Raw genomic sequence first — 57,671 nt, 5'->3', positions numbered from 1 at the left:
CACAGAACTGGATCGGGAATGGGCGGTGCTTGAGGAGCGGTTGCTCAAGCAGAGGCTCCGATAAGCACCGGTGGATTGTTCATAAACGGCGTGAAGACTATGGTGGTTCGCTAACCGCAAAGGTTCAACGCCGATGAATTTGCAGGAAATGCCCTCACTGGCCCCGACGCAACTTGAATTGCCGTTACCCACCGGCACACCTGGTGACTCTTTCAAGGAGCCCGCCTCCGACGGCTTCATCCTTGGCGGTTTCACCTGGCGGCATACGAATCAAGACCCAACCCGTGCGGTGGTGATCATCAACGCGGCGACTTCAGTCCGCTGCCGACACTACTCGCGCTTCGCCGATTACCTGTTCGCCAACGGCTTCGACGTGATCACCTATGACTACCGCGGCATTGGCGAGTCGCGCCCGGCGTCGCTGAAAGGGCTTGATGCCTCTTGGTCCGACTGGGGCGCGCTGGATTTCGAGGCGATGCTGCAAAGGGCACAACGCGAGTTTGCAGGACAACCCATCAATGTCGTCGGCCACAGCTTCGGCGGTTGTGCGGCAGGGTTGGGCGCCTCGGGGCATGTGATCCGACGCCTGGTGACGGTGGGTGCGCAGTTCGCTTACTGGCGCGACTATGCCCCCGCCCATCGCTGGCGAATGTTTGGGAAGTGGCACGTGACGATGCCATTGATGACCCTGCTTTATGGCTATTTTCCCGGCAAACGCCTCGGCTGGCTCGAAGACACCCCGGCCGGTGTAGTCCGCGACTGGAGCATGCCCACCGCCCGATACGAGAAACGCCCCAGCGGTCGTGTCATCCACGCCAAAAACGGTCAGCTCCCCTTCGCCAATGTCACCGCCCAAACCCTGGCCATCAGCCTCAGCGACGATCCGTATGGCACCATTGCGGCCATCGAACGCCTGCTCAGCTACTTCACTGGCAGTACAAACACCCACCTGCGAATCACCCCTGAAGACATCGACGAAGAAGAAGTCGGACATTTCGCCTTTTTTCGTAGCGCATACCAAGCCACACTATGGCCCATTGCATTGTCCTGGCTGCGAACCGGCGAGCTGGCCCCCGATACACCCGGGCGGCGAGTGCCACGCAGTTGATGGATGCGCCCCCTCAACGAATTACGGAACGACGCCCATGGCCTCCGCCAACAAGCAGAACAAACGCGCCTCCCGCGCCAAAGCCAAGGCCAAGCAGAACCGCACCCAGCGGGCCGCTGCGCCGGTCGAGCTGGACCCGAACGACGATCGCATCGACTTCGAATCGGTAGACCTGACCGAACTGTTCAAGAAAATGATCGACGCCGAAAAAATCAGTCAGCGAGCGATGTGCGCAGCCTTCCTCGAAGACCCGCTGCTGGAACTGGTGTACGAGCAGGAAGGCGAAGAAGGCGCAATGGACTTCATCCTCGCGGCACTGATCGAATACCGCCAATGGTCCACCGAGACAGACGAAGCCGGCGCCCTGGCGTGGATCGAATCTGCGGCCTTCCAGGCTGACTACGTGGCGGCGTCCGACACCATCGCGGCCCAAACCCAACAGAAACCAGACTGAGTTCCCATGGCATCCCTGAACAAGCAACAGAAACGCGCCAAACGCGCCAAAATCAAAGCCAAGCAAATCAATATCCACGGCAGAAAACCCGCCGCGCTGGACGATGACCTGGGCGACATCGGTGAGCCGATCCCGGAATACACCTTGGCGATGTTCAGCAAAATGCGTGACGCCGAGGCTACCAGCCGCAACGACATGCTGCTGACCCTGCTGTCAGACCTCGCCGAAATCATCAGCGACCATCCAGAATTGCTGGACATGGAAAACGCCGACAACGAAGCCATGGCCGCCACACATTTGGCCGCCGACATGCTGATCGACTACCGCATGTGGGCTGATGGCATGGACCGCGACGCCGCCCAGGCCTGGCTGACCGACCCGCAATTCATCACCGACTTTGGCGATGCGCTGGACAGTTATCGCCAGTCGCTGGACCTGCCAGTGGAAAAGGCCGAGTAAGGCTACCCCAGAAATAAAAACGGCCGCTTGTCATCACTGACAGCGGCCGTTTTGCGTTACGCGGTACGAATCAGTTCAGCACCACCGCGCCCACTTTCTGCAGCTTGCGACGGCGAGCCACAAACAATCCGGCAGCCACTACCAACAAGCTCAACAGACCGGTCGCGAGGATCTCCACGCGATGGGCTTCCTGGAACAGCATGATGGTCAGAGCCGCGACAATGAATACGATCACCGCGTAGGTCAGGCCCGGGAACAGCCACATGCTGAAGGCGATTTTTTCACCGCGAGCCATACGCTGTTTGCGCATACGCAGTTGCGAAATCGCGATCACCAGGTACACCAGCAACGCGATGGCGCCCGAGCTGGCCAGCAGGAATTCGAATACAGCGGCCGGCGCCACGTAGTTAGCGAACACTGCAAGAAACGCAGCTGCAGTCGACAGCATCACGGCCCAATAAGGTGTGCCGCTGCTATTGGTGCGCTGGGAAACGGCCGGCGCATCGCCGCGTTTGCCCAACGAGAACATCATGCGCGAAGCAGTGTAGAGCGCCGAGTTGAGGCAGCTGGTTACCGCAACCAGAACCACGATATCGACGATCAGCTTGGCATTCGGGATACCCATGCGCTCCAGCACAGTCTGGTAGGAACCGACACTAGCCAGAATCGGGTCATTCCATGGCACCAAGGCCACAACGATGAAGATGGAGACGAGGTAGAACAAGCCAATCCGCCAGATCACCGAGTTGGTAGCCTTGGAAATCTGCTGGCCAGGGTTCTTCGATTCCGCGGCCGCGATGGTCACGATCTCAGTGCCCATGAAGGAAAACATAGTGGTCAGGATGGCACCCAGCACTGCGCCCATGCCGTTTGGCAGGAAGCCTTGAGTGTCAAACAAATGCGACACGCCGCTGACCTGGCTGGTCGGCAGGAAGCCGAAGATTGCCAGAATGCCAAGACCGATAAAGCCGATGATCGCAATGACTTTGACCAGGGCGAACCAGAACTCGAATTCTCCATAGTTCTTCACACTGAACAGGTTGGTCACGGTCAGCAGCAAGGTGATAACCAAGGTGAAGGCCCAGATCGCCACGTTCGGGAACCAGGCATGCAAAATGGTCGCGGCAGCATTAGCCTCCAGCGGGATGACTAAAACCCAGAACCACCAGTAGAGCCAGCCGATGGTGAAACCGGCCCAGTGACCGATCGCGCGATCGGCGTATGTCGAGAAGGAACCTGTGTCTGGCGATGCAACGGCCATCTCGCCAAGCATTCGCATGACCAGAACCACTAGGGCACCGGCGGCCGCGTAAGCCAACAGCACGGCCGGGCCAGCAGCGGCAATGGCGTGGCCGGAGCCGACGAACAGGCCGGCGCCGATAACCCCGGCGATCGACAGCATGGTCACATGACGCGGTTTTAGCCCCTGTTCAAGGCCATTGGAGGAGCTTTGGCTACTGCTCATTAAAACTACCTTTGCAAGTAAAACGATGACATCGGCCCGGTCTGAAATCCCTTCTCGTAAAAAGAATCCAACAGGGCGTTTCTTATTCTGCACGCAATAATTGCGCCAAAATGTTTCATACGCCCGTTACCCGGGGCCTGCACGCTGATCGAGCAGTTATCGCAAGTCATTGAGATTAATGGCATTTCGCCAGAGCGTTACTCTGCCACCCACTTCAGTAACGAATCTGCGCACCAAAAACACATCAAGAAATACAGGTACGCACAATAAAAGTGCAGTTCGGGTACGTTTGTCCGGTTGGCGCTTCCAACACCCCGCCAAAGCTGGCAACATCGCGCCTTTTTTTACGCGACAGCCACGTCCAAGCGTGTTCAAACGGCTGTTCGGTTGTTGATGGGGCGACAGTCTGCTGTGCCGATGCGACAACCTGCCACATGCCACCCGTTTACCGTCCGTAGCGCTGTTGGCTGCCATTCGAACGCTATGCTAGCTTGGCCGCCTCGCCAGGAAGGCCGCCAATAGCAGGAGCGCAAAACACTATGAGGAACGCACATGGCTGAGGCCACGCCCGCGCTTGAAATCCGCAACTTGCACAAACGCTACGGACAGCTTGAGGTGCTCAAAGGCATCTCGCTGACCGCCCGCGACGGCGATGTGATCTCGATCCTGGGTTCCTCCGGTTCCGGCAAGTCCACGTTCCTGCGTTGCATCAACCTGCTGGAAAACCCGCATCAGGGCCAGATCCTGGTGGCCGGCGAAGAACTCAAGCTCAAAGCCGCCAAGAACGGCGAACTGGTCGCTGCCGACGGCAAGCAGATCAATCGCCTGCGCAGCGAGATCGGTTTTGTATTTCAAAACTTTAATCTCTGGCCGCACATGAGCGTGCTCGACAACATCATCGAAGCCCCGCGCCGCGTACTCGGGCAGAGTAAGGCCGAAGCCATTGAAGTCGCCGAAGCCTTGCTGGCCAAGGTCGGCATCGCTGACAAGCGCCACGCCTACCCGGCGCAACTCTCCGGCGGTCAGCAGCAACGCGCGGCTATCGCCCGCACCCTGGCGATGCAGCCCAAGGTCATTCTGTTCGACGAACCCACCTCCGCCCTTGACCCGGAAATGGTCCAGGAAGTACTTAATGTCATCCGCGCATTGGCCGAAGAAGGCCGCACCATGCTGCTCGTGACCCATGAAATGGGCTTTGCCCGTCAGGTTTCCAGCGAAGTGGTGTTCCTCCACCAGGGCCTGGTAGAAGAACAAGGATCGCCGCAGCAGGTGTTTGAAAACCCGCTTTCGGCACGCTGCAAACAATTCATGTCCAGCAACCGCTAACGGAGCTACCCGCATGCAGAACTACAAAAAAATCTTCCTGGCCGCTGCTGTCACCCTGGCCTTCAGCGCCGGTGCCGCCGCCGAGACCTTGAAGATGGGCATCGAAGCGGCCTACCCGCCGTTCAACAACAAAGATGCCAGTGGCAATGTCGTCGGCTTCGACAGAGAAATCGGTGATGCCCTGTGCGCCAAGATGAAAGTCGAGTGCACCGTGGTCACGTCCGACTGGGACGGCATCATTCCGGCCCTGAACGCCAAGAAGTTCGACTTCCTGATCTCCTCGATGTCGATCACTGACGAGCGCAAGCAAGCAGTGGACTTCACCGCCCCGTACTACTCCAACAAGCTGCAGTTCATCGCACCGAAAAACGTCGATTTCAAAACCGACAAGGAGTCGTTGCAGGGCAAAGTGATCGGCGCCCAACGCGCAACCCTGGCCGGCACCTGGCTGGAAGACAACATGGAAGGCGTCGAAATCAAACTCTACGACACCCAGGAAAACGCCTACCTGGACCTGACTTCGGGTCGTCTGGACGGCATCCTGGCCGACAAGTACGTCAACTACGAATGGCTGAAAAGCGAGGCCGGCCGGGCTTACGAATTCAAGGGCGACCCGGTTGAAGAAAGCGACAAGATCGGTATCGCTGTGCGCAAGAACGACCCGATTCGCGAAAAGCTGGACAATGCGCTGAAAGAAATCGTCGCTGATGGCACCTACAAAAAGATCAACGACAAGTACTTCCCGTTCAGCATCTACTGATTCTGACCTGCCTGGCCGGCGCCGTTCTGTGACGGTGTCGGTCCTTCGCCTTGCCTGCCGCGATTTGAATAGAAATCCATGATTATCGACCTCTACGGATTCGGCCCGGCGCTTGCCGCTGGTGCGCTGATGACTGTGAAACTGGCACTCTCGGCCTTGTGCCTGGGGCTGGTGCTCGGTCTGCTTGGCGCCTTGGCCAAGACTTCCCCGTACAAGCCGCTGCAATGGCTTGGCGGCACTTATTCCACGCTGGTTCGCGGCATCCCGGAATTGCTCTGGGTGCTGTTGATCTACTTCGGCACAGTCAACCTGATGCGTGCCTTGGGCGAGTTCTTCGGCAACCCCGACCTCGAACTCAACGCCTTCGCTGCCGGTGTGATTGCGCTGGGGCTGTGCTTCGGCGCCTACGCCACGGAAGTGTTTCGCGGTGCGATTCTGGCAATCCCAAAGGGTCACCGTGAAGCCGGCGTGGCCCTGGGCCTGTCGAAATTTCGCATCTTTACCCGGCTGATCATGCCGCAGATGTGGCGCATCGCCCTTCCCGGCCTGGGCAACCTGTTCATGATCCTGATGAAAGACACTGCGCTGGTCTCCGTCATCGGCCTGGAAGAAATCATGCGTCACACACAAATCGGCGTGACCATATCCAAGCAACCGTTCACCTTCTATATGGTGGCCGCCTTCATGTATCTGGGTCTGACCATTCTGGCCATGACCGGCATGCACTTTATGGAACGACGTGCCGCTCGCGGCTTCGCGAGGAGCACCCAATGAACTGGGAAGTCATCATCAAGTGGCTGCCAAAACTGGCTCAGGGCGCGACGCTGACCCTGGAACTGGTGGCCATCGCCGTGATCGCCGGGTTGCTGCTGGCGATTCCGCTGGGCATCGCTCGCTCGTCACGACTCTGGTACGTGCGGGCATTCCCCTACGGCTACATCTTCTTTTTCCGCGGTACGCCGTTGCTGGTTCAGCTGTTCCTGGTCTATTACGGCCTGGCGCAGTTCGATGCGGTGCGTAACAGCTCGATGTGGCCGTACCTGCGCAGTCCGTTCTGGTGCGCCACGGCGACCATGACCCTGCACACCGCGGCCTACATCGCCGAGATCCTGCGCGGCGCGATCCAGGCCATTCCACCGGGCGAGATTGAAGCGGCGCGGGCGCTGGGCATGTCCCGGGCCAAAGCGCTGTTCTACATCATGCTGCCGCGTGCGGCGCGCATCGGCCTGCCGGCCTACAGCAACGAAGTGATCCTGATGCTCAAGGCCAGTGCCCTGGCCAGCACCGTGACCTTGCTGGAATTGACCGGCATGGCTCGCACCATCATCGCCCGCACCTACTTGCCGGTGGAGATCTTCTTCGCCGTGGGCATGTTCTATCTGCTGATGGCTTACGTGCTGGTTCGTGGCTTCAAGCTGCTGGAGCGCTGGCTGCGCGTCGATGCCTGCCAAGGGCGTTGATTCCTGCGTGCTGACGGGCGAGGCCCTGCTCGCCCGTTTCACCGCGCTGGATGCTTTTCTGATCGAGCATCAGGCGCTGTGGAAGCCTCGACCGTTTACCCATCTGCAACTGCCTTGGGAAGCGTCCTACCCGGAGTTGGCGTTTTGGCTACGCGGCCGGTCGCTGGAGGATGCGGAAAGCAGTCATAACCAACCTTGTTTGCTCGATGCGCCGGAGCCATTTGCTTCATTGGCGGCGATGTCTGCTGAACTGAGCACGGTGGGTGAATTACCAGCTCGTACACTTGAAGCGGCAGGTCATCGATTGAATGTGGATGTGCCGGGACGTAAGTGGCAGCAGATTGAAGCGTTCGCCGGTCGCCTGCAGTTCGCTCAAGCACCGACGCATTGGCTGGATTGGTGTTCGGGCAAGGGCCATTTGGGGCGACGCCTGTTGCAAACCGGGCAACAACTGACCTGCCTGGAGTTCGACCCGGCGCTGGTCGCCAGCGGCCAGGCGCTCAGCCAGCGTCATCAGTTGCATGCGTTGCACGTCGAGCAGGATGTGCTCGCGCCAGGCGCAGCCTCCTTATTGAACGCCGATCACACGCCCGTAGCGCTGCACGCCTGCGGTGATCTGCATGTGCGACTGATCCAGCTCGCCAGCGCCGCCGGTTGCAAACAACTGGCCATCGCACCGTGCTGCTACAACCGGATCAGTCTGGGCACCTATCAGCCGCTTTCCTGTGCGGCTGAGCGCTCCGACCTACGTCTCTCCCTTGATGATCTTGCGCTGCCGATGAGCGAAACCGTCACCGCCGGCGCTCGCGTCCGACGCCAGCGCGACACCTCCATGGCCCGGCGCCTGGCGTTCGACTTGCTGCAACGGCAACTGCGCGGCGTCGACGAATACCTGCCAACCCCCTCCCTGCCCAGCGCCTGGCTGGACAAGCCTTTCGCCGATTACTGCCGCGATCTGGCAGCACTCAAAAACTTATCCACAGTGGATGCCCCAGATTGGACTACACTCGAAACCGCCGGTTGGCAGCGATTGGCTGAAGTCCGCAATCTGGAGCTGCTGCGAGGCCTTTTCCGACGGCCGCTGGAGCTGTGGCTGGTACTTGATCGGGCACTTTTCCTTATTGAACAGGGTTACGCCGTTCGTCTCGGCACCTTCTGTAAAACTCCACTCACGCCGCGCAATTTCCTACTCCTTGCAGAACGTCCTTAAATAGCCACAGCCTGTGGATAACTCTGTTGATGGAATTATCGTGGATCCAATATCCAAGCTGTTTTACGCCTTAAACACTGCTGGTCATTTTTTGTTCACACAAATAAAAAACCCGCAAAACAGGCATTTGCGGACAAATGAGAACGAGTCTACAAAATCGTAATGAACAGGCAATCGCCCCTAGCCCATTGTGCATAAGCATTTCATCAAAACGACATAACCGCCGAATACCGGACATCCATAGCGGAAAATTGCACCTTGCAACGTCCCTTGCTATACACGCATACAAGGACGCCGACAGTGCGGACATGAACAAGAAAAATCTGACCGACAGGATGCGACCGTGACGTTCATTTCTTACGCCCAGAATTTCGAAGACATCCGCCTGTGGCGCGCCCTCAAATACGTCGAAAATGGCTTCTATATCGATATCGGGGCCAACCACCCCACCCAAGACTCCGTCACCAAGGCCTTCTATGACCGCGGCTGGACCGGCATCAACGTCGAACCCATGCCAAATTATTACGACGCCCTGTGCGAACAACGCCCCAACGACATCAACCTGCAATGCGTGGCCGGCGAAAGTGCCGACGACCTGACCTTCTACGGCATCGCCGGCACCGGCCTGTCGACCCTTGACCCGGCCCTGGCCCAGCAACACAAAGACGCCGGCATGGACGTGCGCAGCCAAACCGTCAAATCCCGCACCCTGGCCTCCATCTGCGAACAACACGCCGGGAACCGTCCGATTCACTTCCTGAAAATCGACGTCGAAGGCCACGAAGAAACCGTCCTGCGCGGCATGGACTTCACCCGATGGCGACCGTGGATCATCCTCATCGAAACCCCATGGGAACGCGACCAGACCTGGGAAACCCTCGTCACCGGCGCCGGCTACCAGTCCATCCTGTTCGACGGCATCAACACTTACTACCTCGCCGAAGAACACCTGGCCCTCAAACCCGCCTTCGACATCCCGCCATGCAACCTGGACGAATTCCAGTTCTGCCGCGGCCACAACTTCAGCCACCCCATCACCGACGCTGAAAACCACCTCGCCGCCGCCCTGCAACGCGCCGAACACGCCGAAGCGCAGTTGCGGGCGATGCAAAACAGCCGAGCCTGGCGTGCCCTGCAGAAGCTCAAGAAAGTGCTGGTTCGCGCCTGACCGAACGCCGGCGTAAAAATAGTCTGAATTCAGGGGTTTACAGAACCAACCCAATCGCTATAATCGTCGCCCTAACATGCCGGTATAGCTCAGTTGGTAGAGCAACTGACTTGTAATCAGTAGGTCCCGGGTTCGACTCCTGGTGCCGGCACCATACAAGGTTCCAGAGAAGGCTTTCAAAATCTCTGGAACCCCCGAAAAACCCGCCTTCTGGCGGGTTTTTTCGTTTTGGGGTTCCGTCAGGTTACGTCAAAATCTGGTGGATTCCAGCAGTTTTAGGGGTAATGTTAGGGGTAAGGTAATTCGATAAAGGGGGAGTACCCTTATGTCGCGCACCACTGCTCCACTCTCCGATTCGGCTTGCCGCTCAGCGAAGCCCACCGACCGCGCCTACAAGCTTTTCGACGGCGACGGCCTCTACCTTCTAGTCCAACCCAATGGCCGTAAAGGCTGGCGTCTCAGGTATGTAAAACCTGATGGACGCGAAGGACTAACCTCGTTCGGCAGCTACCCCGTGGTCGGACTCGCCGATGCGCGCAACAAGCGCCTAGAGGTCAAACGGATGCTGGCAAAAGGCATCGACCCCATAGAGACCAAACACCAAGCCAAGACGCAGGCCGCAATAAAAGGCCGAACCTTTGAAAGCGCCGCACTGGACTGGCACAAAGCGATGTCTGCCAAATGGGCACCGGGCCATGCCAAGACGGTTCTGAGCCGCCTCAAAACCCATGTCTTCCCGCTGATCGGTGCTCGCTCCATTGTCGATCTGGACACCCATGACCTGATGCAACCTCTGGAAGCGATCCAGAAACGCGGCACGATTGACGTCGCTTTAAGGGTACAAAACTACCTGCAAAGCATCATGCGCGAGGCGAAACGTGCTCGACAGATCGCCGCAAACCCTGCCTCCGACCTTGAAGGTTTGATCAAAGCTCCGAGGGTGATTCACCGCCCTGCTTTACCCTTATCGCGTCTGCCTGAATTGCAGGAGCTTATCGACACCTACAGAGGCCGCGCACTTACCCGGCTGACGGTCATGCTCTCGCTGCATGTGTTCGTCCGCTCCAGCGAACTGCGCTTCGCCCGCTGGAGCGAGTTCGACCTCAAGCGCGGCACCTGGGAGATACCGGACACTCGACCCGCGTTGGACGGAGTGCCCTTTTCAACAAGGGGAACGAAGATGGCCGGGGACATCCACCTTGTACCCTTATCGCCACAAGCCGTGGCTCTGCTTGAACAGATCCAGGTCCTCTCCGGCAAATTCGATCTGGTGTTTGCAGGCGATGCCAAGCCTTGGAAGCCCATGTCTGAAAACACGGTGAACAGCGCACTCAGAAAGATGGGGTACAACACCAAAGCCGAAATATGCGGGCATGGGTTTCGGTCGATGGCCTGTAGCGCGCTGATTGAGTCAGGGCTGTGGTCCGAGACAGCCATTGAAAGGCAGATGAGCCACAAGGAGCGGAATAACGTCCGCGCCGCTTACATCCACAAGGCCGAGTTCATTGAGGAGCGCAGGCTGATCATGAACTGGTGGAGCCGGTACCTAGAGGCCAACCGGCAGGAGCATGTCACTCCACACGAGTTCGCGAACCAGACCGGAGCGAACGTCACTCGCCTAAAAGCAAAACGTGGCGCAACCGAGTAAGCGTTCGGTCTTCATATCTCAGTGATCCGCTTGTCCACGCGGGTCCATCCAAACAGGGCTGCAAAGCCGCCCTGCTTGGATGGACCTCACTTAAAAAATCTAAAGCCCACGCAACTGTCTGTGGAAAACCACAGATTTCCACCGGTGGATAATTTCATCCACAGCCGCAGAATTCCCGAGAACTCGAGCCTTGACCCGAATTATCCACAGGCGTAGAAAAGATCGGGCAAAGCGCTGTCGTTGACAGCAACCCCAGGTAGCCAGAACCTTTAAGGCTACGCCACACCGTGGTGGTTCTCCCAAAGTGCGATTAGCGTCCGGCGGCTCGCACGGTCACAGTGATGTGATGGATGCCTACTTTTACCAGCGTGCCCACTGCGGCAACTCATTCCCTTTCATAGCTGCCCTGCAGCAACCTATCCGCTTGGCCATTTCCTTGCGCCAACCTGCGCCCGTCTCTTTCTTCCGGAAAGAGACGGGCGCTCCTACCGCTGCTGCAGCCCAACTCGTACAAGGCATTGCGGCATTTCCCCTCGTGACAATCGGCGTGACAAACACCGAAGTCACCAGCAACAGCGACGCAGATGATGGTGCCGCAGCCCAGAGAATGGACTGCACCTGACTGACAGTCAGGCATGCCCCGGTCATCGCATCACTGCTTTTACCTGACTCAGGATCTCGCGGCGTTGGATTCGTCAGCCGATGCAGCCACCACCCGCCCACTTCCTCGGAAGTGTTCAGGAGGCCAGATCATGAGATGCCCAAGCTCCCGGTCGTAAAGAGCCGCCAGTCCCGCGTTAGTGGACAACCCTCACAGGTCGCAGGGGCCTTGATCCCTGATAACACTCAGCATTCTTGGCGGGATGACGTGGGGAAAGTTTTAAAAGTTTTGGTTTCGAGAGGAGTTTGCTCATGGCATTGGTAGGAAGGCGAGACGGGCGCAATTTTGGCTATGGTCGGCAGCTGAGCTATGCGGGGCCACAAGCATTACGTGATCTTTTTGGCGGCGGGCATTACGGCACGGTCAAAGCGCACAGTGATCGGTGGCAGGCATTTGTGCGGTGGTGTCGGTCGAAGGATGGGCCAGGGTTTAACGATGCGCGGCAGATAGATCGGCAGACCTTGCTGGACTACGCCGGACATCTGCGTCAGCAAGTTGAACAAGGCGCTATAGGCATCGCCACCGCGCAAAACCGGTTGTCCAGCGTGAACCGGACCCTGGCTGCGCTTCGCGGTGATCAGTATATGAGAGCGCCAAGTCCAAGTAAGGCGCTGGGAATGCAGCGCTCCGGTATCCGCAGTGAAGTACCTCAAGGCCAAGACCGCGCACAAGTGAAACGGATCGTTGAAGTGCTATGTGAACATCAGCAGCCACGAGTCGCTGCCATCGTGCAGTTGGCACGCGAAACCGGGATGCGTTTACGTGAGGCCATTTTAGCAAACCTGCCCCGGCTGCAACGTGAGGCCAAACAACTCGGCAGGATCAACATCCAGGACGGCACCAAAGGCGGTCGTTCGGGCGCATCAGCCTCTCGCTGGATTACGGTAAGCAATAAGATCCGCTAGGCACTGGCATTCGCCCATCAAGTTCGCCAAAAGGTAGCCGCAACCTATTGGCCCCGAACGAAAGCTACCTAGACTTCCTAACGAGCACCGTCCGTCCCGCTCGAGACCTCCTCCACACGCATGAACTCAGAGGCTTTCATGAGCTGCGGGCGGCTTATGCGTGCGAACGCTACGAGGAAATCACTGATCACCTCGCGCCCATCAACGGTGGTAATTGCTACCAACTCAACCAACACCTCGATCAGTTGGCCCGAGTACAAATCAGCTACGAACTTGGTCACGGTCGTATCGACGTGGTTTCGGCTTACATTGGTGGTCGAGCATGAGCAAAACATTTGATATGGAACTGTTCCTGGCGAGCGTACTGACTGGATCGTATACCACACGTCAACGTCACCTTCGGCAGGCAAAGATAATCCAAACGACAATTGTTAATCGCTGGAACCTGGAAAACCCGTGGATATGGCAACGAAAGCACCTTATATGGTTCCTAAACAACAGCGCGAATAATAAGTCAACCTCCACCCATTATTATTACGTACTGACCGCTCGTTTGATCGTATCTCGGTTAAAAAGAGGGTGGCGGTTACCGAAATAACCATACGAAATTTCTTGGGACGATGCTTACTCTGGAGAAGTCATGCTAAGCTCTGATGCACCAATTAAAAGCGAAAAACTCAACAACAAATTACAACCGGCCAGCAATCAACATTACTCCTTTAAAAGTCACCATGAACAAAAAAGTTATTTTATGTGCCTGGATCTGCGCAACATCTATAATTCAGATTTTTTTGGATAAAGTTATTTTCCCAGAAAATGACAAAATACAATATAGAGAGATGGAACTCTACAGACCACGAGCGGATTTCGAATACAAATTAACTGAACTGTTAAAAAGTATACGCACCAACCAGTATTATGAGAAGTTAAACATTGAAGATACAAAACGAACAATTGACACAGCCTATATACATACACTTCTTGAGTATCATCGAGAGATCGTTCAGCTCTACGACGTAGCGGGATCAAAAGAAATTCTATTAGCGCTTCAAGAAATGGGTACCGATATTGTACGAATGTCTAAGAGCATTGGATATAATACTTGCGTTCCCAGCGATCAGTTTTCCAACTTCAATACTTCTGCAAAAGAGATAGCTCCGCTAATAGATAAATTAAGTTCCATCAAAGAAAACATATTAAACTTTGACGAAAAAATTCGTAAAGCTAAACCTGATCATCTCGAAAACGGAAAGTTTGATACTGAAGCAGCGGCAGAAAAGGTCAGGCTATTGATCGAGCTTATGAAAGATCCATATCTATATGTTAGATTCAACAACAAAGACCCAATTTCTGATTTCCAAAAATACATAAATGACTTCGACACCATACATGAGACATATAGAACCTGTGCTGCCAACTATGCAGAGAGAAACGAACACAACAACCACATTAAATTGTTTTATCAAATTATGACCTTCTTAATTCTCACCATACTTATGTATAGAAAAGACTTGTTATAAATATTCAAATATTCAAGAAATATCATCCACGTTGATTAGTAATGCTTTACATAGCCATGACTGACCAACACACCGTTCGCCTTTGGTCGAGTAGAGAGAGAGCGCTTACAACCCATGCAAACTTAAACCCATTGACCTGCCTAAAACATACCAAATATCTTGTCACTTTACTTTTACCAAGTCGGTACAATTCGGGGGAGATCATTGGCCACCCTGGATACTTAAATTGATTTCTCCATTGCTAAAGTAAAATTAATGGCGAGATTAAGGCATATCGCTTTTTGGCATAGCATTGAGCAAACTGTCACTTGTAGCCCATGGTTTTACAGTAGTCACAGATTTACGATTCGGCTTAATTTTTTGTTTCCGCACCGACCCCCATTGATAAATAAGTTCTTGTTCGTATGCCTCTACATCCTTGAATGCAGCTTCTCCGATATGTGCAATGTAGAGTGAAAAATCAGATCGTAACATTCCAGCAATCAAGTGCATATATCCACTGTTATACCTAGCAGAAGCTGTATAACCAGAACTTTGACTTGTACCGAAACTCTTAGCTTTACCTATATAAAAAGGCCTATCTCCATCTTGAGGATGGTGGAATACGTACAAACAGAAGCACTGACGCTTAGCATCTTCGAGTGTATCGTATGTAAACTTTTCCCAAACCAGTTGCATTGGTTTACCCCGACATCAAACTACAATCATTATAAAAACAGTGCGGCAAAACTTCAGATTTGTTTTCGAGTAAATCTTACCATGCTATAAATAACTAACTCCCCTTAGGTACTACAAGAGTCACAAAACCAAACTTGCCCTCACTGAACCTCTCAATCAATGAGTACCACTCGCAAAAAAGCCCCTAGGAAACGAATACCTTGAATGCCACATCATTATTTGCCGAAGTTGCTGTCCATGAGTCTAGCAACTGGAATGCCTGAAGACTTTCATGTATGCATTCATTACCGCGACTCACTTGATTAGAAAAATGAGTCCGAGAAAAAGCGTTTCCGATCACAATCCAAATTTCTTTTTCCACCCGTAAAGAATTTCTTCGTTCAGTAAACACGCGCCACGCTTCATCAACCACAGTCTCATAACCCACCCCTAATCTCGCCATATAAGCGTCGGGGGCTTCCTTATGAATCAGCCGCACTCGCTTTAGGAGGTCAGGGTGAGTTAGATCTAATCGCCACGGAGCGCCTAGCAATCGATGATTCCCAAACTTAAGATCCTTATTAGGACTTATCAAAACCTCCATATTTTTTATTGCTTGCCCACCTACTTCTGCAATTGCACCCGCTGAGGATCGCGGCTGCAAAGTATCTCCACACTTAACATGTATAAATACCAACTTTGTTTCAGAACTGGCAATAAAATCTGCAGGCTCTGTATTTAAATCAGTGCAGAGCAAATAATCAATATCAGGTATATGCGAGAAAAATGGACCATATTCAGCCACACGCATATTAGAGTCATTTACATTTCGAATTTTGTCTATTAAAAAAAACACGGAATTAGGTAGAAAAGCGTTTTGTACCAACCCAGCGGAACCTCCTTTTTCATCCATTCCGGGCGAAAGTAACTCGTTTACCTTTATAATTGAGCGACCTATGGCGGATTTATCTAAGTCAAATCCTGCCTCAAGTGGTAGTCTAAATTTATAATATCGTCCTTGGTAGAACGCTGATGAATTTATATACAGAATCCTCTGCAATCCAGCAGTAAACACTTCCGTCATCGACTGTCCAGAGAAAAACTCCTGCCCGGAATCAGATATCTGTTGATTAAGAAGCCTGTAGTTACTATCTAAAACAAGTCTAGGTGCGTGTGTATTTATGTCATATGACAAATAGATATGCACATCCCCTAGTTCCGTCCGATAAACAAAACTATTAGAGCCAGACACATACTCTAGATAAATAATATCATTAATTAAATTAAACTCCTGCCCATTTAACGCAAACATCAGAGGATCGGAAAAATCACAAAAATCAAGAATGATGCTTGCAGGCTCACACTCCGGAGGGTTAGCAACGGGCTTCGCGAAAGAATTTATTAAATTACTTTCGACGACCCTTCCGCTATTTATCACATCTACAACATCATCTATCCACGCAGCTAATCCGCGCAGACTTAGGTTCCTATTCTTCTGATCAGAAATTCGTCCAGATCCTACACCGAGGTAATAGCTACTTTGTGCAACACCATTCTGCGATAGATTATCAACCATAAGTGTTGACAGTGCATAGGAGGCGTTGGACTGCGCCGAGTGAATATCTTCGAGATTACGTCCTCGCCATGAGACTCCTTCTGGACGCCGCCTAGCTTCGCCTATGGCCATACTTGTGGCCGACTTGGTTCTAATGCGGTCAGTTCTTGCTCCGAGGGATAGAATTTCCTCCAGTGAAATTACACCGCCAAGACCAATTTCAGCTTCACTCGAATAGTTAACGCCTCTACTATCATAAACAACGAATAGGTCACCAAGCTCTCTACAAATTACAACTTGAAGCGCCGGCTCAAAAAATAAAGAATCCTTTAAAAACCTTGAATTACTAAAACTTATGCTTAGAGCAATTGAAAAACCTAGAGACTCTCGAATTACGACAAGCTCACCAGCCATAGTGAGCTTCCAATATAAGGCATCTATAAATTTAGCCATCGTAAAAGCAGGCGTCTTCTTTATAAAACAGAGAGATGCCAGAGGAATAGTTAAGCTTTGTTCCACATCGAAATTATCAATATCAAATTTCTTCCTAAAGCCTGAGTCAAAATAACTTACATCAGGGAAGGCATCAAGATACCTCTTTAGGAGCATTGATGTATCAAGTGACTTTAAGAACGAAACACAATTATCGCGAACACTAATATACTCATCAAAATCTAGGAAATTTCTCCACAAGCTCGAGTTGGAGTTCGAGTTTATTTCCAACGTAAACGCATCATAATTCCGATGTGCCCGAACAACCCGCCCGACTGTTTGCACAAGCTCTCGACCACTACGGACGGCATATGTCAGAACCAGAATTTTTGCTTGTGGAATATCTATACCTTCATCAAGTTTTCTCTGATGAATAATCACATCATAACTGGAGTTTTTAAGTGACCTAGGAACTGTAGATTTAAAGTTCTCTCTTGCATCGCCTGAAAACTGTTGGTGGACAGCCAATACAGAAAACTCCGGAGAAAATAATTCGGCGTATAACTCTATAGCTTCAACATTTTCGCATTTTACAATACACTTGGTATTAGGCTGTTGCTCTAAAAGTTCTTTTACACGCGGAAGCAGTCTTTCATAAGCCATAGACTCCCAAACCGGCTCACAGAGAACATTGTCTTCAAGCGCATGTTTGTATGTATAAACATAGCTCCATTCGGGAGCAACATCAAATTTAAATAAATCGTTTCTATATGGCGTAGCAGTTATTATGACTTTATGGGCTCTAAATGACCGTGATATTTCACTCCAGATTGGGGACGGCTCGGAATGTCCCTCATCCACAATTACCAGATCCACAGCCTCAACTAACGCACTTAAAGCCACCTCAGATAGCGACGACAACATCTGAAAAGTAGTAACATTTATACTTTTATCTTCAGTAAGTGCCACACCATCAATTACTGTTTTCAATTCAATATCATATTCAGGCAGTCTATCAGTGAAAAACTCCCCTGAAAGCTGCTTAACCAGTTGCTCCCGTACCGCCGAACGATGGCAAATAACTAATATTTTCTGCTGTTGCCCAAAGTGGGCTAGAACAGAAATCACTCCTGTTTTACCACCCCCGGTGGGCATGCTTACCAAGCATGAATGGCGAGTTTCTGGTTGGTTAAGGTAATCGAATGCCAGCTCAAGCGCATTTTTCTGGCCTTTACGAAGGACATTCCAAAGGTCGTCGTTAACTTCTACAGCCCCGAACTCCATTTCTGATCTCCATACCCTACGCTCAGCACCGGGATAGTTAGCTGAGTCGGAAAGCATACCGGCACAAAGCTACTACACCCACATATTTTTGACTATTCACTACCAGCCCTCCCTTCAATGCAATTCGCTTCTGCAAATTAAACGAATATCGCTCATTTTCATCAGGAGGGCTCAAAAAGTCAGATGCGTGCGTCTTCACCTAGCTAGAGGTAGATTTAGGGGTATATCCAAGACTAGCCGCCTATAAAAAACTTTATTTACAGATAGTTAGGTATAGGTTCGACTCCTGGTGCCGCACCATACAAAACAAAGCCCTCGCAGCAATGCGAGGGCTTTGTTGTTTCTGGGGTTGGAGAATCTGCTTCCACCCGACCTTGATAGCCCCACCAAATTCGCCTGCGCGCCTGCCATTACACATTCGCTTCAGCATGACGTTGACGAGCGACTGCACCCACCTGAAATGCACACCAACACACCCGCCAAGCCTAGGTTGGCATTGTCTGCATGCTCAAATCGTGCGGGTCTTTTTTGCTCGAACCAGGGATACGACGATTTCCATCTGGGAAAATAAAGTTGTCCCTTTTCCACTTCTCAGGGGTTGTTGTTCCCGGATGCAGCTCCTGCCTGGGGCCCTTTGCCGAGCAAGGGGGCGGTTTCCACTTCCAGCATCAGCAGCACCATTTCCGTCAACTGGGCGTCGGACTTCTGTCCGGCATAGAGGTCATGGAGTGCTTTGGCGAAGGGGATGCGCAGGTCTTGGTTTTCTTCGCGGCCGGTATCGCTGTATTGCATTAGTTCGCTGATGGCTCGCAGCACAGCCGCTTGCCACCGAGCGGTGGTCCTGGGACCATCGCTGGTGATTGCAATCAACTTATCCTTCGTCAGCTGGCGAAGGGCAGGTTCGCGCAACGGCTTAAGCGGCTTTGGGTTGCGAGTGATCTTTGACATACCGGACGATACTCAGCGTTTCCTGCCGGAACTGCTCGTAATCGATCTGCTGGGCGTTAATAAAGGTGCTGCCCATCATGGTCAGCGAGCCCATAAAGCTGGCTTCGGAAATTTCCTCATCGCTCGCGCCAAACAAGCGCGCGGCTTCGGTATGGAACAGGGCGCAATACTTGCAACGGGTCGCCCCGGAAACCGCCAGACCTATCAACTCCTTGTACTTATTAGGAATCTTGGTATCCGCCAGCCAGAAGTCCCGGGCCACGCCCCAGAATCCGATCGCTCCGCCTTCCGGCATCTGCTTGATCCACTCCGGTACCAGACCCAGGGTCTGCTCAATTTCCTGATAGGTATCACGAATGGCCATTTGACACCTCCTTACCTCTGGAGAGACATCTGCTACAGAGATACAACTAGTTTAGTTCGCTGGCGGCCATGCCAGAGCCGGAAGCAGCACGACTCCAGCAATGAATTCTTAAACATCGTAGAAACAACAGGATGGATTTAGTTTTTTTGGGCGCAATGACGTGCCACTAAGTACCTGAAGTTATAGAACTTGGTGGATTAGCTCTGATCGCTCGTATGTGAAATACGAATCCCGTCCGCATCGCAAGCGCTAAGCACTTAGCTGTTTAATCCAGTCAAGGCTCGCAACAGTGGAACCGGAAGGACGGTATTCACACCCGATCCATCCTGTGTAGCCACGCTGCTCCAGCGAGGCGAACAAAGCTGCGAAGTCGATGTTCCCTGTTCCCGGTTCGTGACGCCCCGGGCAGTCGGCTATTTGCACATGGACTGTTCTGTCATAAAACCGAGCCAGAACATCTACCGCATCTCCGGTCAAAAGCTGAGCATGGTAAAGATCGAGAATCAGCCCGACACTCGGGAAGGTCTCCAGCACCTGTTGCGCCTTGCTGAAGTCAGACATGTAATAGCCCGGCATCTCTTGCGTACAAATGACTTCGATAAGCGGCCGCAATCCCTGATCCTCGAAGTACTTGACGGCATACTCCAGGTTGCCTCCGAAGATAGGTCCTGCGTCATCCTGCGCCGTAACGCCAGACATGATGTGGACATCCGAACATGCCAGCGCCTTTGCATAGCGGGCGGCCTGGAGCAAACCGTGGCGAAACTCTTCTTCCTTGCCCTGCAAGGCAGCGATGCCTTTGGTAACGCCCGCCGGTGCGGCGAACTGAATCAACGGCAGACTGTATTGCGCCAGGTGGTCTGCCAGGAGGCTCGCGTCGAATTCATAGGGCGACGGGAACTCCACTGCCCGAAAACCCGCTGCGGCGGCGGCTTCGATGCGTTGCAGAAAAGGCAATTCATTGAATTGGAAACCGAGATGAGCGTTGAACTTGAGCATTAGGTAAATATCCATCCTTGGGAAGAAACGAAATCATCGGCTTGGAGCATCCTTCGCTGCTCCAGCACTGCATCAAAACAAAGCACTTGCAGAAATGCGAGGGCTTTGTTGTTTCTGGGGGTTCGTGGGGCTAACAGCATCGGCCCGAACAGTCAGCACAAGAAGTCTCTCAGCCACTAATGAGCAGATCTCCCTCTGCTACGCTTCACAAGCCACTGCTTTCCTCAGTTGTGATTTCCGGTAACTACGTGGCACCACACGACCGAAAGAAACACCAACGAGTAAGGAACACTCCCATGACTCTTCACAAAATAACCCTGGCGGGTGCGCTGTTGTTCACTCTGGCCGGCTGCAACTCCATCGCCAGCAGTACCAACACGCTAACCGATGAGCAGATCAAATCTCAGAGCGCCGGCGCGTTGGGCTATTCACCTTCTGACTTGAGTATTGTCAGCCGTCGTACTGAAGGCACGAATACTTATGTCGCGCTTAAAACCAATGATAACCAGCAGTTCAACTGCATCATTAACGGCGGCAACCTGCTGACGCTGGGTATGACCAATCCGCCGTCATGCGCGAAGAAAGGTGAACCGATCAAGGTAGCGCCGTTCGGAGGTTAATGATTCAAGGATGAGAGCGCTGGTCGTCGTCCTTGCTGTGAACAGCGCCCTACTCCTGAACCGCTCTCAGTGCCCCGCACTCTGCCCACCATCAACATGCAAGATCTCGCCGGTGACAAAGTTGGCGCTGTCCAGATACACCACAGCCTGAGCAATATCGCTGATCTCTCCCATGTGCCCCACCGGGTGCAAACTTCCCAGTGCTTCGTGGGTTTCCTCACCATGCATCGGCGTCTTGATGATGCCCGGGGAAACCGCATTCACCCGAATGCCACGCTTGGCGTACTCAATGGCCAAGGATTTCGTCGCCGCGTTCAATCCACCTTTGGTCAATGAGGCCAATACCGACGGCACACCGTCAATCGCGTGGTCCACCAGGCTGGTGGTGATGTTGACGATGTGGCCGCTGCCCTGTTTTTCCATCTCGGTGATCGCGAGTTGGGTGATGTAGAAGAAACCATTCAGGTTCACCGACAGCACAGCAGCATAGTCCTCGGGGGTGTAGGCAGTGAATGGCTTGGCGATGAAGATCCCGGCGTTGTTTACCAAGGTGTCGATACGGCCGAAACGTTCGATCGTTTCACGGATGACTCGCTGGGCGATCACCGGGTCGCCGATGTCGCCGGCAACGGTGAGGATGTCCGGGTCGGTGGATGGCTGGATCGAACGCGAAGTGGCGACAATCCGGTAATCGAGATCACGGAAGGCCTTGACCATGCCTGCGCCGAGACCTTGAGAGGCGCCAGTAATAGCGATGACTTTTTTCGAATTGCTCATGATGAACCCTCTACTACTGAATGATGGTTTTGACAGACGCGGTCATGACTGCCCTTGCGCCTCAGCCAGTTGCTTGCGGTATTGGGTAGTGGTGATCCCGGCATAGCCCCAGTTATCGGTGTCGACTTCTTCGATCACGATGTGGGTCAGGTCCGGGCGTTTGTTGAGGACGCGTTCCAGGGTTTCAGTGATTTCGGCGATCACCTGAGCTTTCTGCTCGGAGGTAACGCCATCGCGGGTGATGCGTACGCTTACGAAAGGCATGAGGAATCTCCAGTGACCCTCTCATCGGAATTGATGGGGAGGCATTGGAGAGGAATGTAGGAGGTTGGATCAGGGGGATAAAGGTGGGGACGGGAACATCATTAGTGACGTGGTGTAATGAGTTTATTTTGATGACATGCCTTGAACCTTTTCTTTCGCTACGAAAGTTCAGAAAGATTGCTGATCTGAACGCTCGCAGGCCACACTCAAACCTTTATGCTAAATTATGGCTGGTCAATAATTATGGCTTATCCATAAAAAAAGGTAATCGCATGAGCAGCATTTTTCAGCGCCCTGAACTGGCTGAACAGATGGCAAATCAGCTTCTCAATCCGGGAGTTCTCGATGAGGGTCTGCGCTCAGGTTTGTTTCTGTCCGGCCTGCGCAGGACCGGTAAAACGACATTCCTGAGGAACGACCTCATCCCGGCCCTGGAAGAAGCAGGTGCTCTGGTCATTTACGTCGACTTATGGAGCGACACACTGGCCAATCCCGCAACGCTCGTGCATGACGCTATCCGTCAACGCTTGGAAGAACTCCAAACGCCCGGCTCCAGTCTGCTCGAAATGCTCAAGCGTGTTAGCGGTGTCGATGTCGGTGCAGCCGGATTCAAGTTTGGTTTCAAGCTCGACAGCATTGGCAATGCAGGTGGGCCATCGTTGGCACAGGCGCTGACTGAGGTGGTCGATCAAGCGAAAACAGACTTGGTGCTGATCATCGACGAAGTGCAGCATGCCATTTCCTCTGACGACGGCAATCAGTTGCTCCTGGCACTTAAAGCGGCTCGTGATGCAATCAATCCACGCCCGAATACACCAGGCTACTTTCTGTTCATCGGAACAGGATCGCACCGGGCGCAAGTCAGTGAACTGACCGCAAAGCGGAACCAGGCGTTTGCCGGTGCAACGTCGACGGCTTATCCGGTGTTGAAAGGTGATTATGTTGAATACCTGCTCAACCGCCTCGCAATGACGGTGAAGAAGGAAAAGTTGCCGTCTCTCGAGGTTGCCATTGAAGCATTCAACACCTTGGGGAATCGACCTGAAGAAATGCTCAAGGCGCTACGGCAGTTGATGCAGCAAGAAGGTGATCCCGATCTTTTTCTGCCAGTAATTGCCAGTACTTTGCGCTCGGCAGCGGCCAATATTGAGCTTGAAAAAGTGGAGCAGTTAGGCAGTCTGGCTCAGGCTATTTTCAACAAAATCGCATCCACAGAAGGCAATGCACGGGGGATATTCTCCATTGATGCAGCGGCTGAGTATTCGAAGACTGTCGGTCGAGAGGTGCGTGTTGAAGAGATTCAGCCGGTGGTAATTGCGCTGGTAGCCGAGAACATCATCATGCGCAGAGGGCATGGGATTTATGCGATTACAGATCAGTTTGTTCAGGAAATCTGGCTGGAAGAACGAGCGTTGATTGATGCTAGTTAGCGCTGGAGAGGAATGAGCAGACCTCCGCTACGAGGTGCAACAACATCCCCAGCCAACGAATTAGCCGAACCCATCTGCTTCCCAGCGAAAAGAGATTTTCGCAGCCCCAAAAAACGCCGACACACGGTCAAATAACCCGTTGACACCCGCGTCACACGGGAAGAAAATTTAATCGAGAGCGCGAAACCGACTGCCTTCAGGTGGCGATAGTCGATGTAGGAGCCCCGTTGATGACCTGAAAATCAGCGCTCGGGTAAACCTCTCCTCCCCTGCTTGAGGGAGCACAATATCAAGCACCTATTCATGAAAGCAGCTTGATCAGGCTGCTTTTTTTTGCCTTGGAAAAAGGTTTAGCTGCTGCCAAAAAACGCCCACCCTCCCCCCATCCGGGCCTTTTTTGCCCCCTGATCACCTACCCTCCACCAAAAACCCGATCCTGTGTAAGCCTCAAACCATCGGACGCAGAATCATTTCGCTACTAAACTCGGGACAAGCATGCTCAGGTGCAGGATCATAGCCAGCACGCGACCGACGCCCACCCGGCGGCCAGGTACACAACAATAGCCAGCCCACTTTAGAGGGCATTACCCAAATGGATAGCAGAACCTTACGTAACCTCATGCGCATTGTGCAGACCGGCTCATTGTCGGCGGCGGCAGAGCATTCCTGTTTGACCGTGCAGGCATTGGCCGCGCAGTTGAACAAGGTTGAAGAGCAGTTCGGTTTTCGGTTGTTTCGTCGCTCCAACAAGGGGCTGACCCTGACAACGCAGGGCACGGAGCTCACGCCCTACATGGACAAAGTGTTGGTCGCCACGCGGCAACTGGAAGAAAAAGTCGCCGCGCTGAAGGTGCCTGGGCAGCGCACGCTCAAGGTTGCGCTTAACACCACGCTCTCAGCTGACTTCAACCGGCGAATGATCGGACGCCTCATTGAGGTGTTTCCTGATTATCAACTGGAATTCAGCTACGCCGAGTCGATGGAAAACCTCAGCAAGTTGAAGAATGAGGATTTCGACCTGGCCGTGCTGATCGGCCCGCAACAACCGGGGTTACCCAGCATTGCCCTGCCCCATGTACAGGTGCAGGTGGTCGGTGCTCATTGCGGACAGGAAAACGATCCGCTGATGCTGCTCGGCAATAAGTTTCAGGTTCGGCCTGCCGATGATTGTCCGTATTCCCACAGCTTCTTGCGTTTTCTCGACGCCGGCCTTGGTAATTACGAGTCAGGCAAGCGGATGATCTATTCCTGCAGCGAGACCCTGACCCTGTCGTTGATCACGCAAATGGACGGCCTCGGCATGGTTTCCCGTGAAGCGGCGCTGCGTAACGGCCTGACCATTTTCCCGGGTTTCGAGGATTCCCTCGAAGTGCGGTTGGCGGTCAATAATCCCGAGTTATCGGGCCAGGCCTTGAACGACGTGGTTGCTCTGTCACTACATGAACGACCCGAGCGCAATGTACGCAGCCGTCCCAACCGCCACACTGAGAAAGAGGTTTTTGCTGAAATACGCACATAACAACGTCGGAATCGCTGCATAGAATTCCGGGCGATCGAGCTGCACCTGCTGATCCTTGATCAACAGCGGCGTAAGGCTGATTGCAGCGACGATCGCCACCGGCAGGTATTCCAGCGCCCTGGCGACGAAGGGCGGCCAATGGTCGGTGTTCACTTGCAGCGGCAACGCACGCGGCAGGAACGTCACGGCCATCATTAGCACGACGACCAGGATCAGGAACGTTTGGTCAGGCATACACCCACCCCGCAGCCCACAAATGTGGCGATGAACACGTTGAAGGGTGAATTGCCGATCAGGCTCAGGACACCCATGCAGGCGACCGCGGCCAGTGCGGCGATCAGTTTATTGCGGGTGTTGCACAGCGATACCAGCACGTAGAGCATCATCGCGGTCAGCGCATAGTCGAGCTGATATTTGATCAGGTGCGCCGCGTACTGCGCGCAAATTGCTCCCAGCAAACCACCCAGTACCCACGACGTGTGGCAATACAGATTGAAGCCGATCAGATAACGCACATTGACCGGCGTGCCCTTGCCCAGTTTGACGCTGTGGAAGGCGAACGATTCATCGGTCAGCCCGCCGGCATAACACCAGCGCTCGAGACGACTGAGCCCCATCGCCTGCAAGGCCTTGGCCATGTAGACCGACATCAGCATGTGCCGTGCATTGATCAGAAACGTGGTGAGGATGATGGTGGTCAGCGACGCGCCGCTGGAGATCAGCGCCAGGGCGGCGAACTGCGAGGCACCGGCATAGACGAACAGGCACATCGCGACCGGCAGCCACACGGGCAATCCGGCATTGACGGCCATCAAACCGAACACAAACGACACCGTGAAGTAGCCCGCAATAACCGGGCTCGCTTCAGCAAACGTGCGCGAGGGCTGGGGCTCGACCATCAGCGGCTGGCTGCTGGACGTCTCATTCATAAGTCCCTCTCAAAGGTCGTTTCGCCACGCGGCTCGCAAAAGCCCTGGGCACTCCAAAAACGTTTGCCGGCAAGGTTAGCATCGTCAACGAACAGGAACATCCGCAGCACACCGACCCGTTTCATGTCTGCCGACGCCGCTTCCACCAGACGCTGACCGACGCCCTGGCTGCGATACACCGGGCTCACCGCCAAGTGATTGATGGTGCCACGGCTGCCGAGCATGCCGCCCAACACCGCGCCGACTACTTCGCCACGGATATCGAGCGCGAGGAACGCAGCAGTGGTTTTTTGCACCAACACACCGCGCAGGCATTTGGCGTCCTGCCATTCACAGAACGACACTTCTTCGAATTGCCGAAAGAAGCACTCCAGGCGCTGGGCATCCTTGGCCGTCGCGCGCTGCAGCATCACCGGTGCAGGGCACTCAGCGATGTGCAACATGGGGTCTAGCTGTTCAGCGAACAATGTCGAAAGCGGTCCCGGGCCGCGAGAAGGAAATGGCCAGAATCTGACGATAGGCCATTTCGTGGGCGTGGGTGTTACGTGCCGGTGTCACGTAGTGACGCATGTCGCGATCGAGGAAGTAGGTGGTGTCGAGGATTTCCAGATAGGTCGTCGCCGCCAATTGTTCCTCTTGGGCCGAATACAAACGGCTCTCCGCCCCATCCACGTTATTGCGACCCCAGAAATGCACACCGCTGAACGGATAACCGTCGCAATGAATGCCTTCAGGGGTGATTTCCAGTTGCTTGCCTGGCTTGATCTCAATGCGGATCTGATGGATCTGGCATTGCCAGATTTCGTCGTGCAACTCCGGCGGCAATACGTGTTTGTACACCTCGAAATCCGCATCAATGAGGCTGCGCATCACCGGCGAATTGATGACTTCGTTGGAGAAATCCTGGAAGTGCCGCTCAAGTCCACCGACGTAGCTGTTGTTGGCCTTCGATTGCACGTAGGCGCGGTGTTCCAGCTGCGTCAAGTCACGGGTGACCGGGTTGTATTCGAAATCGCTGTAACGACGGAAACGCATGCCCGCATCGGCCTGGCCGTAATAGCTGTCCGGCTCCATGCTTTCCCAACTTTTGGTCAATCTGACGAAGTCGGAAAAATGACCGAACAGATTAAAGTCAGCTCCCTGGACGTTGACATATTTGTCGCGCCGTAGCGATTCGCCAACTTCTCTGTTTAAAACGATCATTACTAGGTCTCCGCTGCATTTAGCGGCTTAATCTAGTAGGTGCAGGATTTGCGGCCCATGAGAAAGAATTTCAGGCATATCAAGCGTTGATTGAAACGCGGTATGAAGTTGCTTTAATTCGACTTTCTGCGATCGAAAACAGCCATTTTTTGTATTTTCCTACGTTCATGAGGCGAAAAAAACCCTGAACCAGTCAGGGTTTTTATCGAGTTTGAACAACTCAGTCGATCATCAGAAGATGTTGATCGGGTAATCCACGAATACGCGCAATTCGTTGCCGCTGACGTTGTACTCGCTGGATTTGTGCGACACGCGCAGGATCGAGCTGCGTACCTTCACGCTCAGATCTTTGGCCGGGCCACTTTGCACGACGTACTTGAACTGGTTGAAGATCTCGCGCTCGGTACCGCCCTCGCTGGTGGAGGTGGTGATGTTGTCACCGCGCACGTAGGCAACGTTGTAGCTCAGGCCAGGAACGCCAAAAGTGCTGAAGTCCAGGCCATAGCCCAACTGCCAGCTGCGTTCGTCTTCGGCATTGAAGTCAGACCAGTAGGAATTCGCCAGGTAGATGGTATTGCCGCCGTCGCCGACGCGACCTTGATCCTTCTGATAGCCGCCGTAGGCATAGCCCAGGTTGCTGTCGCCGGTGCTGCGTTGGTGAGCGAGAGTGAACGAATGCGGACCGGTGGCGAAGGTCGCTGCCAAGCTCCAGATCTTGTTGTCGTCGCCGGTAGCACCGCTTTCGCGGACGTAGGAATCGTCCAGCTTGGTGCGGTAGCCGTTGAAGTCCAGGGTCAGGGACTGATCCTTGTCGATCGGGAACACGTAGTTGGCGTTCACGTACTGCTTCTTCAATACATCTTCGACGTCGGACGCGTACAGCGCGGCCTTGAACTGTTCGGTGAACTGGTAACTACCGCCCAACACGTTGATCGACTTCAAGCCACCGCTGTCACGGCCTTCAGCACTTTTGCGCGATTCGGCGGTGAAGCGACCTGCGTTCAGTTCCAGACCTTTGATCTCCTTGGAGGTGATCAAAGTGCCGGTGTAGCTTTCTGGCAGCAGGCGCGAGTTGTCATAGTTCAGCACCGGCAAGGCCGGCATCTGGTCGCCATAGGTCAGCGTGGTGCTGGAGAGACGGAATTTGACTGCTGCGCCACCCTTCGACAGGTCGTCAGCCGCGTTGCCGCTGTCGCCCTGTTTGAAAAAGTCGATACCACCGGCGCCGCTGCGGCCTTTGCCGCCATCCAGACGCAGTGCGTACAGACCGAAAGCATCCACACCGACACCAACGGTGCCTTGGGTGAAACCGGACGAGAAAGTACCGATGGCCGCTTGGCCCCATTCGGCTTTGTCCGGGTTGCCGTCTTTATAGTCACGATTGATATAGGCGTTGCGCAGCAGCACTTTGAGGCTGCTGTCTTCAACAAAACCCTTGGATTCAGCCTGGTCGTTAGCCATGGCCTGAGTGGCGCTCAACATCCCCAGTGCGATCAGGCTGATTCGCTTGTTCAACATGTTATTTTCCTTATTACGGGTTGATACGCGCTGTGTCGAACCACTGAAATGGCGCTATCGCGCTCTTTTTTCACCCAAAAACAAAAAGGCCCGCCCACGAAAATTCGCGGCGGACCTTTTATTGTTTTGTGAGTCATGGCGGTTAGCCACAGGCGTTGGGCGCATCCTATCTGCGCCCTTAATAAGGTGTCAATTTCAGGAATCGTCTGTGAATAGGCGAAAATCGTCTAAGAAATCACTTGTCAGCGATAGCCAATTGCACGGTGTGGCTGTCGACGAATTGTTCGAAATGCGTGACTTTGCCGTTGGCCAGGGTCCACAAGTGAGCGACCCGAGCATTCATCGGGCGGCCGGTGGCTTTGTAGATTCCGCTGTAATTGCCGTAGGCAAACACCTTGTCGCCCTGTGCGACGTAGTGCTCGACCTTGAACTGAAAATCTTCCCACTCGGTGGCCAGGCGCTTGAACACGTTTTCGACAATAGCGTCGAAACCGACATAGGTCCCGGCGTACGGGAAACCTGCGGCCTCAGTCCAGCGAGCGTCATCGGCCAGCGCCGCGGCGGTATTGCGAGCGTTCTCCTGGGAGTTGGCGCCTTCGTAGGTGCTTTTAATCAGGCTCAGGTTATCCATGGTGACTCCAGGTGAAATCAATGGGCGCAGCCGTCGAGGCCACAGGTTTGAAACGCGGATGAAGACTCTTTCGCCGCAAACGACTGATCCAGCCATTGGGCGAAGGCTTGCGGCTTGCCGAGCCAAGGGCCGATGTCGACCAGGGTGAGCTGGCCATCCTGTTCCAGCGCAAAAGTCGGAAAACCCTGTCCACCGACCTTGGCCAGGAGTGCGCGGCTGTCCTTGATATGGCGCTCGGTGTCAGCTTCATTAAATGCCTGTTGGAACGCCTCGGGTTCAAGGCCGGTCTGTGTGGCGAGTTCCAGCAGCACGGCGTTATCAGCGATGCGTCGACCTTCCACGTAATGAGCCGTCTGCAAACGCCCCAGCAATGCTAGCCCGCGGCCAGCGATCTGCTCGGCTGCCAGCACAGCGGCAATCGGCGGCGCGGAATCGAACACTGCCGTCTCATCGCGCAGCAAACCTTCAAAATATGCCTCACCAAACGGCTGGCCGGTGTACTCGGCGATGCGTCGGTCATGGGGCATGACGTAATTGCGCAGTTGTGACGAAACGGTCTGGCGGTTGGCGCCGGTCATCATGCCGCCACCGTGGGCGATTACCGGCAGCACGCTTTGGGCGGCCTGCACCAGTGGCTTGGCGCCGTAACACCAGCCGCACAATGGGTCGTAAATGTAGTGAAGGATCATGGGAAGACTCCGGCAACAAAGTAGGAAAACTCAATGCCGGCAGATTAGTCCCCAGACAGTTTCGGAAAAACGCTGGAATGGCTTTCAGTCTGTTTCATGAATCGGTCGAATGCGACTTCGTATTTTTCGCATCAATCACGACACAACTTGAAACAATCAAGCAAAGACACCCTTCAAGAATAATTAACGAAAGTAAATAACAAGCATTACCATTCGCACCCTCGAATTTCTCTACCCTTCCGGATGCGCTTCAGATGCCTGCCCCCTCCCGCCTTACGCCCATCACCCTTGGGCTTTCCGCTTTTCTGTCTGCCGGTTTTGCCTGCGCTGCCACGACCGTTTTACCCGAGACCTCGATCAGCGCCGACGCACAAGTTGACGATCCGCGCGTAAAGGAAACCAGCACCGCGACTCGCACGGCGACACCGGTACGTTACGTGCCGCAGGCCATCGATTCGGTAAAAACGGCAAACGTGGTGGATTACGGCACCAACGATCTGGGCACCGCACTCAGTGGCATCCCCAACGTCAGCAGCGGCGCCGACACCCGCTTCGACAGCCTGCGCATCCGTGGATTCGACGCCAGCAACGACTTCTACCTTGACGGCATCCGTGACGACAGCCAGTACGTGCGCGATTTGCACAACATCGAACGCATCGAAGTCCTCAAAGGCCCGGCGGCGGTTTTGTATGGCCGTGGCAGCCAGGGCGGGATCGTCAACCGGGTCAGCAAGTTGCCGGAGTTTGGTCGCCGCTCGACCCTTGAAGCCCAAGGTGGCAGCGACGATCTGCGCAGCCTGTATGCCGACCTCAGCACCGACCCGAGCGAGAACATCAGCCTGCGCCTGAACATGGGCAATATGGACCAGAACAGCTTTCGCGATGGCGTCAGTGGCAATCGCCAACTGTTCGCGCCGTCCATGAGTTGGCAACTGACGCCCGACCTCAATTGGTTGGTGCAGTACGAATACAGCCGCTACAACCGTACGCCGGATCGCGGCATCCCCGGGGTCAACGGGCGCCCGGCGGACGTCGGGCCGGAGACGACCTACGGCAGCGAGCACGATTTCATCGACGACAAGTCGCAATCCCTGCGCTCGAAACTCAGCTACGAACTCAGCGACAACTGGCAGCTGCGTCATACGTTGGGCATATTCAAGCTCAACAGCGATTTCGACAACACTTACCTGACCAGTTATACCCCCGCGACCAACAAGGTCACGCGCCAACACTGGCAGCAGGAGCTGACCACCCGCAACGTCTATAACAACGTCGAATTGGAAGGCGGCTTCGATACATTCGGCCTGGAGCATCGCCTGCTGACCGGTATCGAGATCGGCAGCCAACGGCGCGATCCGACGTTGTATAACGCAGCAACTTCGGGGCGCGGCAGTTCGCCGGTTCCGGCGCTGGACCTGTACAACCCCAATCGCGACTTGCGCCATACCGGACGCATGCAGGTGTCGAGCAGCACGCACACCGAAGTCGAAAGCCGTGCGGTGTACGTACAGGACCAACTGCGCCTGAACGATCAATGGCAACTGCTGGCCGGTTTGCGTTACGACACCTTTGATATCGAGTCGACCAACAAGCTGCGAGACATTTCCGAAGATCGTGACAGCCACAGCACCAGCCCGCGTGTAGGCGTGGTCTGGACACCGCTGCACAATCACTCCTTCTACGCCTCCTGGACCAAGACCTTTTCCCCGGTCGGTGGCGGCTTGATCGGCATCACCCCAGGCGCGGCCAGCAACGACCTGAGCCCTGAGCTGACCAAACAGAAGGAAATCGGCGTGAAGAGCGACTGGCTCGACGATCGCCTGAGCACTACGCTGGCGATCTACGAACTGGAACTTTACAACCGTCGCACCAGCGACCCGAACGATCCGACCGTGACCTTGCTCACCGGCCTGCAACGCTCCCGCGGAATCGAATTGACCGGCACCGGCAAGATCGCTGGCAACTGGTACGTGCGCGGTGGCGTTGGCGTGCAGGATGCAAAAGTCGAGAAAGACAACAATGGCTTTGAAGGCAAACGCATCAGCAACGTGGCCAAGCACAACGGCAGCCTATTCCTGACCTGGAAACCGGAAATGGGCTGGTACGCCGAAACCGGTTTGACCCTGGTCGGTCAGCGTTACGCCGACAACCTAAACACCACTGTGCTGCCAGGCTATGGCCGTTGGGATGCATTGGCCGGGTTCCGGCAGAAAGATTGGGATTTGCGGGCGGCATTGAACAACATCACCGATCGCGAGTATTACTCGTCGGCCACCAGCGCAGCGCAGATCCAGCCGGGCGCACCACGGAGCCTAGTCGTGACCGGTACTTACAGTTTTTAAGAGCAAGATCAAGAGATCGCAGCCTGCGGCAGCTCCTACGCCGATCTATGTAGGAGCTGCCGCAGGCTGCGATCTTGATGTCCTGACAAACGCCAATTTTTCCAACAGGCATAAAAAAGCGCCGCCTTCCCGGCAGCGCTTTTATCAATCCGTTGTTTTTCTTCTTATCCTTCCATCACATCCCACAGTGCGTCCAGTTCCGCCTCGCTGAATAAACCAGCAGGGTAGCGCTCGATCATCATCCGGCGCGGATCAGGTTCTCTGATCTGACGCGTTCCATTGGACTTCAACCATTGCGCCAAGACCTGGAGCGATTCGCTGTTAACTGCCAGGGGATGCATTGCCCGCTCGCTCACGACGTTCATTTCGGCGTTCATCTCAGCGCTCTCTCCTGGTTTGTGAGCGGCTAACTTATCCAAGGTTTATGACAGAACATCGAAGTTCTCTCCCTCCCCATGTTGCGCCATCGAAGATACAAGAGCTGTGCCAACGTTTTCCAAGTGTCGACAAGTGGATACAAAAAAGCCCGCAGTCCTGATGGGCTGCGGGCTTTCTGTGAAATAACGACGCTAAAGCGTTGCTCAATCGATTCTTCAATCAACTCAAGCTGTTACGACCTCACTCACTCCTTGTGCGGCGCGGGTTGTTGTTGGGTAAGGCAGTGGATGTTACCGCCCCCCAGTAACAGTTCGCGCCCCGGCACCATGACCACTTCGTGCTGCGGGAACAAAGTCTGCAAAATCTCTTTGGCCGGACCGTCCAATGGGTCGTCGAAGCTCGGCGCGATAATGCCGCCATTAACGATCAGGAAGTTCACATAAGAGCCGGCCAGACGAACAGTCGGATTGCGTTCCTGAGTGCCATCCACCGGATCGACACCTGCGCACTCTTCTTCGGTGGCATACAGCGGCCCCGGAATCGGCATCTTGTGCACCGTGAATGGGCGCCCTTTGGCATCGGTGCTGTTTTGCAGCACGTTCATTGCCGCCTGGCAGCGCGGGTAGTTCGGGTCCTGCGGGTCATCGGTCCAGGCCAGCAGTACTTCGCCCGGACGCACGTAGCAGCAGAAGTTATCCACATGGCCGTCGGTTTCGTCGTTGAACAAACCGTCCGGCAGCCAAATGATTTTATCCACAGCCAGATTTGCACTGAGCACCGCTTCGATTTGCGCACGGTCCATGTGCGGGTTGCGATTGCGGTTGAGCAGGCACTCTTCGGTGGTAATCAGGGTGCCTTCACCATCGACATGGATCGAGCCGCCTTCGAGCACAAAACCTTCGGTGCGGTAGCGGGGGCTGCGCTCGATTTCGAGGATCTTGCCCGCCACTTGCGAGTCACGGTTCCACGGCGAATACAGACCACCGTCAAAACCGCCCCAGGCATTGAAGTCCCAATCCACACCACGGACTTCGCCGCGGTTGTTGATGACGAACGTCGGGCCAGTATCCCGAACCCAGGCGTCATCGCTGGACATCTCCACCAAACGAATATTCGGCACGTCGAGTCGGGCCCGAGCATTTTCGTACTGGCCAGCGGAGACTGCCACGGTCACCGGTTCGAAACGCGCGATGGCCTTGGCCACCGCCACGTGCGCGGCTTGCGCCGGTTTGCCGCCCAGGCGCCAGTTGTCCGGGCGCTCGGGCCAGACCATCCAGGTCTGGGTCTGGGGCGCCCATTCAGCGGGCATGTAAAAGCCGTCGGTGCGAGGGGTGCTGTTCAAAGTGGTCATGGTTCAGGACTCCAGGGAACCGTCGAGGGTTTTGATCGCGCCGTACAGGTTCGGGCGACGGTCACGGAACGAGCCCCATGCGCTGCGGATGTGCTCCAGCTCATCGAGGTCGAAACTGTGAACCAGAATGCCTTCTTCTGTTTCATTCAGCTCCTGGACTTTCTCGCCAAACTGGTTGGCGATGAACGACGAGCCGTAGAAGGTGATGTCGTAGCCGTCCTGCTCTTCGTTGCCGATGCGGTTGCTGGCAATCAGCGGCATCAGGTTGGCGCCGGCATGGCCTTGTTGCACGCGCTGCCAATGGTCACGGGACGAAATGGTCTTGTCGTATGGCTCGCTGCCGATGGCGGTCGGGTAGAACAGGATTTCCGCGCCTTGCAGCGCCATGCTGCGGGCGCACTCAGGGAACCACTGATCCCAGCAGATGCCCACGCCGATTTTCGCGTAGCGGGTATTCCAGACTTTGAAGCCGGTATCGCCCGGGTTGAAGTAGTACTTTTCGTGGTAGCCAGGACCATCCGGGATATGGCTTTTACGATAAATCCCGAGGTTGCTGCCGTCGGCATCGATGATCGCGATGCTATTGAAACGTGCGCGGCCAGCCAGCTCGTAGAAGCTGATTGGCAGAACAACCTGCAGTTCTTTGGCGACCTTCTGGAAATGCTTGATGGCGACGTTGTCTTCGACCGTCGTGGCCAGCGGCAGGTAGTCAGGGTTCGGTTTCTGGCAGAAGTACGGCGCTTCGAACAGCTCCTGGATCAGGATGATTTGCGCGCCTTTCGCCGCGGCCTCACGGACCAGCTTTTCAGCGGTCTCGATGTTGGCTTCAAGGTCCCAGGAACAGGCCATCTGGGTAGCGGCGACGGTAACGATACGGCTCATGAATCATCTCCTGGGCAAGTGTTGAGGGTCGAGGGTGGCATCGACCGATGACAGAAAGAGGCAGCACCGGGCATGGTTCATCCACACCGTGGGCAGTGGCGACTTTATAGCCGATAAAAATCGGCTTTTAAAGCGATAAATATTCTTTCTTTCGAAAAAAACTCACTAAAAGCCGATAACAATCGGTATTTCGCGATTCCAATGTAGGAGCTGCCGAAGGCTGCGATCTTTTGATCTTTAGCGATATCACCAATGCCAAAAATCAAAAGATCGCAGCCTTCGGCAGCTCCTACAGGGGGCCGCAGCGCTGCTTATAGGCCCTCATCCAAGGCTTTGGACAGCATGTCGACAAAGAAATCCACGCTCTGACGCGACGTAACCATCGGCGGCTTGATCTTGAGAATGTTCAGGTAATCGCCCGTCGGCTGCATGAAGATCCCCAGCTCACGAAGGCGATCGCACAACACCGTGGTTTCTTCGGTCGCGGGCTCCAGGGTTTCTCGATTGCGGATCAACTCCACGCCCAGATAGAAGCCGGAACCATGCACCGCTCCCACCAACGGATGCTGGTCAATCAACGCTTCAAGGCGTTCTTTGAAATACCCGCCCACAACCTGCGCGTTCTCCCAGAGTTTTTCTTCTTCCATCACATCCAGCACTGCCATGCCAATCTGGCAACTGACCGGGCTGCCACCGGCCGACGAGAAGAAGTAACCCTCGGCCTCCAGCGCTTCGGCAATTTCCCGTCGGGTAATGACTGCGCCCAACGGTTGGCCGTTACCCATGCCTTTGGCCATGGTGATGATGTCCGGCACCACGCCCTGTTCTTCGAAGCCCCAGAAGAATTTGCCCATGCGGCCGTAACCGACTTGCACTTCATCGGCGATGCACACCCCGCCCTGAGCGCGGACCAGCGCATAGACCTGCTTCAAATAGCCCGGTGGCAGCGAGATACCGCCGGCATTGCCGTAAACCGGCTCGCAGATGAAACCGGCCAGTTGGCGTTTCTGTTCGGCAATTTTCGCCAGGTTATGTTCGACGCTGCGCACGTAGTCCGGTGCGCTGTCGATGCCACGAAACTCACCGCGATAGGTGTTCGGCGCGGTGACTGGATGCACCCAGTCCGGACGGCTGCTCAAGGCCTTGGGGTTGTCGGCAATCGAGGTCGAAACCGCGTCCGCCGCGACTGACCAACCGTGATACGCCTCCAGCACGCTGAGCATGTCGCGACCGCCGCTGTAGGCCCAGGCCAGACGGATCGCCAGGTCATTGGCCTCGGTGCCGCTGTTGACCAGAAATACGCGATCCATGTTGTCCGGTGCCAGCTTCAACAAACGCTCGGAAAACTCGGCAATCGCCGCGTAGTGAAAACGCGAATTGGTGTTGAGCAACGACCACTGCCGGCTGGCGACGGCAGCCATGCGCGGATGGCCATGACCCAAGACCGCAACGTTGTTGAGCATGTCGAGGTAAGAGCGACCCTGCATGTCGATCAGGTGATTGCGCCAGCCTCGCTCGATGCGCGGCGGGTCTACGTAATAGTGTTTCTGGGAGCGAGCGAAACTCGCGTCACGGCGGGCGAGCAATGTCTGCGGGTCGAGCTCTTCTTGCGCATCACAGGCCAGGCCCAGCAACACGGCAGGTGAAGGACATAACGCCTGCCAGGCTGCGGCGCGCGATGGCGTACAAAACAACGGCGCGTCGAGCTGAGCACTTCGGCACAACTGCACGATCAACGGCCCGCTGACTGAGCCCAGCACCTGGCCTTTGACCAGCGCCGCGCTACTGCGTACCGATGGAGCCACACCCCACAATCGGACGCTGAGCTCTGGGCCATCCAGTTGCAGCAAGTTCTCCCCTTCGACATGGATAACGCCGGCGAACGGCGCTTCGACCGTCGTGCCATCGGGCACTCGCAACGCAACGTGTAGCGGGAAAGTATCGGGTTCGCTGGCACAGTCCGGGCGAGTGCGGGACAGACGATACTGGCCATATCGACTGGCCGCCAGACCGTGAGCTGCGGCGGCCTCAGTCAGCAGACGCAGGTCGATCCCCTCTTGCTCCCAGTTACCCGCCTCGAAATGCGGACTGAGCACGCCCAGATCGATCAACGCAAATTCACGCCCCACCAGACTCGGCAACAATGGCGCGAAGCTTTCACTGCCGATGCTCGGCAGGCTTTGACCGACTGCGGTAAGAATCGCCGCCTCCATCAACGCCAACGGCACCGATGTGGCAACACGGAAAATTTCCCACTCATGGGTCAGGTTGTCGCGACTGTACTCATTGCCCGGATCAATGCTGACCTGCTGCTCGCCACTCAGCACCAGCACTGCCGAGCGGGCGACGATCAGCGGCCAGAGCGCCAGCAACTCTTCATGCTGCAACGGATTGACCGCGTGATAAGCCCGAACCGCCGGCAAAATGCAGAACGGATCGCCATCGGCATGGTGCAGCAGCGCGGCGCAGGTCACCGACAGATCGGTGATCCGCCAGGTACGGACCAGGTCGCCGAAATCGATCACGCCCTGCAACTGCCATTGGCGCTGCGAATCCCGCTGCCAGACTACGTTGTCGTCGGTGATGTCCATGTGAATCGCCTGCACCGGCAGCTTGTCCACCAAGGGCTGCAAGTGGCGCTCGGCCTGTTCGGCGCCTTCAGCAATCAACGCTCGTTGCCGCTCATCCTTGATCACCGGCAGCAGATGCGCGATTAACGCATTGGCGTGGCGAGCGTCCCATTGCAGGGTGCGCTCAAGGCCTGGGTGATTGAAACCGGCCAGCGCCAGGTCCATTTCGCCGCAGAGCCGACCAAAACCGGCGACCACTGAATGGCTTAGATGATTGAGGTGCGTCAGGGATTGGCCGTCGATGTAATCAAGCAAACGCACGTGCACCGCTTGGCCCCCAACTTCAAGGGAGAGCAGGTCTGCGCCATTTTTTGCAGGAATCACTCGCGGCACCTGCACGCCAGAATGTTCACCCAGATGCTTGAGTCCTGCGTGTTGGGCTTGCAACTCCAGCGCCGAGTAATCACCACGGCAGATTTTCAGGACGAAACGCCCCTGCTCGCTGTCGACGCGGAAATTGAGATCCTGCTGGCTCCCAAGAGCCTGCAACCGCCCGCTCAGCCCGTAATGCTCTTTCAGCAGCTCTATCACTTGCGCCGCAGACACCTGCGGGCTGGGCAGACTGGCACGGTGAATCAACGTGGCGAGCGGCATACAACGACCCCTGAAATTTTATTAGGCGCTTATATCGCCATTGCTTGGGGCGATACGCAACCCCTTATACCGGTCAGAGAGTCGGCATTGGGGATGGTTTCCGGTCAGCGATTACTCAGATGAACTTTCCTACAGCAATCTCGGATTGCCTTTCACTGTTCCTGATTCCAACCTATAGCCACAAAGGATTCTTCAACCGCCCAGGATAAAGTCGCCACCATGACGATGCGTCGCCTTGCACTCTCAAACAAAAAAATCCGAAACATCCCACGTCGATTGAAAGGCCTCGCAGTCTGGGCCTCTCGCTTCGAGGGTTATTTTCCGGACGATCTGACTCTCGAACAGAAATACTGCAACTGGAAAATTCCGGTTATCACGACACTGGTAGAGGGTAAACAAGCGACCACTGCCATACGCAAAGAATGCGCTCAACAAATGATCAATGCAGCGCATCACATACGCCAGGCTAGACCGGAAAATGCCATCGACTGTCGAGTAATCACGGTTATCTGCCTGCCGGACATGTTCACCAGCGAAATCTGCATTTACACCAATCTGGACTACCACCGAAGTCACATCCCGCTAATCGATAGTGAATACTGCCCAGCGGACAAAAGCCTCGCAGCGCAATGGGGTCTCGTCCTTCCGGACGGGATGAAAGAAAGAGGTTTGCGCTTTACCGCTGAAGATTGCGACGGACAACCCTATGAGGCCGAGCAGTGGTATTTCGGTGAGGTCGATTAACAGGTGAGAGATCACCAGTTTTTTTACTGATGGAAATACAGCAACTTCACGAATTTTATCGCCTGAACCACCGCCCCACTCGCACCCGCCGCCACTTTGCGTAAGAATGTCGGCCATCAACGCCTAATGCTGGAGAAACACCATGAATGTAGTCACCACCGACCTGCCCGGTGTTCTGATCATCGAACCCAAGGTATTTGGTGACGAGCGCGGTTTCTTCTATGAGAGCTTCAACGCCAAGGCTTTCGAAGAAGCGACTGGCCTGAACACCCAATTCGTTCAGGACAACCATTCCCGCTCGCAAAAAGGTGTACTGCGCGGTTTGCATTACCAGTTGGAGAACACTCAGGGCAAACTGGTCCGGGTCACCGCCGGTGAAGTGCTGGACGTGGCGGTGGATATTCGCCGCAGCTCGCCGTATTTCGGCAAATGGGTGGCGGTACGCCTGTCCGCCGACAACCATCGCCAACTTTGGGTACCTGAAGGTTTTGCCCATGGTTTCGTGGTACTGAGCGATTTTGCCGAGTTCCTCTACAAGACCACCGACTACTACACTCCGTCGGCCGAGCGCAGCATTCGCTGGGACGATCCTGACCTGGGCATCGACTGGCAGCTGGACGAAGCACCGAAACTGTCCGCCAAGGATCAGTCCGCCGCGTTCTTCAAGGACGCTGAAGTCTTTTCCTGAATTCCTGTGTGAATTTTCACCGCCAGCGCGCACTTGATCCCAGGTGCGCAGACTGCGCCCGCAAGCCTAGGCATAATGCGTCTATACCCATAGGCGCTTGATGCTCATGACACCAACTCTCCCCCGCAGACCCCGCTGGCGTAGCCTGGCGCTACTCGCGTTGTGCCTGGCGCCCTTGCTGTGGCCGCTGGAGCATTTGGCCGAGCGGTACTACCGCAGCGAACTGGCCGGGCAGAACCGTCAAACCCTCGACCTCTACGTCGCCAACCTGCTGGGCACTCTGCATCGGTATGAAGTGTTGCCGCAGATTCTCGGCGAGCTGCCCGCCCTGCGCGCGACATTGGCCGCACCCGACGAGGGCGTGATTCAGGGCAATGCCAATCGCCTGCTGAAAAACATCAGTGCCCAGACCGGCGCCGAAGTCATGTACCTGATGGACACCACCGGCAAGACGCTGGCGGCCTCCAATTGGGACAAACACGACAGCTTCGTTGGCCGCAATTTCGCTTTTCGTCCTTATTTCAGCGAAGCCATGGCCGGGCGTCTGGGGCGCTTCTTCGGCCTGGGCACCACCTCGGCCAAGCGCGGTTACTTCTTCGCGGCGGCGATACGTGATCGCGAAAAAATCATCGGCGTGCTGGTGGTCAAGGTCGACCTCGACCACACCGAAAGCCTCTGGGGCAAAACCCCGGAACAACTGTTGGTGACCGACCACAATGGCGTGGTCATCCTCACGTCACGGCCCGAGTGGCGTTTCCGCTCGACCCGTCCATTGAGCGACGCAGAACGCGAGGCCATCACCGCGATTCAACCCTACCCGACCCGCGATCCCAAGCCATTGAATCTCGACGCCAACGCCTGGCTGACGCAAACCCGGCAGATCGAAGAAACCGGTTGGAGCGTCAGTATCCTTGCGCCGCGCACCCTGATCGATCGTCCGGTACGCACCGTCGTGGCCATTGGCGGCGCAACGCTGCTGGTATTGATGCTGCTGCTGGGCTTGATGATGCAGCGCCGACGCCATTACCTGGAGCGGATCGCCTTCGAAGGCAAGGCCCGCCAGGAACTGGAAGGCCGGGTCGCCGAACGGACCAGCGACCTCGAAGGCCTCAACCGTCGACTCAAGCAGGAAGTGCTGGAGCGCGAACACGCTCAGCAGGAACTGGTGCGCGCGCAGGATGACCTGGTGCAGGCCGGCAAGCTCTCGGCGCTGGGGACGATGTCGGCGAGCATCAGCCATGAACTCAACCAACCGCTGGCGGCGATCCGCAGCTACGCGGAAAACGCCGAAGTGCTGCTCGATCATCAGCGCACCGAGGATGCTCGCGGCAACCTCAAGCTGATCAGCGAATTGACCGGGCGCATGGCCTCGATCATTGCCCACCTGCGCGCCTTCGCCCGACGTGATCGCCACGCCCCGGAAAGTGTTGCCCTGCAACCGGCACTGGACGACGCGCTGGCGTTACTGGCCAAGCGTCGGCGCAGCATGGAAGTCGAGCTGATCCGTGACCTGCCGGCTGCCACCCTATGGGTCGAGGCCGGGGAAACGCGTCTGCGTCAGGTACTCGGCAATCTGCTGGCCAATGCCCTCGACGCCCTGACGGAAAAAGGCCCGCCGCGTAAACTCTGGTTGAGTGCCGAGTCCACCGCCGACGGTGTCAATCTGTACATTCGCGACAACGGCCCCGGGTTCTGCCTGGAAGCGCTGGGTCGTGCCGGCGAGCCCTTCTACACCACCAAGACCCGCACTCAGGGGCTTGGCTTGGGACTGGCGATTTGCGACACCCTGATGCGCGCCTTCGGTGGTGAATTGTCGTTCTCCAACCACAAGGAAGGTGGCGCCCTGATTACCCTGAAGTTGCGCGCAGGCTCACCGGGCGTGAGCCTGCAACCGTCCGAGGACCGAAGTGCATGACCATCGACAACCGCATCCAGGTCGTGTTGATCGACGACGATCCCCACCTGCGCCAGGCCCTGAGCCAGACCCTGGACCTGGCCGGCCTGAAAATCCTGCCGCTGGCTGAAGCCAAAGGCCTGGCCGGGCAACTGGAGCGTGACTGGCCGGGCGTAGTGGTCAGTGACATCCGCATGCCAGGCATGGACGGCCTCGAACTGCTGACCGAACTCCACGCCCAGGATCCGGAGCTTCCGGTGCTGCTGATCACCGGCCACGGCGATGTGCCGCTGGCCGTTCAAGCCATGCGTGCCGGAGCCTATGATTTTCTGGAAAAACCTTTCGCCAGCGACTCCCTGCTCGACAGCGTACGTCGTGCCCTGGACCTGCGCCGGCTGGTGCTGGACAACCGCAGCCTGCGTCTGGCCCTGAGCGATCGCAACGAACTGAGCGCTCGGCTCGTCGGGCAATCAGCGCCGATGCTGCGCCTGCGTGAGCAGATCGGTGCACTGGCGGCGACCAAGGCCGACGTGCTGATCCTCGGCGAAACCGGCGCGGGCAAGGAAGTGGTGGCGCGCGCGCTGCACGACCTGTCGAGTCGGCGTAACGGTCCATTCGTGGCGATCAACGCCGGGGCCCTGGCCGAGTCGGTGGTGGAAAGCGAGCTGTTCGGTCACGAGCCCGGTGCGTTTACCGGCGCGCAGAAACGTCGCATCGGCAAGTTCGAATTTGCCAATGGCGGCACGTTGTTCCTCGATGAAATCGAAAGCATGAGCCTGGATGTGCAGGTGAAATTGCTGCGCTTGCTGCAAGAGCGGGTCGTCGAGCGCTTGGGCGGCAACCAGCTGATCCCGCTGGACATCCGCATTATCGCTGCGACCAAGGAAGACCTGCGTCAATCCGCCGACCAGGGCCGCTTCCGTGCCGACTTGTATTACCGCCTGAACGTCGCGCCGCTGCGCATTCCGCCGCTGCGTGAGCGGGGCGAAGATGCGCTGATGCTGTTCCAGCATTTCGCCGATGAAGCCAGCGCCCGCCACGGTTTGCCACCCCACGAATTGCAGCCGGGACACCGGGCGCTACTGCTGCGCCATACCTGGCCAGGCAACGTGCGAGAACTGCAGAACGCCGCCGAACGCTTTGCCTTGGGTCTGGAACTGGCGCTGGACAACAGTGCGCCGGATGGCGGCGTCGGCAGCACGATTGAAGTGGTCAGCGGCGGCCTGAGCGAGCAAGTGGAGAACTTCGAGAAGAGCTTGATTGCCGCCGAACTGGCGCGCTCGCACAGCTCCGTGCGCAGTCTCGCCGAAGCGCTCGGCATTCCGCGCAAAACCTTGCATGACAAACTGCGCAAGCATGGTCTGAACTTCGCCGATGCCGGCGCCGGCAGCCACACTGACGACCTTGATTGAGCTACCGTAAAATCATCCCCTTCACACAAAAGGCCCGTGAATGAACCGCGACAGTCGTCACCTGGAATCGATCCTCCATTCTGACATCCCCCTCACGCGGGACATGGGCCTCAAAGTGCTCGACTGGCACGACCAACAACTGCGCCTGCACCTGCCGCTTGCGGCCAACGTCAATCACAAGAGCACCATGTTCGGTGGCAGTCTGTATTGCGGCGCAGTGCTGGCCGGCTGGGGCTGGCTGCATTTGCGTTTGCGTGAAGAAGGCATCATCGAAGACGGTCACATCGTGATTCAGGAAGGGCAGATCAGCTACCCGCTGCCGGTCACCATGGACGCGACGGCGATTTGCCAGGCACCGAGTGCGGCAGTCTGGAAGAAGTTTCTGGCGATGTATCAGCGGTACGGGCGGGCGCGATTGACGTTGCATTCGCGGATCGTGAATACCGGGAGTGAAGAGGATGCGGTGCGGTTTACCGGGCAGTACGTCCTTCACCGGTAAAGCAAAAGATCGCAGCCTCGTTTCACTCGACAGCTCCTACAGAGAAACGCGTCCCCCGTAGGAGCTGTGTAGGAGCTGTGTAGGAGCTGTCGAGTGAAACGAGGCTGCGATCTTTTGATCTTTGATCTTTGATCTTCAACCCCGAGCCAAAGCCAGCAACTTCTCCCGCCATGCCGCCTTGGCCGGCAGCGCCAGGAAAAACTCATTCAACAACGACTCCCGCGCCGGATAGCAGAACGGCTCACCGCTCAAATCCAGCACCTCTCCACCTGCGCCTTCCAGCACACCTTGCGCAGCCGCCGTGTCCCACTGCGAAGTTGGCGCCAACCGCGGATAACAATCCGCCGCGCCTTCCGCCAGCAGGCAAAATTTCAGCGAGCTGCCGATGTTCGCCAGTTGCAACTCACCCAGGCTATCGCTCAATCCCGCGAGTAACCGTTCCTGCTCAGGGCTCGAATGCCGACGACTGGCGACCACCGTGAAAAGCTCACCCGCAGCCGGGACCTCGCGAACCTGAATCGGCAACGGCTCGGCGCCTTTATCACCACGCCAGGCACCCAACCCTGCACCGCCGACATAAAAGCGCCCGTTGGTCGGCATCGACACCACACCAAACACCACACGCCCCTGCTCGATCAGCGCAATGTTGACAGTGAACTCTTCGCTACCGGAGATGAACTCCTTGGTCCCGTCCAACGGGTCGACCAGCCACCAGCGCTGCCACCCGGCGCGCACGCTCCGGGGGATATTGGCGTCCTCTTCGGACAGCACCGGAATGCTCGGATCCAGCGCTGTCAGCCCGGCCAGAATCACGTGATGAGCGGCCATGTCGGCGGCGGTGACCGGGGAATCATCGGACTTTGCAGTGACAGCAACGTTGACGCGCCAGAACGGCAGGATCGCCTCGCCAGCCTTCAAAGCCAGTTCAACGACTGGCGCCATCAACGGATGGGAAAAATTCAAGCTCACGGTAAAAACACCCCACGTTGAGTCAGTAAGTCACGGGCCAGATACAGCGCCGCCAAGGCACGGCCCTCGGTGAATCGTGGATTCTGCACCAAAGACGACAATTCACGCAGGTTGATCTTTTCCACCCCCATCGGCTCGGGCTCGTCACCCTCCAGGCGTTCTTCGTACAGCTCAGTGGCCAGCACCACCTGGATCCTCTGGCTCATGTAGCCCGGTGACAATGACAACTCGGTCAAATGCTCAAGCTGTCGCGCGCCATACCCGGCCTCTTCCATGAGCTCCCGCTCGGCCGCCGCCAACACGTCTTCGCCCGGCTCGATCAAACCTTTGGGCAGGGACAATTCGTATGCATCGGTGCCGCCGCAGTATTCCTCCACCAACACCGCGTGCTCCGCGTCGAGCATCGCCACGATCATTACCGCACCATGACCGGTGCCTTTGCTGACCAGACGCTCGTAAGTACGCTCCACGCCATTGGAAAAGCGCAACTTCAGCTCTTCGACACAGAACAAACGGCTGGTGGCGACAATGTCGCGGGCGAGTACGGTGGGTTTCTGGCGCATGAGAGGCTCCTTGGCGTAAGCGGGTTACTATACCCGGCCTATCCTGATTGTTTATCCCGGATATCTTTTTTACCGCTGGAGAAGTTTTATGTCCCTGCTGCCCTGGCATGACATCGATACCGTTTTGCTGGATATGGACGGCACGCTGCTGGACCTGCACTACGACAACCATTTCTGGATGGAGCACCTGCCCCAGCGTTATGCCGAGCTGCACGGCGTGAGCCGGGCCATGGCGGAGCTGGAATTGCAGCCGCTGTTCGAACGCAATGCCGGCCAGTTGCAGTGGTACTGCCTGGATTTCTGGAGCGCCGAGCTGAAGCTGTCGGTGCGCGAACTGAAACTGGAAACCGCGCACCTGATCGCCCTGCGTCCGGATGCGGATACATTTCTGGCGGCGATCAAACGGGCCGGCAAACGCGTGGTATTGATCACCAACGCCCACCGCGACTCGCTGTCATTGAAGCTGGAACGAATTGAACTGGCGCCGTATTTCGAGCGGTTGATCAGCTCTCACGATTACGGTTTCCCCAAGGAAAACCCGCAATTCTGGGATGCCTTGCAAGCCGACATCGGCTTCGATCCGGCGCGCAGTCTGTTCATCGACGATACGTTGCCGATTCTGCGCAGTGCGCGCAATTTTGGCGTGGCGCATCTGCTGGCCGTGAGCGAGCCAGATAGCCGAAAAGGGCCGAAGGACACGGCCGAGTTTGCGGCGGTGGGGGATTATCGGGAGCTCATCGCAGGGCTCTGATTCCCTGTAGGAGCTGCCGCAGGCTGCGATCTTTTGATCTTGGCGGTATTAAAACTGCCGAAGATCAAGATCAAAAGATCGCAGCCTTCGGCAGCTCCTACGGCCTCACATTATTCGGGAATCCGCAACGACTGCCCCGGATAGATTTTGTCCGGGTGCGACAGCATTGGTTTATTGGCCTCGAAAATCTTGTTGTACTTGTTCGCGTCGCCGTATTCGGCCTTGGAAATCGCGCTGAGGGTGTCGCCCTTTTTCACGGTAACGAAACGAGCGGCCTTAGCCACCGGTCCGGTCACAGTAATCTGGTCATCAACACTGCCGACACCGGCAATATTGCCCACGGCCAACAGAATCTTTTCCTTCTCTTCCTGGCTCCCCACTTCACCGGTGACGATGACTTTGTCGCCCTCGATGGTCGCCTGAACATTCGGATTACCCAGGCCGACCTTGCTGATGTGTTCCTTCAACTGCTCGCTGGCATTCGCATTGCCAGGCGTCAGCAGATCAATAAGTTTTTCGCCTGCTTCTTTCACAAAGCTAAAAATACTCATGGTGCACTCTCCTTGGGGTTTAGGTTCCAGACGCCAAAGACTAGACCAGCCTTGCAAAGCCCGGTTCCTTACCGACCAATGACCCAACCCCGCGCAGGCGGTAGAATCGCAAACCTTGCCCGCGCCCTGGAGCGAAGATGGACATCAAGCAGCTCAAATTCCTCATCGCTCTCGACGAAACCCGGCACTTTGGCCAAGCCGCCGCGCGTTGTCACATCACTCAGCCGACCCTGTCCATGCGCCTGCGCAGCCTCGAAGAAGAACTCGAACTGCCGCTGGTCAACCGCGGCCAGCGCTTCGAAGGTTTCACCGCGCCGGGCGAGCGCGTGCTGGCGTGGGCGCGTACGGTGCTGGCGGCCTACGACGGATTGCAGGCCGAAGCGGCAGCCTGTCGCGGCAACCTCGTGGGTACGTTGCGTCTGGGCGTGGTGCCGCTGTCGAGTTTCGACCCGGTACCGCTGATGCAGCGCCTGCACGCCGAGCACCCGAACCTGCGCTTCGAACTCTCGGCACTGAGTTCCGAGCAGATCCTCGAACAGTTGGCGAACAACCGTCTCGACCTCGGCGTGTCGTACCTGGAGCGTCTGGACGGTGAGCGTTTCGATTCCCTGGCTTTCAGCGAAACCCACATGGGCTTGCTCTACGATCAGCGTTTCTTCAGTTTCGGTGACGCGCCCTTAAGCTGGAAATCGTTGATTGAACTGCCGTTGGGCATGCTCACCAGCGGCATGCATTTTCGCCAGTCCATCGACCATAACTTCCACAGCCGTGGCTTGGCCCCCCAACCGTTGCTGCAAACCGATGCGGTCCACCAATTGTTACAAGCGGTACACGGCGGCCTGTGCTGCGCCGTGATGCCATTGGAAGGTGGTCTGGAAAACCTCACCGATCACTTGCGCCTGCAGCCTATAGAAAGTGCCCAGACCCTCGCCCGGCTGGGGCTGATCATGCGTCGTAGCGCTCCGCGTTCGGCGCTTGCAGAAGCCTGTTTCGCGATCTATCAGCAATCAATGATCGGCTCTTGATCGACGTCATCTATCGGCAGATCAGTAATAGCAATTAGACACGACCCCCTGACCCGCCTAGGCTTAAAACTGACCAACCCATCGGTGATACCTGATGAACGCCAAGCGCCCTGCCCGCGCGGCGCCTGCTGTTGAAACGCCCGCGACCGTCGCCAGTCAGACATACAGTTACTGCAACCTCGAATACACCGAGTCGGCCAGCACCGCGCTGGCCGAGGAAGTCGCGTTGGCGATTGCCTATAACGGCATCAGCCAGGCCGTCATGTTGGTCACACCAACGGATCTTGAAGACTTCATCGTCGGCTTCAGCCTCGGCAGCGGCATCATCGAAGACGCCTGCGATATCTACGACTTGCAACTCAGCGGCACGGGCTCGGCGCAATACGCGCAAGTGACCATCGCCAATCGCGCCTTCTGGAACCTCAAGCAGCAGCGTCGGCAACTGGCTGGCACCAGTGGTTGTGGTCTCTGCGGCGTGGAAGCGGTTGAGCAAGCACTGCCCGACCTCAAAGTCTTGCCCGGCGCCCCACTGCCCCCGACCGAATGGCTGGACGGCCTGCGCCAGCGCATCGGCGAATTCCAGCCGCTGGGCCAACATTGCGGCGCGGTACATGCGGCGGTGTTCATGAACGGCAACGGCGAATTGTTGCTGGGCCGTGAAGACATCGGTCGACACAACGCCCTCGACAAGCTGATCGGTGGGTTGATCCGCCAGAAGATCCCGATCACTGGCGGCCTGGCGATTGTCACCAGCCGTTGCAGCCTCGAATTGATTCAGAAAGTTTTACGCGCCGGCATTCAGACCCTGGTCAGTTTATCGTCGCCCACGGGCCTTGCCGTGCAATGGGCCCGTCGACACAACCTCAACCTCATCCACCTGCCGCAGAAAAGTGCGCCGCGGGTCTACAGCCCCGCGACGGAGAATCAAGCGTGAGTCAACATCGTCAAGCCGACCAGAAACCCGTCCCCCGCTACAAGCCCTACAAAGGCCCAGCCGGTGGCTGGGGTGCGCTGATCAGCGTCGCCCAGGCCTGGTTGACCAGCGATAACGCGCTGAAAAACCTGCGCATAATGCTCAAGACCAACCAGAACGGCGGCTTCGACTGCCCCGGTTGCGCGTGGGGCGATTCTCCGGAAAAGGGCATGGTGATGTTCTGCGAGAACGGCGCTAAAGCGGTGAACTGGGAAGCGACCAAACGCCGTGTCGACGCTGCATTCTTTGCCAAACATAGCGTCACCTCGCTGCTGGAACAGAGCGACTACTGGCTTGAATATCAGGGCCGCCTGACCGAGCCGATGAGCTACAACGCCGAAACCGATCGCTACCAACCCATCAGCTGGGATGATGCCTTCACCCTGATCGCCAAACATCTGCGCGGCCTGTCGAGCCCGAATCAGGCCGAGTTCTACACCTCGGGCCGCGCCAGCAACGAAGCGGCGTTCCTCTATCAATTGTTCGTGCGCGCCTATGGCACCAACAATTTCCCCGATTGCTCAAACATGTGTCACGAAGCCAGTGGTGTTGCGTTGGCGCAGAGCGTTGGCGTCGGCAAAGGCACCGTGACCTTCGATGATTTCGAACACGCCGATGCGATTTTCGTCTGGGGCCAGAACCCCGGCACCAATCACCCGCGGATGCTCGAACCCCTGCGCGAAGCGGTGAAACGCGGCGCTCAGGTGGTGTGCATCAACCCGCTGAAAGAACGCGGTCTGGAACGTTTTCAGCATCCACAGCACCCACTGGAAATGCTCACCAACGGCGACAAGCCGACCAACACCGCGTACTTCCGCCCGGCACTGGGCGGCGACATGGCGATCATGCGCGGCATGGCCAAGTTCCTGCTGCAATGGGAGCGCGATGCGCAGAAGGCTGGTGAGCCTGCGGTGTTCGACCACGACTTCCTCAATGAACACAGCGTCAACGTTCTGGAATACCTCGGCATCGTCGACGACACCCCGTGGGAGCAGATCGTCGAGCAGTCCGGCCTGCCCCTGGTGGAAATCGAGCAAGCGACGCGCATGTACGCCAAGGGCAAGAACGTGATCATGTGCTGGGCGATGGGTATCACCCAGCATCGCCATTCGGTGGCGACCATCCAGGAAATCGCCAACCTGATGCTGTTGCGCGGCAACATCGGCCGGCCGGGTGCCGGCCTGTGCCCGGTGCGCGGCCACAGCAATGTGCAGGGCGACCGGACAATGGGCATCAACGAACGTCCGCCGGTGGCATTCCTCGACGCTCTGGAGCGGCGCTTCCAGTTCAAGGTTCCCCGTGAAAACGGCCACAACGTGGTCGAGGCGATTCACGCCATGGCCGACGGCCGCTCGAAAGTCTTCATCGGCCTGGGCGGCAATTTCGCCCAAGCCACCCCCGACAGCGCGCGTACCTTCCAGGCTCTGGCCAGCTGCGAACTGACCGTGCAGATCAGCACCAAACTCAACCGTAGCCATTTGGCCCACGGTAAAGACGCGCTGATCCTGCCGTGCATGGGCCGTACCGACATCGATATCCAGGCCGAAGGCGCCCAAGCGGTGACCGTGGAAGACTCATTCAGCATGGTCCACGCCTCCAACGGTCAGCTGCAGCCACTGTCGAACCAGATGCGCTCGGAGCCTGCAATCATCGCCGGCATCGCCGCCGCAACCCTGGGCAGCAAACCGGTGGACTGGAACTGGATGGTGGCCGATTACAGCCGCATCCGCGACCTGATCGCCGACACCATCCCGGGCTTCCGGGGCTTCAACGAGAAAATCCAGAACCCGGGAGGCTTCTACCTGGGTAACAGCGCCGGCGCACGTCGCTGGAATACCCCATCGGGTCGGGCCAACTTCCGTGCGAACAGGCTGCCCAAACACCTGGTGCACGAACGCACCCGCGCCACCGGCGTGCTGCCGGACCTGATCATGCAGTCGATGCGCTCCCACGATCAGTACAACACCACGATTTATGGTCTTGATGACCGTTATCGCGGGGTGAAAGGTCAGCGCGACGTGCTGTTCGTCAATGAAGCCGACATCATTCGCCTCGGGTTCAAACCCGGGCAGAAGGCTGACATTGTTTCGATTTGGGATGATGGCCGTGAGCGTCGGGTGAAGGGTTTCACGCTGCTGGCGTTTGATATTCCTGCCGGGCAAGCGGCCGCTTACTATCCGGAAGTGAACCCGCTGGTGCCGCTGGAAAGCACTGGAGATGGCAGCCATACGCCGACATCGAAGTTTGTGGCGATTCGCTTGGAAACGGCGAGTGAGACTGGGTTGATTTTGGCCAAGTCGGCTTAACGCGGCGTCTGAGCTGACGCCATCGCGAGCAGGCTCGCTCCCACAGACCTGCCAATACATCCGCCAGGAAGATGTTTGCTAGCATTGCGTTTGAATCAATCCAGATCAGACACGAGTGCTCAGCATGCAACTCCCGGACATGAACCTGTTGGTCGCCCTCGACGCCTTGCTCGATGAAGGCAGTGTGGTAGGCGCTGCACGGCGGATGAACCTCAGCCCGGCGGCGATGAGCCGGACGCTGACGCGGATTCGCGAGGCCATTGGCGATCCGATTCTGGTGCGCGCCGGTCGAGGCCTGGTGCCGACGCCCAAGGCACTGGAGTTGCGCGAGCAGGTGCGGGAGCTGGTGGAGCAGGCCGCTTTGCTGTTCCGCTCCGCCGATGAGGTGGATCTGGGCAGTTTGCGCCGGCGGTTCAGCATTCGTGCCAATGATTTCTTTGTGGGCGTTTACGGCGGCAAGCTATTTGACACGATGGAACGCCAGGCCCCGCATTGCGAATTGCGCTTCGTTCCTGAGGGCGATGGAGACGACGAAGCGTTGCGCGAAGGACGTATCGATTTAAGCGTCAGCAACAATCGTCCGCTGATGCCGGAAGTGAAGGTGCAGAACCTGTTTTCCACGCACTTTGTCGGGCTGGTGCGTGAAGATCACCCGTTGTTCGACGAAGAAATCACCGCTGAACGGTACGCCGGGTTTTCTCATATCAGCATGTCCCGTCGCGGGATCGCCCGCGGGCCGATCGACACGGCGCTCAACGCCTTGGGGCTGGAGCGGCGGGTGGCGGTGATTGCACCGAGTTTCCATGCCGCGATGTTCGCCCTGCCGGATTCCGATCTGATTCTGCCGGTGCCCAAGGAGGCGCTGCTGAGCGTGCGACGCCTGGGCTTGAAACTGCGCTCGTTCACCCTGCCAATTCCGTTACCGACCCTGATGCTGACCCAGGCCTGGCACCCGCGTTTCGACAAAGACCCGGCCCACCGCTGGATGCGTGAAACCCTCAAGACCTGTTGCGATGAAACATGGCTGGCGGCACAGCCGGTTTAAAGATCAAAAGATCGCAGCCTTCGGCAGCTCCTACCGGGGATGTGTGTTCGCCATGCTTTTGTAGGAGCTGCCGAAGGCTGCGATCTTTTGACCTGACGATTGCGTATCGCGCACTTATAAACTGCCAATAAGTCAATTTTCGTCAACGTTACCCCTCCCTAAAATGCTTCGGTATTCCCCTTCCGGAGCTTGCAGTACATGACTTCCCTCACGGTCACGGCGCCTCTCGCTGCGGCCAAACCAACGGCCGCCGCCGCGCCACCGGTCTTCGGCCCGCGAATCATTATCGGCCTGGTGGGCGTGTTACTGGCGGTGCTGGTGTCGGGCCTGAACGAGATGGTGACCAAAGTCGCGCTGGCCGATATCCGCGGCGCGTTGGCCATCGGTTACGACGAAGGCACCTGGCTGGTCGCCAGTTACACCGCGACCTCGGTGGCCGCCATGGCGTTTGCCCCTTGGTGTGCGGTGACGTTCTCGTTGCGGCGCTTCACTCTGTGCGCGATCAGTGCGTTCACCCTGCTGGGTGTGTTTTGCCCGTTCGCCCCGAATTACGAAAGCCTGTTGGTCATGCGCACCTTGCAAGGTCTTGCCGGCGGCGCGCTGCCGCCGATGCTGATGACCGTTGCACTGCGATTCCTGCCGGCCAACGTGAAACTCTATGGCCTGGCCGGTTATGCCCTGACGGCGACCTTTGGCCCCGGTCTCGGTACACCGCTGGCCGGGTTGTGGACCGAGTACGTCGGCTGGCAATGGACCTTCTGGCAAATCGTCGTGCCGTGCCTGTTTGCCATGGCGGCGGTGGCCTACGGTTTGCCCCAGGATACGCTGCGGCTGGAACGCTTCAAGTCATTCAACTGGCGGGGCTTGCTGCTGGGGTTCCCGGCGATCTGCATGCTGGTGATCGGCATCCTGCAAGGCAATCGGCTGGACTGGTTCGAGTCGAGCCTGATCTGCGGGCTGCTCGGCGGCGGGCTGCTGTTGCTGATGCTGTTTCTGATCAATGAGTGGTCGCAACCGATTCCATTCTTCAAGTTGCAGATGCTCGGCATCCGCAACCTGTCGTTCGCGCTGTTGACGCTGGCCGGCGTGCTGGTGGTGTTGCTCGCGGTGGTCCTCATTCCCTCCAGTTACCTGGCTCAGGTCCAGGGTTATCGCCCGGTGCAGACCGCGCCGATCATGCTGCTGGCGGCTCTGCCTCAGTTGATCGCGCTGCCGTTGGTGGCGGCGCTGTGCAACCTGCGTTGGGTCGATTGCCGCTGGGTGCTGGGGATCGGCCTGAGCATGCTGACGCTGTCTTGCCTCGGTGGTTCGCAACTAACGTCGGCGTGGATTCGCGACGATTTCTATGCCCTGCAATGGCTGCAGATTTTCGGTCAGCCCATGGCCGTGCTGCCGCTGTTGATGCTCTCCACCGGCAGCATCACTCCGATGGAAGGGCCATATGCCTCGGCCTGGTTCAATACCGTGAAAGGCCTGGCGGCGGTGATTGCTACGGGTGTGATCGAGGCACTGACCACCGCAAGGCTGCATTTCCACTCGACCATGCTGGTGGACAACCTTGGTAACTCGCCCCTGATCCAAAGCGACAACGCAGGCCTGGCTCACCGACTGCATCAACAGGCCCTGGTGCTGACCTCCTCCGACCTTTATCTGTGCATGGCCGGCGTCGCCGTGGCGCTGATCCTGCTGATTTTCTGGCTGCCGACGCGGATCTATCCATCGCGCGCGCCGACTTGAATGCTTCACTGAAACAGAAGGTTTTTATGACGACTCAATCAAAGAAAAAAGTCGCTGTCGGCGTTGCCGCAGTAATGGCGCTCGGCGTGTTGATTTACCTGCTGGCGCCGGGCTTGTTCGGCAAGCGTACACAGCAGAGCACTAACGACGCTTTCGTCTCGGCGGACTTCACCCGGGTGGCGCCGCGCGTGGCGGGGTTCATCAAGGACGTGCTGGTGGAAGACAACCAGCTGGTCAAGGCCGGACAGCTACTGGCGTTGATCGACGACCGCGATCTACGCGCTGCCGCTGAAGCCGCTGACGCTGAAACCCTGGTGGCCAGGGCGCAGTTGCAAAACGCTCGGGCTACCCTTGAGCGCCAGACATCGGTGATCGCTCAGGCCCAGGCTACGGTGGTTTCAGCAAAGGCTGAAATGGCCTTCGCCGAGCATGAACTGAACCGCTACAACCATCTCGCCGGGGTCGGCGCCGGCACGGTGCAAAATGCTCAGCAAGCACGCACACGTATCGATCAGGCCTCCGCCCGTTTGGCCAATGCCACGGCGGTGCTCGCGGCGGAACGTAAGCAGGTGGAGATCCTGACCGCCCAGCGTGATGCGGCCGAAGGCGGGCTGAAAAGAGCACAAGCGGCGCTGGAAATGGCCAGCTATGAGCTGTCCTATACGCGCATCGTTGCACCTCAGGACGGCATGGTCGGCGAGCGCGCGGTACGGGTCGGCGCCTATGTCACACCGGGCAGCAAGATTCTGGCCGTGGTGCCGTTGGAGCGGGCCTATGTAGTCGCCAATTTTCAGGAAACCCAACTGACTGACGTACAGCCGGGGCAGAGCGTGCAAGTGCATGTCGACAGCCTCGGCGGCGAAGCCCTGCGCGGCCGCGTGGAGAGCATCGCACCGGCCACCGGCGTGACCTTCGCCTCGGTCAAACCGGACAACGCCACCGGCAACTTCACCAAGGTTGTGCAACGGATTGCGGTGAAAATCATACTCGAGCCGGGTCAGCCATTGGCCGAGCGGTTGCGGGTGGGGATGTCGGTGGAGGCCAGTATTCATACGGCAAGCACTGGCGAACATGAGGTCGCACAACGATGAACTTCGCTAATCGCACGTCCCTGTGGCGAGGGAGCTTGCTCCCGCTGGGCCGCGAAGCGGACCCAAAATTTGCGAGTGCTGCGCACGCGAACGGGAGCAAGCTCCCTCGCCACAAGGTCAGCATTCGTTCAGTCGCTATTGTATTGAGCCTGCTTTCGTTGAGTGCCTGCACCGTCGGCCCGGACTTCCAGCGCCCTCACGCGCAGCAAGTCGCCCAATGGTCGAAACCGGTCAAAGCCGCCGCCAGTCAGGTCGTTCCCAACGAGATGGATGAACGCTGGTGGGAGGTATTTCACGATCCGAAACTCTCGGCCCTGACCCAACGCGCCCTGACCGACAACCTCGACCTGAAACTTGCCGGCAGCCGTTTGCAGCAAAGCCGAGCCGCGCGCCAGGTAATCACCGCCGACCGCTATCCCAATACCGCCGCCACCGGCAGCTACGGGCGCAAACGCAACAGCAGTGAAGGCCTGAACGATCCGTCGGGCCACAACGGCGACTCGGCGTTCAACCTGTGGGACGCCGGCTTTTCCGCCTCCTGGGAGCTGGATTTCTGGGGCCGTGTGCGCCGCGAAACTGAAGCCGCCGACGCCACGCTGGAAGTGGCGGAAAACGATCGTCGCGGTGTGCTGCTGTCGGTGCTTGCCGAAACGGCTCAGGACTACATTCAGCTGCGCGGTGTGCAAAGCACGCGGACCGTCACCGAGCAAAACCTCGACGTCGCCCGGCATAGCTTGAAACTCTCGCAACTGCGCCTGGCCGACGGTGTTGCCACAGATCTGGACGTCGCCGAAGCCGCTGCGCAAGTCGCGGCCATCGAATCACGTTTGCCGGCGCTGGAGCAGCGTCAGTCGCAACTGATCAACGCCTTGAGCCTGTTGATGGGCGAACCGCCGCAAACGCTGTCCGCCGAGTTATCCACCGACGCCCCGGTGCCGCAAACCCCGCGTCAGGTCGCCATCGGCTTGCCGTCGCAATTGGCCGAGCGCCGCCCGGACATACGTCAGGCCGAAGCCCGCCTGCATGCCGCGACCGCCAGCATCGGCGTGGCCAAGGGCGACTTTTATCCGCGGATCACCCTGTCGGGCAACATCGGCTCGCAAGCCCTGCAATTGAGCGATTTCGGCTCCTGGGGCTCGCGCTCGTTCGGCATCGGCCCGCAGTTCAGCCTGCCGCTGTTCGACGGCGGTCGCCTGCGCGGGATGTTGTACCTGCGCAAAGCCCAGCAACAGGAAGCGGCGCTGGCCTACCAGCAAACCGTGCTGCGGGCCTGGCATGAAATCGACGATCAACTCACCGCCTACAACGCCAGTCAACTGCGCCGCGACAGCCTCGCCGAAGCCGTGCGCCAAAACCAGATAGCCCTGCGCACCGCGCAACAGCAGTACGTCGAAGGAGTAGTGGATTTCGTCAACGTCCTCACCGTGCAAGGCGAGTTGCTGGCGACCCAACAGCAGTGGGTCGAGAGCTCGACTGGGGTGTCGTTGGCGATGGTTAGTTTGTACAAAGCGTTGGGTGGGGGATGGGAGTCGGTGTATCCGGTGGGAGGCGCCGTTACCAATAATCCGGTTTGATCGCGGGCGCCTTATGAGTCGCCACGCGAACTGGAAACTGGTGCAATTGCAGCTCTTCTGAGGTTACGACACGTCGCATCCAGTGTGAGTGCTCCTTTAAGGAGCCAGGCGATGGACGGTTTAACTCTGCTCGATGAGGAAGAATGACTCCAACTCTCATGCCAGGGAAATCTTCTTGAATGGCTCTCAGGGCTGGAGTCATGTCTGTGTCACTGGATACCAGGACTAGCTGTTCGATTTGCTCATCGGAATGGAGCTGGGCCTGTCTTGCTGCGGTGCGATACATGCTGATTGCGATGTGGACATCCGTTTCTTTTTCTTCAAGCTTCCAGATGTCGATTTTGTCTTGGCGAGAGGCAGCCGTTTTTCTGTCAATGAAGCGAGGTGCTTTAGCGGGCTCAAGTTTATGACGACCATAGTGAACGGCAACATTGGTCGTTTTTAAAGCACGTACATAAGTGTCTTGGGCTTCTTTGGAGACTCTGCCGCGAGTGGCAAGTTATGGTTTGACGGATGAGGTGAAGTAATCAACCGAGATGAGTGAGCTTTGTGGGTTCTCGATGTGGGCGACATGACCCAGCAAGCCTTTGAGATTGAGCCATTTGTATGGAGTACCCGCAAGCAATCCATAGAACACGTTGTAGCCATCAACAAAGAAAGCGGTACGCACAAACTCAATCCTCAGAAACGAAAAAACCGGCCTAGGCCGGTTTCTTCACCCCAACTGCCAGTGAATTTAATCTCTGCGTACGGGGTTCAGTGGGGCGATCCTAAATCGAGTTAGCGATGACGTCAACCGTTGGCTGACCAAGGCGTCATTCGGATGGACATCTCCAGCGCCGGCAAGCCAGTTTTGTAGATTTGCCTGGTTGATCGTCAAGCCATTCCTGGACTCATCTATTAATGATTGTTACGGCGAAAGGGCAGAGGTGCCGTTGAGTTTGTACGCGCCGAAGTGTCTATTGCCAATTTCGTTTTTGATCGAATGGTTGTTCCTGATTTCATGTGGGATTTAATACCGATGCTCATTGACCCAGGAATCAAACGACCGCCTTGAAAGTTTTATCCTTTTTGAAACATTACATTTCCAACCAATAATGCCCATCCGCTTGACGCTCACGCCCGCTGTCATAGACTCCGCTCATCCGTCAGGGAGTTACGGTTATGCGGCGTTTTCGTGTTTGGGTTGCAGGACTAACCTTTGTAACGTGCGTAGTACAGGCGCAAACGCCTGCGCCAGACGATCCATTGCTGGAAAGCAACGCGGTTGGCGGGAATGCGTCGGTCAGCAATGAAGCCCGTGGTGTGCTGCGGGCCCGGGATCAGGCGGTGCTGGCCAGCGAGTTGTCGGGGCGGATTGTCGAGTTGCCGTTCAGTGAGGGCGAGTCGTTCAAAAAGGGCGACACCCTGGCGCGGTTTGACTGTTCGGCTTATCAGGCTCAGCTCAACGCGGCTCAGGCCGCCAGCCGTGGTGCTGGTGAAGAGTTGGCCCACAACAAACAACTGGCGGCATTGAATTCGGTCGGACGCTTTGAAGTGGCGCGGGCCGAGGCAAAGGTCAGCGAGATTCAGGCTCAGTCTCAGGTCTATCAGGTTCAGGTCAAACGCTGCAGCGTGGTTGCGCCATTCGATGGTCAGGTCGTCGAACGTAAGGTCAAGCGCTACGAAAGCGTTGCCGCCGGCGCGCCGTTACTGGACGTGGTCGATAA

51 protein-coding genes, 1 tRNA gene and 3 pseudogenes (2 of these 55 only partly in view) are annotated in these 57,671 nt (G+C 56.6%); 32 read left to right on the top strand and 23 right to left on the bottom strand.

The window, feature by feature from the left end:
- From ACZ89R_RS19875 to ACZ89R_RS19860, 4 genes and pseudogenes are all read left to right on the top strand, one after another.
- Positions 1–64 (top strand): annotated as a pseudogene (locus ACZ89R_RS19875) (PDDEXK nuclease domain-containing protein) (it extends 990 nt beyond the left edge of the window).
- 69 nt (positions 65–133) lie between these two features.
- Positions 134–1,108, top strand: a complete 975-nt coding sequence (locus tag ACZ89R_RS19870) for an alpha/beta hydrolase family protein (protein ID WP_429544827.1) — start codon at positions 134–136, stop codon at positions 1,106–1,108.
- A 37-nt stretch (positions 1,109–1,145) separates the two neighbouring features.
- Positions 1,146–1,562 (top strand): hypothetical protein, encoded by a 417-nt coding sequence (locus ACZ89R_RS19865; protein ID WP_192346647.1) that lies wholly within the window; start codon positions 1,146–1,148, stop codon positions 1,560–1,562.
- A 6-nt stretch (positions 1,563–1,568) separates the two neighbouring features.
- Positions 1,569–2,021, top strand: a complete 453-nt coding sequence (locus tag ACZ89R_RS19860) for a hypothetical protein (protein WP_429431444.1) — start codon at positions 1,569–1,571, stop codon at positions 2,019–2,021.
- Between the two features lie 70 nt (positions 2,022–2,091).
- Here the strand turns inward: ACZ89R_RS19860 and gabP are convergent, their stop codons facing one another.
- On the bottom strand, positions 2,092–3,486 hold the full coding sequence (gabP, locus tag ACZ89R_RS19855) for a GABA permease (protein ID WP_429544828.1): 1,395 nt from the start codon (positions 3,484–3,486) through the stop codon (positions 2,092–2,094).
- Positions 3,487–4,038: 552 nt separating this feature from the next.
- Between gabP and ACZ89R_RS19850 the strand changes: the two genes are divergently transcribed.
- From ACZ89R_RS19850 to ACZ89R_RS19805, 10 genes and pseudogenes are all read left to right on the top strand, one after another.
- The gene (locus tag ACZ89R_RS19850) at positions 4,039–4,812 is read left to right on the top strand and encodes an ABC transporter ATP-binding protein (RefSeq protein ID WP_007897462.1); all 774 of its coding nucleotides are present in this window, start codon (positions 4,039–4,041) and stop codon (positions 4,810–4,812) included.
- A gap of 13 nt (positions 4,813–4,825) precedes the next feature.
- The gene (locus ACZ89R_RS19845; RefSeq protein ID WP_429544829.1) at positions 4,826–5,572 is read left to right on the top strand and encodes an ABC transporter substrate-binding protein; all 747 of its coding nucleotides are present in this window, start codon (positions 4,826–4,828) and stop codon (positions 5,570–5,572) included.
- A gap of 78 nt (positions 5,573–5,650) precedes the next feature.
- A complete protein-coding gene (locus tag ACZ89R_RS19840; protein ID WP_008068748.1) occupies positions 5,651–6,346 on the top strand; it encodes an ABC transporter permease in 696 nt (231 codons plus the stop codon).
- Positions 6,343–7,032 (top strand): ABC transporter permease, encoded by a 690-nt coding sequence (locus ACZ89R_RS19835; protein ID WP_429544830.1) that lies wholly within the window; start codon positions 6,343–6,345, stop codon positions 7,030–7,032. The genes ACZ89R_RS19840 and ACZ89R_RS19835 overlap by 4 nt, the downstream gene beginning before the upstream one ends.
- A complete protein-coding gene (locus ACZ89R_RS19830) occupies positions 7,013–8,242 on the top strand; it encodes a methyltransferase (protein ID WP_429544831.1) in 1,230 nt (409 codons plus the stop codon). Before ACZ89R_RS19835 ends, ACZ89R_RS19830 begins: the two co-directional genes overlap by 20 nt.
- A 343-nt stretch (positions 8,243–8,585) precedes the next feature.
- On the top strand, positions 8,586–9,410 hold the full coding sequence (locus tag ACZ89R_RS19825) for an FkbM family methyltransferase (RefSeq protein WP_218396930.1): 825 nt from the start codon (positions 8,586–8,588) through the stop codon (positions 9,408–9,410).
- 78 nt (positions 9,411–9,488) lie between these two features.
- A tRNA-Thr gene (locus ACZ89R_RS19820) sits at positions 9,489–9,564 on the top strand.
- Positions 9,565–9,735: 171 nt separating this feature from the next.
- On the top strand, positions 9,736–11,058 hold the full coding sequence (locus ACZ89R_RS19815) for a tyrosine-type recombinase/integrase (protein ID WP_429544832.1): 1,323 nt from the start codon (positions 9,736–9,738) through the stop codon (positions 11,056–11,058).
- A 912-nt stretch (positions 11,059–11,970) separates the two neighbouring features.
- Positions 11,971–12,950 (top strand): annotated as a pseudogene (locus tag ACZ89R_RS19810) (integrase domain-containing protein).
- Between the two features lie 327 nt (positions 12,951–13,277).
- The gene (locus tag ACZ89R_RS19805) at positions 13,278–14,144 is read left to right on the top strand and encodes a hypothetical protein (RefSeq protein WP_429544833.1); all 867 of its coding nucleotides are present in this window, start codon (positions 13,278–13,280) and stop codon (positions 14,142–14,144) included.
- 264 nt (positions 14,145–14,408) lie between these two features.
- On the opposite strand, the gene ACZ89R_RS19800 is transcribed toward ACZ89R_RS19805, so the two are convergent.
- The 5 genes from ACZ89R_RS19800 to ACZ89R_RS19780 form a co-directional block, all read right to left on the bottom strand.
- A complete protein-coding gene (locus ACZ89R_RS19800) occupies positions 14,409–14,822 on the bottom strand; it encodes a hypothetical protein (protein ID WP_429544834.1) in 414 nt (137 codons plus the stop codon).
- A 184-nt stretch (positions 14,823–15,006) separates the two neighbouring features.
- Positions 15,007–18,072, bottom strand: a complete 3,066-nt coding sequence (locus ACZ89R_RS19795) for a DEAD/DEAH box helicase (RefSeq protein ID WP_429544835.1) — start codon at positions 18,070–18,072, stop codon at positions 15,007–15,009.
- A gap of 591 nt (positions 18,073–18,663) precedes the next feature.
- Entirely contained in the window at positions 18,664–19,020 is a 357-nt protein-coding gene (locus ACZ89R_RS19790) for a hypothetical protein (protein ID WP_429544836.1), read from the bottom strand.
- Positions 18,986–19,384 (bottom strand): carboxymuconolactone decarboxylase family protein, encoded by a 399-nt coding sequence (locus ACZ89R_RS19785; RefSeq protein ID WP_007939479.1) that lies wholly within the window; start codon positions 19,382–19,384, stop codon positions 18,986–18,988. The genes ACZ89R_RS19790 and ACZ89R_RS19785 overlap by 35 nt, the downstream gene beginning before the upstream one ends.
- A gap of 249 nt (positions 19,385–19,633) precedes the next feature.
- On the bottom strand, positions 19,634–20,383 hold the full coding sequence (locus ACZ89R_RS19780) for a hydroxypyruvate isomerase family protein (RefSeq protein WP_429544837.1): 750 nt from the start codon (positions 20,381–20,383) through the stop codon (positions 19,634–19,636).
- 296 nt (positions 20,384–20,679) lie between these two features.
- Here ACZ89R_RS19780 and ACZ89R_RS19775 point away from each other — a divergent pair, with 296 nt between their 5' ends.
- Positions 20,680–21,003: a hypothetical protein gene (locus ACZ89R_RS19775; RefSeq protein ID WP_063341871.1), complete on the top strand. Its 324-nt coding sequence runs from the start codon at positions 20,680–20,682 to the stop codon at positions 21,001–21,003.
- Positions 21,004–21,069: 66 nt separating this feature from the next.
- Here ACZ89R_RS19775 and ACZ89R_RS19770 read toward each other — a convergent pair whose 3' ends face one another.
- Together ACZ89R_RS19770 and ACZ89R_RS19765 are read right to left on the bottom strand one after the other, a co-directional pair.
- Positions 21,070–21,780, bottom strand: coding sequence for an SDR family NAD(P)-dependent oxidoreductase (locus ACZ89R_RS19770; RefSeq protein ID WP_429544838.1), 711 nt, complete (start codon positions 21,778–21,780; stop codon positions 21,070–21,072).
- A gap of 42 nt (positions 21,781–21,822) precedes the next feature.
- Positions 21,823–22,044, bottom strand: coding sequence for a tautomerase family protein (locus ACZ89R_RS19765; protein WP_007897514.1), 222 nt, complete (start codon positions 22,042–22,044; stop codon positions 21,823–21,825).
- Between the two features lie 272 nt (positions 22,045–22,316).
- Between ACZ89R_RS19765 and ACZ89R_RS19760 the strand changes: the two genes are divergently transcribed.
- The gene (locus ACZ89R_RS19760) at positions 22,317–23,474 is read left to right on the top strand and encodes an AAA family ATPase (protein ID WP_429547833.1); all 1,158 of its coding nucleotides are present in this window, start codon (positions 22,317–22,319) and stop codon (positions 23,472–23,474) included.
- A gap of 592 nt (positions 23,475–24,066) precedes the next feature.
- Positions 24,067–24,993 (top strand): LysR family transcriptional regulator, encoded by a 927-nt coding sequence (locus ACZ89R_RS19755; protein WP_218396915.1) that lies wholly within the window; start codon positions 24,067–24,069, stop codon positions 24,991–24,993.
- Here ACZ89R_RS19755 and ACZ89R_RS19750 read toward each other — a convergent pair.
- The 7 genes from ACZ89R_RS19750 to ACZ89R_RS19720 all read right to left on the bottom strand — a co-directional run bounded on the left by ACZ89R_RS19750 (position 24,910) and on the right by ACZ89R_RS19720 (position 29,963).
- Entirely contained in the window at positions 24,910–25,227 is a 318-nt protein-coding gene (locus ACZ89R_RS19750) for an AzlD domain-containing protein (RefSeq protein ID WP_008068739.1), read from the bottom strand. The genes ACZ89R_RS19755 and ACZ89R_RS19750 overlap by 84 nt on opposite strands.
- Positions 25,206–25,922, bottom strand: coding sequence for an AzlC family ABC transporter permease (locus ACZ89R_RS19745; RefSeq protein WP_253547142.1), 717 nt, complete (start codon positions 25,920–25,922; stop codon positions 25,206–25,208). The genes ACZ89R_RS19750 and ACZ89R_RS19745 overlap by 22 nt, the downstream gene beginning before the upstream one ends.
- Positions 25,919–26,332, bottom strand: a complete 414-nt coding sequence (locus ACZ89R_RS19740) for a GNAT family N-acetyltransferase (protein ID WP_192346624.1) — start codon at positions 26,330–26,332, stop codon at positions 25,919–25,921. The genes ACZ89R_RS19745 and ACZ89R_RS19740 overlap by 4 nt, the downstream gene beginning before the upstream one ends.
- 46 nt (positions 26,333–26,378) lie before the next feature.
- A complete protein-coding gene (locus ACZ89R_RS19735; protein ID WP_429544839.1) occupies positions 26,379–27,125 on the bottom strand; it encodes a 2OG-Fe dioxygenase family protein in 747 nt (248 codons plus the stop codon).
- Between the two features lie 231 nt (positions 27,126–27,356).
- Complete coding sequence (locus ACZ89R_RS19730; RefSeq protein WP_429544840.1) at positions 27,357–28,643, bottom strand: OprD family porin; 1,287 nt, start codon at positions 28,641–28,643, stop codon at positions 27,357–27,359.
- 235 nt (positions 28,644–28,878) lie between these two features.
- The gene (locus ACZ89R_RS19725) at positions 28,879–29,274 is read right to left on the bottom strand and encodes a nuclear transport factor 2 family protein (RefSeq protein WP_218396911.1); all 396 of its coding nucleotides are present in this window, start codon (positions 29,272–29,274) and stop codon (positions 28,879–28,881) included.
- Positions 29,275–29,291: 17 nt separating this feature from the next.
- Positions 29,292–29,963 (bottom strand): DsbA family protein, encoded by a 672-nt coding sequence (locus ACZ89R_RS19720; RefSeq protein WP_429544841.1) that lies wholly within the window; start codon positions 29,961–29,963, stop codon positions 29,292–29,294.
- Positions 29,964–30,217: 254 nt separating this feature from the next.
- Here ACZ89R_RS19720 and ACZ89R_RS19715 point away from each other — a divergent pair, with 254 nt between their 5' ends.
- On the top strand, positions 30,218–32,305 hold the full coding sequence (locus ACZ89R_RS19715) for a TonB-dependent receptor (protein WP_429544842.1): 2,088 nt from the start codon (positions 30,218–30,220) through the stop codon (positions 32,303–32,305).
- Between the two features lie 164 nt (positions 32,306–32,469).
- Here the strand turns inward: ACZ89R_RS19715 and ACZ89R_RS19710 are convergent, their stop codons facing one another.
- From ACZ89R_RS19710 to ACZ89R_RS19695, 4 genes are all read right to left on the bottom strand, one after another.
- Positions 32,470–32,682, bottom strand: a complete 213-nt coding sequence (locus tag ACZ89R_RS19710; protein ID WP_192346598.1) for a hypothetical protein — start codon at positions 32,680–32,682, stop codon at positions 32,470–32,472.
- 245 nt (positions 32,683–32,927) lie between these two features.
- Positions 32,928–34,034, bottom strand: a complete 1,107-nt coding sequence (gene aguA, locus ACZ89R_RS19705) for an agmatine deiminase (RefSeq protein WP_401171980.1) — start codon at positions 34,032–34,034, stop codon at positions 32,928–32,930.
- A gap of 3 nt (positions 34,035–34,037) precedes the next feature.
- Positions 34,038–34,916 (bottom strand): N-carbamoylputrescine amidase, encoded by an 879-nt coding sequence (gene aguB, locus ACZ89R_RS19700; RefSeq protein ID WP_429544843.1) that lies wholly within the window; start codon positions 34,914–34,916, stop codon positions 34,038–34,040.
- 311 nt (positions 34,917–35,227) lie between these two features.
- Complete coding sequence (locus tag ACZ89R_RS19695) at positions 35,228–38,140, bottom strand: aminotransferase (RefSeq protein ID WP_429544844.1); 2,913 nt, start codon at positions 38,138–38,140, stop codon at positions 35,228–35,230.
- Positions 38,141–38,359: 219 nt separating this feature from the next.
- Here ACZ89R_RS19695 and ACZ89R_RS19690 point away from each other — a divergent pair, with 219 nt between their 5' ends.
- From ACZ89R_RS19690 to ACZ89R_RS19670, 5 genes are all read left to right on the top strand, one after another.
- The gene (locus ACZ89R_RS19690) at positions 38,360–38,884 is read left to right on the top strand and encodes a DUF3916 domain-containing protein (protein WP_429544845.1); all 525 of its coding nucleotides are present in this window, start codon (positions 38,360–38,362) and stop codon (positions 38,882–38,884) included.
- A gap of 142 nt (positions 38,885–39,026) precedes the next feature.
- Complete coding sequence (gene rfbC, locus ACZ89R_RS19685) at positions 39,027–39,572, top strand: dTDP-4-dehydrorhamnose 3,5-epimerase (protein WP_429544846.1); 546 nt, start codon at positions 39,027–39,029, stop codon at positions 39,570–39,572.
- A 106-nt stretch (positions 39,573–39,678) separates the two neighbouring features.
- Positions 39,679–41,487 carry a sensor histidine kinase gene (locus ACZ89R_RS19680; RefSeq protein WP_429544847.1) on the top strand — a complete coding sequence of 603 codons (1,809 nt, stop codon included), beginning with the start codon at positions 39,679–39,681 and terminating at the stop codon, positions 41,485–41,487.
- A complete protein-coding gene (locus ACZ89R_RS19675) occupies positions 41,484–42,878 on the top strand; it encodes a sigma-54-dependent transcriptional regulator (RefSeq protein WP_429544848.1) in 1,395 nt (464 codons plus the stop codon). Before ACZ89R_RS19680 ends, ACZ89R_RS19675 begins: the two co-directional genes overlap by 4 nt.
- A gap of 40 nt (positions 42,879–42,918) precedes the next feature.
- Complete coding sequence (locus tag ACZ89R_RS19670) at positions 42,919–43,377, top strand: YiiD C-terminal domain-containing protein (protein ID WP_008068720.1); 459 nt, start codon at positions 42,919–42,921, stop codon at positions 43,375–43,377.
- Positions 43,378–43,512: 135 nt separating this feature from the next.
- On the opposite strand, the gene cysQ is transcribed toward ACZ89R_RS19670, so the two are convergent.
- The gene (gene cysQ / locus ACZ89R_RS19665; protein WP_429544849.1) at positions 43,513–44,346 is read right to left on the bottom strand and encodes a 3'(2'),5'-bisphosphate nucleotidase CysQ; all 834 of its coding nucleotides are present in this window, start codon (positions 44,344–44,346) and stop codon (positions 43,513–43,515) included.
- Positions 44,343–44,909, bottom strand: coding sequence for an ADP compounds hydrolase NudE (gene nudE, locus ACZ89R_RS19660; protein ID WP_429544850.1), 567 nt, complete (start codon positions 44,907–44,909; stop codon positions 44,343–44,345). The genes cysQ and nudE overlap by 4 nt, the downstream gene beginning before the upstream one ends.
- Positions 44,910–44,997: 88 nt before the next feature.
- Here nudE and yrfG point away from each other — a divergent pair, with 88 nt between their 5' ends.
- On the top strand, positions 44,998–45,660 hold the full coding sequence (yrfG, locus tag ACZ89R_RS19655) for a GMP/IMP nucleotidase (RefSeq protein WP_429544851.1): 663 nt from the start codon (positions 44,998–45,000) through the stop codon (positions 45,658–45,660).
- Between the two features lie 110 nt (positions 45,661–45,770).
- Here the strand turns inward: yrfG and lysM are convergent, their stop codons facing one another.
- On the bottom strand, positions 45,771–46,211 hold the full coding sequence (lysM, locus tag ACZ89R_RS19650) for a peptidoglycan-binding protein LysM (RefSeq protein ID WP_429544852.1): 441 nt from the start codon (positions 46,209–46,211) through the stop codon (positions 45,771–45,773).
- A gap of 137 nt (positions 46,212–46,348) precedes the next feature.
- Here lysM and ACZ89R_RS19645 point away from each other — a divergent pair, with 137 nt between their 5' ends.
- The 7 genes from ACZ89R_RS19645 (at position 46,349) to ACZ89R_RS19615 (ending at position 55,962) form a co-directional block, all read left to right on the top strand.
- Complete coding sequence (locus ACZ89R_RS19645) at positions 46,349–47,236, top strand: LysR family transcriptional regulator (protein ID WP_429544853.1); 888 nt, start codon at positions 46,349–46,351, stop codon at positions 47,234–47,236.
- A gap of 94 nt (positions 47,237–47,330) precedes the next feature.
- Positions 47,331–48,170 (top strand): formate dehydrogenase accessory sulfurtransferase FdhD, encoded by an 840-nt coding sequence (gene fdhD, locus ACZ89R_RS19640; RefSeq protein ID WP_192346579.1) that lies wholly within the window; start codon positions 47,331–47,333, stop codon positions 48,168–48,170.
- Positions 48,167–50,515, top strand: a complete 2,349-nt coding sequence (locus ACZ89R_RS19635) for an FdhF/YdeP family oxidoreductase (protein WP_429544854.1) — start codon at positions 48,167–48,169, stop codon at positions 50,513–50,515. The genes fdhD and ACZ89R_RS19635 overlap by 4 nt, the downstream gene beginning before the upstream one ends.
- A 124-nt stretch (positions 50,516–50,639) precedes the next feature.
- Positions 50,640–51,560, top strand: coding sequence for a LysR family transcriptional regulator (locus ACZ89R_RS19630; protein WP_429544855.1), 921 nt, complete (start codon positions 50,640–50,642; stop codon positions 51,558–51,560).
- Between the two features lie 198 nt (positions 51,561–51,758).
- Positions 51,759–53,297 carry an MFS transporter gene (locus ACZ89R_RS19625; protein WP_429544856.1) on the top strand — a complete coding sequence of 513 codons (1,539 nt, stop codon included), beginning with the start codon at positions 51,759–51,761 and terminating at the stop codon, positions 53,295–53,297.
- Between the two features lie 26 nt (positions 53,298–53,323).
- Positions 53,324–54,388, top strand: coding sequence for an HlyD family secretion protein (locus ACZ89R_RS19620; protein WP_429544857.1), 1,065 nt, complete (start codon positions 53,324–53,326; stop codon positions 54,386–54,388).
- Positions 54,385–55,962 (top strand): efflux transporter outer membrane subunit, encoded by a 1,578-nt coding sequence (locus ACZ89R_RS19615; protein WP_429544858.1) that lies wholly within the window; start codon positions 54,385–54,387, stop codon positions 55,960–55,962. Before ACZ89R_RS19620 ends, ACZ89R_RS19615 begins: the two co-directional genes overlap by 4 nt.
- Here ACZ89R_RS19615 and ACZ89R_RS19610 read toward each other — a convergent pair.
- Positions 55,943–56,632, bottom strand: a pseudogene (locus ACZ89R_RS19610) (NYN domain-containing protein). The gene ACZ89R_RS19615 and the pseudogene ACZ89R_RS19610 sit on opposite strands and share 20 nt — an antisense overlap.
- A gap of 494 nt (positions 56,633–57,126) precedes the next feature.
- Here ACZ89R_RS19610 and ACZ89R_RS19605 point away from each other — a divergent pair.
- Positions 57,127–57,671, top strand: the 5' portion of a protein-coding gene (locus ACZ89R_RS19605) for an efflux RND transporter periplasmic adaptor subunit (RefSeq protein WP_429544859.1). 238 nt of this gene lie beyond the right edge of the window; 545 of the gene's 783 nt are visible here — the first part of the coding sequence; the start codon lies at positions 57,127–57,129; its stop codon lies off the right edge, out of view.

This window comes from Pseudomonas sp. TE3728 (assembly GCF_056279145.1).
The sequence above is the reverse complement of the archived record's forward strand: the minus strand, read 5'-3'. Positions and strand labels throughout refer to the sequence as shown.

Bases quoted from the DNA above. Each gene is read 5' to 3' on its own strand.
- ACZ89R_RS19695 (WP_429544844.1), bottom strand. From the start codon at position 38,140: ATGCCGCTCGCCACGTTGATTCACCGTGCCAGTCTGCCCAGCCCGCAG.
- ACZ89R_RS19625 (WP_429544856.1), top strand. From the start codon at position 51,759: ATGACTTCCCTCACGGTCACGGCGCCTCTCGCTGCGGCCAAACCAACG.
- nudE (WP_429544850.1), bottom strand. From the start codon at position 44,909: ATGCGCCAGAAACCCACCGTACTCGCCCGCGACATTGTCGCCACCAGC.
- ACZ89R_RS19775 (WP_063341871.1), top strand. From the start codon at position 20,680: ATGACTCTTCACAAAATAACCCTGGCGGGTGCGCTGTTGTTCACTCTG.
- fdhD (WP_192346579.1), top strand. From the start codon at position 47,331: ATGAACGCCAAGCGCCCTGCCCGCGCGGCGCCTGCTGTTGAAACGCCC.
- ACZ89R_RS19785 (WP_007939479.1), bottom strand. From the start codon at position 19,384: ATGGCCATTCGTGATACCTATCAGGAAATTGAGCAGACCCTGGGTCTG.
- ACZ89R_RS19725 (WP_218396911.1), bottom strand. From the start codon at position 29,274: ATGGATAACCTGAGCCTGATTAAAAGCACCTACGAAGGCGCCAACTCC.
- ACZ89R_RS19815 (WP_429544832.1), top strand. From the start codon at position 9,736: ATGTCGCGCACCACTGCTCCACTCTCCGATTCGGCTTGCCGCTCAGCG.
- ACZ89R_RS19780 (WP_429544837.1), bottom strand. From the start codon at position 20,383: ATGCTCAAGTTCAACGCTCATCTCGGTTTCCAATTCAATGAATTGCCT.
- ACZ89R_RS19750 (WP_008068739.1), bottom strand. From the start codon at position 25,227: ATGCCTGACCAAACGTTCCTGATCCTGGTCGTCGTGCTAATGATGGCC.
- ACZ89R_RS19760 (WP_429547833.1), top strand. From the start codon at position 22,317: ATGAGCAGCATTTTTCAGCGCCCTGAACTGGCTGAACAGATGGCAAAT.
- ACZ89R_RS19680 (WP_429544847.1), top strand. From the start codon at position 39,679: ATGACACCAACTCTCCCCCGCAGACCCCGCTGGCGTAGCCTGGCGCTA.
- rfbC (WP_429544846.1), top strand. From the start codon at position 39,027: ATGAATGTAGTCACCACCGACCTGCCCGGTGTTCTGATCATCGAACCC.
- ACZ89R_RS19720 (WP_429544841.1), bottom strand. From the start codon at position 29,963: ATGATCCTTCACTACATTTACGACCCATTGTGCGGCTGGTGTTACGGC.
- ACZ89R_RS19745 (WP_253547142.1), bottom strand. From the start codon at position 25,922: ATGAATGAGACGTCCAGCAGCCAGCCGCTGATGGTCGAGCCCCAGCCC.
- ACZ89R_RS19840 (WP_008068748.1), top strand. From the start codon at position 5,651: ATGATTATCGACCTCTACGGATTCGGCCCGGCGCTTGCCGCTGGTGCG.
- lysM (WP_429544852.1), bottom strand. From the start codon at position 46,211: ATGAGTATTTTTAGCTTTGTGAAAGAAGCAGGCGAAAAACTTATTGAT.
- ACZ89R_RS19865 (WP_192346647.1), top strand. From the start codon at position 1,146: ATGGCCTCCGCCAACAAGCAGAACAAACGCGCCTCCCGCGCCAAAGCC.
- ACZ89R_RS19735 (WP_429544839.1), bottom strand. From the start codon at position 27,125: ATGATCGTTTTAAACAGAGAAGTTGGCGAATCGCTACGGCGCGACAAA.
- ACZ89R_RS19645 (WP_429544853.1), top strand. From the start codon at position 46,349: ATGGACATCAAGCAGCTCAAATTCCTCATCGCTCTCGACGAAACCCGG.
- ACZ89R_RS19830 (WP_429544831.1), top strand. From the start codon at position 7,013: ATGCCTGCCAAGGGCGTTGATTCCTGCGTGCTGACGGGCGAGGCCCTG.
- ACZ89R_RS19845 (WP_429544829.1), top strand. From the start codon at position 4,826: ATGCAGAACTACAAAAAAATCTTCCTGGCCGCTGCTGTCACCCTGGCC.
- ACZ89R_RS19740 (WP_192346624.1), bottom strand. From the start codon at position 26,332: ATGCTGCAGCGCGCGACGGCCAAGGATGCCCAGCGCCTGGAGTGCTTC.
- ACZ89R_RS19670 (WP_008068720.1), top strand. From the start codon at position 42,919: ATGAACCGCGACAGTCGTCACCTGGAATCGATCCTCCATTCTGACATC.
- ACZ89R_RS19805 (WP_429544833.1), top strand. From the start codon at position 13,278: ATGCACCAATTAAAAGCGAAAAACTCAACAACAAATTACAACCGGCCA.
- ACZ89R_RS19755 (WP_218396915.1), top strand. From the start codon at position 24,067: ATGGATAGCAGAACCTTACGTAACCTCATGCGCATTGTGCAGACCGGC.
- gabP (WP_429544828.1), bottom strand. From the start codon at position 3,486: ATGAGCAGTAGCCAAAGCTCCTCCAATGGCCTTGAACAGGGGCTAAAA.
- yrfG (WP_429544851.1), top strand. From the start codon at position 44,998: ATGTCCCTGCTGCCCTGGCATGACATCGATACCGTTTTGCTGGATATG.
- ACZ89R_RS19860 (WP_429431444.1), top strand. From the start codon at position 1,569: ATGGCATCCCTGAACAAGCAACAGAAACGCGCCAAACGCGCCAAAATC.
- ACZ89R_RS19620 (WP_429544857.1), top strand. From the start codon at position 53,324: ATGACGACTCAATCAAAGAAAAAAGTCGCTGTCGGCGTTGCCGCAGTA.
- ACZ89R_RS19730 (WP_429544840.1), bottom strand. From the start codon at position 28,643: ATGTTGAACAAGCGAATCAGCCTGATCGCACTGGGGATGTTGAGCGCC.
- ACZ89R_RS19835 (WP_429544830.1), top strand. From the start codon at position 6,343: ATGAACTGGGAAGTCATCATCAAGTGGCTGCCAAAACTGGCTCAGGGC.
- ACZ89R_RS19770 (WP_429544838.1), bottom strand. From the start codon at position 21,780: ATGAGCAATTCGAAAAAAGTCATCGCTATTACTGGCGCCTCTCAAGGT.
- ACZ89R_RS19870 (WP_429544827.1), top strand. From the start codon at position 134: ATGAATTTGCAGGAAATGCCCTCACTGGCCCCGACGCAACTTGAATTG.
- aguA (WP_401171980.1), bottom strand. From the start codon at position 34,034: ATGACCACTTTGAACAGCACCCCTCGCACCGACGGCTTTTACATGCCC.
- ACZ89R_RS19850 (WP_007897462.1), top strand. From the start codon at position 4,039: ATGGCTGAGGCCACGCCCGCGCTTGAAATCCGCAACTTGCACAAACGC.
- ACZ89R_RS19765 (WP_007897514.1), bottom strand. From the start codon at position 22,044: ATGCCTTTCGTAAGCGTACGCATCACCCGCGATGGCGTTACCTCCGAG.
- ACZ89R_RS19615 (WP_429544858.1), top strand. From the start codon at position 54,385: ATGAACTTCGCTAATCGCACGTCCCTGTGGCGAGGGAGCTTGCTCCCG.
- ACZ89R_RS19710 (WP_192346598.1), bottom strand. From the start codon at position 32,682: ATGAACGCCGAAATGAACGTCGTGAGCGAGCGGGCAATGCATCCCCTG.
- aguB (WP_429544843.1), bottom strand. From the start codon at position 34,916: ATGAGCCGTATCGTTACCGTCGCCGCTACCCAGATGGCCTGTTCCTGG.
- ACZ89R_RS19630 (WP_429544855.1), top strand. From the start codon at position 50,640: ATGCAACTCCCGGACATGAACCTGTTGGTCGCCCTCGACGCCTTGCTC.
- ACZ89R_RS19675 (WP_429544848.1), top strand. From the start codon at position 41,484: ATGACCATCGACAACCGCATCCAGGTCGTGTTGATCGACGACGATCCC.
- ACZ89R_RS19800 (WP_429544834.1), bottom strand. From the start codon at position 14,822: ATGCAACTGGTTTGGGAAAAGTTTACATACGATACACTCGAAGATGCT.
- ACZ89R_RS19790 (WP_429544836.1), bottom strand. From the start codon at position 19,020: ATGTCAAAGATCACTCGCAACCCAAAGCCGCTTAAGCCGTTGCGCGAA.
- ACZ89R_RS19795 (WP_429544835.1), bottom strand. From the start codon at position 18,072: ATGGAGTTCGGGGCTGTAGAAGTTAACGACGACCTTTGGAATGTCCTT.
- ACZ89R_RS19715 (WP_429544842.1), top strand. From the start codon at position 30,218: ATGCCTGCCCCCTCCCGCCTTACGCCCATCACCCTTGGGCTTTCCGCT.
- ACZ89R_RS19690 (WP_429544845.1), top strand. From the start codon at position 38,360: ATGACGATGCGTCGCCTTGCACTCTCAAACAAAAAAATCCGAAACATC.